Consider the following 55417-nt stretch of genomic DNA (forward strand, 5'->3'; position numbering starts at 1 on the left):
ACCACGGTGCGCTGAAACATGTGAATGTTGGGCAGCGCTTCGGCCAACCGCGCCATGTCGTGCAGGTCCTTCAGCGTGCTGTCGCGCACCTCACCTGTCGCGCTGTCGACGATATGGACCGCCGCGCCCGAGGTACCAAGGTGGATGCGCGTACCGCTTGGATCAAGGTCGTATTCCGGCCGTTGACCGTACAACGTGAAACCCCGGCCAACCGTTGTTAACACTTGCTCCACCAACTTGGACGGAAACAAAAGCCGACCAGCATCCGAAACCAATCCCCCGGCAGCAACGACGGTGTCGACACAGCGGGGCGTCGCGTTGGCCATGCCAATCTCGGCCAGAATGCGAAGTGTGGTTTTGTGGATGGCCGCAATCCCCTCAGTTGAGATTGGGCGATATCGCCCACCTTCGATGCCCGGCCAGATCGCGGTGGTTGGGCCAGTTCCCGCCCCACCCTTTCGCTGAGCTTTGCGGGCGGCCCGTCCTGATCTTACGCGGCTCATGCGTATTCTCCCTGACGGCAGAACAACGAGGACACGGCAGGTAGCTCGGGCCAGATCCGCAACTTTTCGACCCAGCTTTCGGGCACTGGCCCGGTATTGGCCGCAAACTTCTCCCAAAGCTGTGATTGTGACATCGGCGACTGCGGCGCACCTGTGGGAAAGCTGCAGCTTTCCTCGATGATCTGCCCATCTTGGAACGTCACCACAAGCCGGTCTGGGTCCTTGGCCGAATAGTTTTGACCGGACTGATTGGGCGCAAAAGCATGCACGCGAGACTTGCCAATCAGGCGTTCAATCATCGGCTTCTTCCACGCCTGCTGCGTGAGATCGGCATGCGTCAAATTACCATTTACCAACCCCATGGCCGCTACAAATGGCAGGCTGAACAGAGCCTCTGGGATGGACCTGGGTTGCACGAATGGCAGCACGGCGGCGTGAAAATCGGGCACATAAAGGTCAATCGCGGTGATCTTCGTCGGATCAATCCGGCCATAAACGCGACGTGCGCAGGTCATGATCCGATGGGTATACCCGCAGCTTGGCCAGGGTTTCAGAACCAGCCCGTATTCGGCCAGAGCGTATCCCGTTCCCAGTTTGCCCAGCGCCGCCTGCAACCGATCAGGCACAAGCCCGCCCATCAAAACCGCCTGCCCCCGCTCATGATCCAGCACATGTGCTTGACCGGTGACACCGGCGCGAGCCAAACAGGCGGCCTCGACCCCTGCTCGTGCAGCGAACCCCGCCTGAACCGGCTTGGCATTAGAGCCGAACTGACAGGTATATCCACCAATCGCACTGATTGAGAGAGACATCGCATGGGTCGTTTCCGATGCGTCCAGCCCCATCAATCGCGCGCAAGCTGCAGCAGCGGCCGGAGCCCCAAAAGTCGCGGTAGAATGCCAGCCAGCGTCGTAATGTTCGAAATTCAACGCCTCACCCAGACGTGCGATGACTTCGAACCCCGCCAGATAGGCTTGCGCCAGATCACGACCCGTTGCCCTGGACCCCATGACGGCAAGCATCGCGGGAAATAAAACAACGGTCGGGTGCGTGTTGCCGGGCAGTTCCCAATCGTCAAAGTCCAGCGCGTGTCCCGCAACTGCATTCAGAAACGCGGCATGCGGGCGCGAGGTTGTCATTTTGGCACCCAACACCTCAGTTCTGCCTTCCACTGACATAGCTTGCACCGCTGCGCGTGTTTTGCAGGCCACTTCGGTTCTTACACCTGCCAGAATGCAGCCCAGCGTATCGATCACCCCATCGCGCAGCACGGCCAGGGTATCCGGGTCGGGCATAAGCGGATCGTCGACCACAAAGCGGGCCAACCGACAAAGGGCGGGTCGGGTCATGGCACACCTTTGTTTAACAGGATGACACCCGTGGTTTTCATTCAGAAAAACCTTCATCCGGCGTCTGGCACGGCGGATCCAATGCTTCGGCCTGCATCCGTGATTGCGGATCACTATGAACTGCTATCTGCACTTTCATGACGCACCTCATTCTTGGAATGCTGTTATTCTTCAAGAATGCTAATTCTGCTTGTTTTTTCCGGGAAGATCGAAAAACCTTATACTCGACATTCCATTGAGGAATGATATGGCCGCGCCAAATTGGAAACTACTTACTGCTTTTGAGGCAGCTGCACGACACCGCAGCTTTACGCGTGCCGCGCAAGAACTGAATGTTCAGCAACCGGCGATCAGCCGCCGCGTTGCCGCGCTTGAAACGGAACTTGGCGTCAGACTGTTAAATCGGACCCGCCCCAACGTCTCATTAACACGCGAAGGCGAAGTTCTGTTCCGCGCCGTTGCCAGCAGCATTCTACAGGTTAGCAGCGCGGCAGAACAGATTTGCCGCCGTCCGGACAAAGATGTTGTCACCGTCAACACCACCATCGGCTTCGCCAGCTGTTACTTGATGAAGCGCCTGCCCGCCTTTCGTACCGCGCATCCCGAAATCTCGGTCGAGTTGATTTCCCGGGACCAAAACAACGCATATGGGCCTGATGCCGACATCATCATTGCGTTTGACCAACCGGACAGGTTGCCGGGGGTCAGGCACCGCCTGATCTTTCAGGAAACCATGGTTGCAGTGGCGCATCCTGAAGTCGCGAACACCATCCTTGACACCCCGGCGGCCCTGGCGCAAAGCCCGCTTCTCCATCTTACAATGGGCAATCACACCGACGACTGGAATACGTTCTTCGCAGATACTGGCCTTACACCGCCCCCGCCAGTGTCCGAGCGGAAATTCACTAGCTTCATGGTCTACCTGCAGGCTGCTTTGAACGGGGATGGTGTGATCCTGGGATGGCAAACACTGTTGCAGGACCATTTTGACCTTGGACAATTGACGCCGGTGACGTCACGGCGCCTAAATACTGAACGGGGGTACTTCGTGTGCCTGACAGAGCGCGCGCAACGCAATGCGGCTGCTTTGAAAATTATGGATTGGCTTGCAGACGCCACCCCATAAGCAGCAAGCCGTCTTACTGCAGGCTGCCCAACAACTCGCTTTGGTAACCAAACAGCGCAGGCAATCCTCCGGTATGCAGCATGACAACCTTCTGTCCTTGTTGGATTTTCCCTGTTTCAACCAAATGCAACAACCCCGCAAAGGTCTTTGCGGTATAAACGGGATCAAGGAATATTCCTTCTGTCCGGGCCATCTTTTGCAATGCGGCTTGTGTCATGGCGCTCAACTTGCCGTAGCCCGGGGGCAAGGCCTCGTCCATAACCTCAATTCTGTCTTTCAGAGGGTCCGCTTCGATGCCCAGCAAATCTGCTAGCTTTTGCAGGACAGTTTCCATGCGCGCATGCTGTTGGGTTTTGCCGCGACGCACGCAGACACCGAAGACCGGCGCGGACACCTCTGACAGCGCGACGCCGGTTAGCAAGCCACCATGTGTCGCCCCACTGCCCGACGGCACGACAACCGCATCAAAATCACGCATCTGCTGGCACAGTTCCTGACCCGCTGCGACATACCCCAAAGCACCCAACGGAGGGTGATGTAGCCCCAGATGAATGACGTAAGGCTTGCGCCCCTGTGCCTTTAACTCATCCGCGCGCGCATGCAGGGCTGCATCTGCGCCGGCTTCGTCCTCACCCAGAGGATAGCTCATGTGTTCCGCGCCGAGTATTTTGGCCAACAGAACATTCCCCGAGGTGTAATAGTCGGGGGCCATGTCTGGCACACGCTCTTCCAGTTGCAGGACCGACTGCATGCCCAACCGTGCAGCTGCTGCGGCGGCGGAACGCACATAGTTGGATTGGACCGCACCTGTGATCAGAACAGTATCAGCGCCTTGCTGTATGGCGTCACCGAAATAGAATTCGAGCTGCCGTGTCTTGTTTCCCCCAAAACCAAGCCCCGTCAGGTCATCGCGTTTCAGCCACAGATCAATGCCCAGTTCGTTGGACATTTTGTTCAGGCGCTCCAGCGGCGTTGGGCCGGACATAAGCTTAGCGCGTGGGAATTGGGCCAGTATATCAGTGCGTGTCATCATTTGCCCCTCAGAGATAAGCCATCGCATAGGCACGTTGAAAGAGAACACAGCAGGCAATCAGCGAAACCAGCCGAATTGCAGCAGTGATAAGTGGTTGCGGCAAGTACGGGCCGATGGCGCGGCCGATCAGGCTACCGACCAAAGTAACCGAAGCGAACGCCCATAACTGCGGCCCGAACGGGTTTGTCTGCACCGAAGACAAACTATGCAGCAAAAACGCGGTGCCATAGGCGACCAGAGCAATGGGTTGGACCAGCTTCGCGACTTCCTTGGCCTGATGACCTTTCGCAATCAGACCGAACACCATCAGGGGCCCGGGCGTCGCTGCCCAAACGGTTGCAAGCCCGGATAACCCTGACACGGCTGAGAAACCCGCCGTACCAATGGCGCGGTGAAACGGGATAAGGGTTGTAATCAACCCGATCAGTAGCAAGCAGGCCGTCAGGGTCAGAACGAACACGTCGCTTAGAAACGGGTAGATTGCCAGGCCAGCGATCACACCGACAAGGCAACCGGCAATGCCGATGAGGGTTGTCTTTCGTTCGATCGCAAGGATGCGCCGGTCAGTGGCGACCACGGACACAATGGTGTTCAACAGCAATAAAACGGGCACGGCTGTCGATGTACCCAACATGATCATCATTGGCGGGCCTGCAATGATGCTGAACCCGATCCCTACCCCGACCTGAAGTACTGCGCCTAAGCAGATGGCGACCATCAGGATGGATAGTTCGACAGACACTTCCACACCCCCTTGGTCATTGTCACCCCTTGCAAGGATTGGCATATCCGCAATTGCGGACCGGGGTCCATGCCTTTCCGATATGGCACGAAGCGCCTGGCCTGCAGATTTTTACGTCCAGGGCATGATCCCGGAATACGCGCTGCGCGTGGCAACGGAATGCGCCATCTGAGCCAATGTCGTCAGATCAAATACTGGCAGCTGAAATTCTTGCTGAATCCGCGCGGCGTAGGGCGGCAGATCGGTGCATTCCAGAACGATGGACCGGATGTCAGGCGACTGCCGCTTCAGGTTGCGCACTGCATCCATCAATTCGGCCTCGATCAGATCGGTGTCCATACGGGTTCTTGTGTTGCGCAGGATCACTTCGGCGAATTCACTGGTGTGCTCCAACCCTTGTACGACCACGGGAATACCAGCCGCTCCGACGCCTTCGAAATGCCGGTCCGTCAGTGCCGATGCATCTGCGGTCACCACGCCCACCGGCGCCTTGGCTCCGGTCATGTGAAAGGCCAGAGGCACCTGGATCAGGCTGGACGCAAATACAGGAACAGACACTGCTGCTGCCAGTTCCTTCTGAAACAGGGCGAGAAAACCACAGCTGCCGGTAATGGCTCGTACGCCTTCAGCTTCTAGCCTCTGCGCACCTTTGATGAATGGGTCAAGCAGCTCGGGTGTGGGGTTGTTCAGCAGGGTCGGGACAGTAACGCCGTCGATCATTTCATAAAGGACCGGAAACGGCAGGCTGGACGGATTCTTGATATGCCCCGGAGGTTTGGGGAAATAGCTCTCAAGACAAAGAACGCCTATTGAGGCCCCACAGATATTCTGACCGCCTTCATAAATCGGCATGGTATTCAAATCCTTTCAAGGTGAGTGTGCCGCAGGTTCAAAACCGGGTCGGTGAAAATGGCGCCAGATCGACGTTGGGCTTGCGTCCCGACACAAGATCGGCAACCAGTTCGCCGGTTTTAGGGGCCATCATCAGGCCATAATGGGAATGCCCGAACGCCGTAAAAAGCCCGGCCTGCCCGTCAAGTTGCCCAATCGCAGGAAGGCTGTCTGGGAATGAAGGCCGCCGACCCATCCAGAACTGTGCCTGGCTGGTATCAAGATCCGGCACCATCGCCTTGGCTTGCTCTGTCAGAATTTTTTCTTTGCGCGGATCGGCCGGTGCGTCGACCTTTGCAAACTCGGCCGTTCCGGCAACCCTAAGCCCATCGACCATCGAGCTGGCAACGACCTTTGCATCCACATCCATGACCGAATTGTTCAGGCTGGCAGCAGGGTTCTGAAACTGAACATGGTATCCCCGCTCAGCGACAAGCGGAACGGTTAGACCCAGCGGTTTCAAAAATTCAGCAGACCATACGCCAGCCGCCAGAATAATGTTGCGCGCGAGCAGCGTTTCTTGCGGTGTGGACAGATGCCATCCGCCACCTTGGACAAAGGTCAGTCCAGTGACCTCGGTCTTTACGATCTCTGCCCCCTGCGTGCGGGCTTTTTCCGCCAGAACCGCGCCAACGCGCCCCGGCGAGGTTAAACGGGCCTGACCTTTGATCAGCACCGCCGCTTTGAATTCGGACGTCAGCGCAGGTTCAAGACGCAGTAGTTCGTGCCCGTCAACACGCTCAAGATCACCACCTTTTTCCTGACGGATAAGATAGTCGAGACCTTCCAAATCAGCCTGTTCGGGACGACGGAACGCATGAACATAGTAGCTGTCGGTAATCAGATCTTCGCAGCCAGTGCCTTGCAGGTGCCGACGGTACAGGTCAATTGACGGGCGACACAAAAGATCCATCGCATCCGACACTTCGCGAACGGTCTTTTCGCCGGAATTGCCCAAAAAACGTAAACCCCAGGGGATCATCTTTGGCCAGAAATTGGGCCGCACCGAAAGCGCGCTTTTCGGATCCAAAAGCATTTGGGGAAGCTTCTTCCAGATCCCCGGCATCGCCTGCGGGATAATCGACCAGGGCGACACCACACCCGCATTCCCGAACGAGGTTTCCTGACCCGGCTCGCCCCTATCGACAAGCCGGACCGGAATGCCACGCTCTTGCAGCGACAAGGCGCAGCAGATGCCGACGATGCCGGCACCGATAATGGTGACTTGTTCTGTCATTTCATCAGGCCGCCGAATGACTGCGATTGCGGGCGATCAACTGCGTGATGATGACTGGCGAAGCCACGGCCAGCGCGACCAGATCGGCAGTCAGGGTCGGCGCCACGAAAATGACCCCGGCGACCGCCATCAGGATACGCGACACCATGTTCAACGGGCTCAGCCAGTATCCCACGACGGCTGCGGACAGGGCGATAACCCCGGCGATACAGCTTGATGCCGTATAGGTGAATTCCCACAGGTCAAACCCGGTCGAAGACACAAACAGAAGAACCGGCGCATAGACAAAAGCCATCGGTGCAATCACCTTGCCCAACCCGAGCGTAAAGGCAGATAGCCCGGTACGGAACGGGTTCGAGTTCGCAATGGCCGCTGCCGCATAGGCCGAGGTACAGACTGGCGGCGTGATTTCCGAGACCACCCCATAGTACAGCACAAACAGGTGGCTAGCGATCGGCGGGACACCAAGCTGCGCCAGCGCAGGCTGGGCGACGGACACCAGCATGATGTACAGCGCCGTGGTGGGGATACCCGCGCCCATCAGGATGCAGACGATGGCGATGAAGACCAGCGAGATGAACAGTTGCAGGTCTTCCATCGCAAACAGTTGGAAGCTGCCAAACGAGATCATGTTGTACAGATCCGACGCCAGATTGCCTGCGCCCTGCGTCACCATAAACCCGATGCGGAACCCGATGCCGGTAGTGTTGATCACTCCGACCACGATGCCCACTGCTGCAGCAGCCGCACCCACGGCCAGCGAATATTTCACGCCCAACTCGACCGCCTGCAGCATCTCCGGCACTTCGATCCGTTTTTGCGGGTTGAGCGTTGCGACAACCGAAAGTCCGCACAGAATGGCCGTCATGGTCAGATCAAATCCGCCATCCGAGAATTTCCAAAGGACAAAGGCCAGGAAGGCGGCTGCGTAGATCAAAGTCGGAGGTTGCTTGATCCGCGACATGCCCGCAATCACCGCCAGCGAGATACCACAGAAAGCTGACATGAACGGCGTGTAACCGGTGAACAGAACCACCAGCAAACCGATCAGAGGCACAATATTAGCCCAGCCTTCGGCCCAGACAGCCTTGAGCTGCGGCAACTGCTCTTTGGCCAGACCCTGCAGGTTCAGTTTACGCGCCATCAGATGCACAACGGCGAAGACGCCGACATAGTGCAGGATCGCTGGGAAGATCGCCGCAATCACGATGGTGGTGTACGGAACCTCAAGGAACTCGGCCATGATAAACGCCGCAGCGCCCATGATCGGCGGTGTAATTTGACCACCAGCCGAAGACGCGGCCTCGACCCCGCCTGCAAAATGGCCGGGGTATCCTAGGCGCTTCATGTTTGGGATAGTCAGCGCGCCGGTTGATACGGTGTTGGCCACCGAAGAACCCGAGATCGTGCCGAAGAAGGCCGAGGATACCACCGACACTTTTGCCGGACCGCCAGTATAGCGGCCCGCCAAAATCGTGGCGTTATCGATGAAAAGCTGTCCCAGACCTGTGCGCTGTGCGATCACGCCGAACAGGACAAAGTGGAACACGATGGTTGAGACAACCCACAGAGTGACGCCATAAATACCCTCTTGCGGGAAATACATCGACGACACGAAAGTTTTGAAGTTCACACCGGGATGTTGCAGCAGACCGGGGAAATACGGCCCCAGCAGCGCGTATGAAATGAATACACAGATGATCAGCGGCAGAACCCAACCCAGCGTGCGGCGCGCGATGTCCAGCACCAGCAGAATGATGACGACGCCCAGGAACACGTCATAGCCGTTTGGGTTGCCCATTCGGAACGTCTGCTCCTCGATCCCCAGAAAGGGAATGCCACGCCAGGCGAAGCCGACGTACAGCGCGGCAATGATACCCAGCGCCATGAAGACCAGATCGTAAAGGGGGATGTTGCCGATGCGGAACCGGCTGACTTTGAGCGCATACAGGCTTTGCGACCCGATAATCGGAATGGTCGCGTAAACCAGAATGAACAGCAGGGCCAGATAGATACCCATATGCCAGTGGTCGGCAGGCAGGCCGAACCCGGCAGTAAAGAATTCGTAAAACGCAAAGATCAGGGCAACAACGCGCAGGACCTTACCGGTGGTTGGTGTGACCTGACGAACAGCGGCGCCTTCGTCGAACTGTTCTTCGATGGCCGCAAGTTCCTCGGCCGTCAGTTCGTGGTCATCAAGTTTCTGGGTCTCGGTCATGATGGCCCCCTGATTTCGCATAATTCAAGTGTGCGGTGCCCCGAAATGGGGCACCGGACGATAGGTTACGGTGGGATTTGATTACTGAAGAAGCCCGGCTTCTTTATAGAACTTCTCGGCACCCGGATGCAGCGGAACGCCCAGCGCTTCGACGCCGTCCAGCGCGGTATCTGGCGTGATCTGCTTGCCTTTGGCATGGCCATTGTCCAGCAGCTTGCGTGTGTTGTCGTTCCACATCGCCTTGGTCAGTTGATAGACCAGATCATCCGACAGGTCCGAGGACACAACCAGCATCGCGCTGACCGCGGGGGTCTTGGTTTCGCCATCGATACCTTCATAAACACCACCCGGAATGGCCGAGGGGATATAGGCCGGAATGATCTCGTTGATCTTGGCCAGATCTTCGTCACTGAAGGAATGCAGGTTCATACCCTTGGTCGAGGAAAGCTGCACCATCGCGGCAACCGGCCAGCCTGCGGCATAGAAGTAGGCGTCCAGCTGACCATCGGCCAAACGCTCGGCGCTTTGGCTGTTGTTCAGTTCGGCTTCGTCCATGTTGTCACGGTTAACACCCCAGGCGTCCAGCATCTGCAGCACGGCAACCTGCGTGCCGGAGCCAGCCTGCGCGATACCGACACGCTTGCCTTCCAGATCACCCAGATCGTTGATCGTCGATCCGGCGGGCAGCACCAGGTGCAGGTCTTCGGGGAACAGATTGGCGACAATGCGCAGCTTGGGGTGCGGTTTGCCCTCGAACTTGCCCTCACCCAGATACATCGAGCGGGTGACATCCGCCGCCGCAAGGCCAGCTTCCAACTCACCGTTCTGAACAGCCGCGTTGTTGAACACCGACGCGGTGGTCGATTGTGCAATCGCGATCAGACCAGGAACACCGCACTGGCCGCCTTCTTCACAGGGGCGGGAACCCGGAGGGGCCGAGATACCGTTTGCGATGGTGCCGCCGATGGGGAAGTAGGTTCCGCCAGCACCGCCGGTGCCGATGCGGAAAAAGGTCGGGTCCTGCGCCAACGCCGGTGCGGCCAGCGCGCCAGCCAAAGCCAGTCCAGTCAAGCATTTCACTAGTTTCATTGTCATCTCCCAAGTTGGAACGTCGGATTCGGTTCGCCCGACTTCGATCCTGCAAGCGTAAAGGCAATTCTCATAAATACAAATTTGTTATATTTCACAAAATTAAATTTTAACTTATACATTGAGCATGAACCTCACCCAACTCACCGTTTTTCGCGAGGTGATGGAGTCCGGCTCCATCTCTCAGACTGCCAAGAAATTGCATCGGACGCAGCCTGCTATCAGCCTTGCCCTCAAGAACCTCGAAAAATCTTTGGGCCTGACATTGTTTGAACGCAAAGGACGTCGGCTGGTTCCGGTCCCCGAGGCGCATTACCTTCTGGCCGAGACCGCAGGCATTCTGGATCGCCTGTCAACGATCTCAAACACCATGGAGGGTTTGATCAAAGGGCATTCCGGCAGCCTGAATATCGCAACGATGCCGGGCCCTTCGGCCTTTTTGTTCCCGCGGTTCATCAGTCAGTCGGTGGGTGAAAACCCGGACATTCAAATCACGTTGTCCTCGCGGAGTTCTCCGCAAATTATGGAACTTGCGGGAACGCAGAATATCGATTTCGGCTTTGCTGATTTCGAGCATTCAGCCGGGCGAAAAGCACAATATTCGGTCGAACTGATTCAGGCAGACTGTTTCTGCGCGATAGATTGCGATCATCCGCTTGCGTCCCAGGACAGCATTACGATTTCCGATTTGGACGGAACGCCGATGGGCGGGCTATACGCAACCCATCCGTTTCAGCGCAAAGTCCGGCGAGAGTTTCAGGACATATCCGCCAATTATAACCCGACCGTGACCTGTCAGTATTTCCTACCGCTCATTCCGTTTGTAAGTTCGGGCCAGTGCTGCACGATAGTTGATCCGCTGACCGTCGCAACGGAACGTGAGATGAACCTGTCCAACGACAAGGTTGTGTTCGTGCCTTTGGACAATCCGCTCAGGTATGAATATGCGATCCTTGAACCCGCTCACCGCCCGCCGTCTCAGTTGGCCTTAAAGATCAAGGCTGGTTGGAAAGCCGAAGTTCTAAAAATGCTCGAGGAAGTGAAGGCCAACCCCCACACAGAATGGGTTGGTGACGTGCGTGGCCAGCAGGTTTGACTGTCTTTGAAAGACGGGCAATGGTTTATCCGAAACCGCCCAAATCAGCGAATTTCAAGCACCTGAAAAGCCTAATATCTTTAGACTTTTCATGCGGCTAAACAGGATACTTATATCGCCAGATACTCTTCCCGAAGATTGGTATCTTCCAGCACCTCGTTCGCAGTCCCGTCAAACACAATGCTCCCGGTATCCAGAATAATCGCCCGGTCTGCCAGTTCCAAAGCACGAACGGCGTTCTGTTCGACGATGATCGTGGTCATGCCCTGTTGCTTGACATGAATAAGCGTTTTTTCGATCTCGTCGACGATGACAGGGGCCAAACCTTCATAAGGCTCATCCAAAAGCAAGACCTTGATGTCTCTGGCCAGTGCTCTGGCGATTGACAGCATCTGTTGTTCGCCGCCGGACAACGTAATTCCCTCTTGTTTGCGGCGCTCGCCCAAGCGCGGGAACAACTCGTATAACCTTTCCAACGACCATCCAATCGGCGGCGCGATTTGCGCAAGCTGCAGGTTTTCTTCGACAGTTAGGCCCGGAATAATTCGCCTATCTTCCGGGACAAGACCAAGACCCGCAGCAGCCGCTTCGTAGCTTGTCATATTGTGCAGCGGTTGGTGATCCAGCCAGATTTCGCCATGCCTTACTTCCGGCTCTCCGACCCTTGCGATGGAACGGAGCGTCGAGGTCTTGCCAGCGCCGTTTCGCCCAAGAAGAGCTAGAATCTCACCTTCATGTACATTGAAGCTGACGCCCTGAACTATGTAGCTTTCTCCGTAGTATGAATGCATATCCCACACCGAAAGAAACGCAGGTGCGGTACTGGCCCTGTTCGCGTTTTTCGAAAAGTCAGGTTTCTCGTTCATAGCTTTTCCTTACGCTGCTTCGCCCAAATAGGCCTCTCGGACCTTTGGGTTGCCACGAATGTTTTCAGGCGTGTCTTCAACCAGGGGTGTGCCTTGCGCCAAAACCGTGATGCGTTCGGCCAGGCTGAAGACCACGTGCATGTCATGTTCAATGATCGCGATGGTGATGTCGCGCTCGTCCTTGATTTGCTTCAGCAGATCAATGGTATTGTTGGTATCAGCCCGCGCCATGCCCGCCGTGGGTTCGTCCAACAGCAGCAAGCGCGGGTTCTGACTGAGGCACATGCCGATCTCTAGCCGCCGCTTGTCACCACGAGACAGCGAAGCGGCGTGCATTTCGCGTTTGTCAGCCATGTTCATCTCTTCCAGCATCGCCTCGGCCTGTTCCACAACCGCCTTTTCATTGGCGATGGTCTCATAGGCATGCATCCGAAAAGCCCCATCCCGCATTGCGAAGATCGGGATCAACATGTTTTCCATCACCGTCAGCTCGCCAAATATCTCGGGCGTCTGAAACACGCGGCTGATGCCCATCTGGTTAATCTGGAACGGCTCCAACCCAAGTACCGAATTGTTGTTGAACAAAACGGACCCGGTGTCCGGCATCAGCTTGCCCACCAAACAATTCAACAGCGTCGACTTACCTGCACCGTTGGGACCGATGATGGCGTGGACCGAGTTCTCTTCGACATTGAGGTTTACATCCGTCAGCGCCTTGAGACCACCGAAGCGCTTGCTGACATCTTTGACTCTTAGAATTGCCATGGTTCGCCCCCTACTCGGCCGGTTCTGTTTTGCCCGACGTTGCATCGTCGGTATTAGATTTCTTGCGCTTAAAGCGGTTGAGCAATCGTTGGCCACCTTCGACAAGACCGCCTGGCAGATAGATGACGACCAGCATGAACAGGATGCCCAGCGTCAAATGCCAACCTTTACCGATGAACGGATGGATCACGAAGACAACCGCATCCTCCAGCCCATCAGGCAGGAATGCGAACCAGCTGTGCAGGACGTTATCGTTGATTTTCGAGAAGATGTTCTCAAAATACTTGATAAATCCAGCACCCAGAACCGGACCGATCAGTGTTCCGGTGCCGCCAAGGATAGTCATCAGGACCACCTCTCCCGAGGCTGTCCATTGCATCCGTTCAGCACCAGCCAGCGGGTCCATCGCGGCCATCAGACCACCGGCCAGACCGGCATACATGCCCGAGATTACAAAGGCCGCCAGCGTGTAAGGCTTCGAGTTCAAACCCGTGTAATTCATCCGCTGTTGGTTTGATTTCACCGCCCGCAACATCATGCCAAAGGGCGACCGGAAGATGCGGATAGACAGGTAGAACACCACCATCAGAACAACCGCGCACAGGTAATAGCCCGCGTTGAAATCAAAGCTCCATGCGCCCACGTCCATTGTGTAGGTCGCACGCATCGGTAAGCCGAACAGGTGCGGCAGGTCCGGCGCATTGGCGCCCTGCAGGATCTGCGGATCATCTGCATAGACTTGCAGGCCGGTTTCCCCGTTCGTCAGGTTAAACTTGGGGTTCGATAGCACCGAATAAGCCAGCGCAAAACTCATCTGCGCGAAGGCCAGTGTCAGGATTGAAAAGTAAATTCCTGACCGGCGCAGGCTGACAAAGCCGATCAGCAGCGAAAACAATCCGGCGACGACCACACTTAGCGCAATGGCCGGAAGGATGTTGTAGCTGAGTAGCTTGAACATCCAAACGGCGGAATAAGACCCCACCCCCAGAAAGGCCGCGTGACCGAAAGACAGGTATCCCGTCAAGCCGAACAGGATGTTGAAGCCGATGGCGAAGATGCCGAAGATCACGAAACGCTGCATCAGATCCGGATACCCAGCATTGAATTGCGCCATAGCGCTGCCTTCAGGGAATGGGTTCAGGATGAAGGGGGCCAGCAATGTCAGGATCGCAACGATGATCAGCAGGCCGGTGTCTTTTTTGTTTAGTCCCAACATGGGCTTATTCCTCCATCACGCCCTTGCGGCCCATTAGACCGCGTGGACGCGTCAGCAGCACGATGATGGCGACAAGGTAGATGATGATCTGATTGATGCCCGGGATCGTAGTGGTTGCCCAGGTTGTCGAGGCAAAGCTCTCCAAAATACCCAGCAAGAACCCGGCCAGCACCGCGCCTGGCAATGAACCCATGCCGCCCACAACGACCACTACAAAGCTGAGAACCAGAAAGTCCATGCCCATATGGTAATTTGGCGGATTAAGCGGGCCGTACATCACCCCGGCAAGGCCGGCCACGGCAGCGGCGATGCCGAACATGATGGTGAACCGGCGGTCGATGTTGATACCCAGCAGACCGACAGTTTCGCGATCCGCCATCCCGGCACGCACGACCATACCAAACGTAGTGAATTGCAGGAATGAGAACACCGCACCGATGATGCCCACCGCAAATCCGAAATAGACCAAACGCCAGATCGGATAGATGATCGCGTTGGGGTCGAACCCAACCATGATGCCCAAATCGACCGACCCGCTCAGCGCATCTGGCGGCGGGGTCTGGATCGGATTTGCGCCGAAGAAATATTTGACAATTTCCTGCAGCACGATGGCCAGTCCAAAGGTCACAAGGATCTGATCCGCATGAGGGCGCTTGTAGAAATGCTTGATCAGCCCACGCTCCATTACATAGCCAACCAGCAACATGATGGGGATCGCAAAAAGGATCGCCAGCGGAACGGACCAGTCGATGATGGTGGCTCCGACCTCGGGGCCGAACCAGGCCTCGACATAAGGCGTTTCAACTTTCAGCGGGTTGCCCAGAAAGTCCTTCTGGGATTCGTCAACCGTTTCGAAACTCAGGTTCAGAAGCTTCTGTAAGGTCACCGCGCAGAACGCTCCGATCATGAACAGCGCCCCGTGGGCAAAGTTCACAACACCCAGCGTTCCGAAAATCAGCGTCAGGCCCAGCGCGATCAGCGCATAGGCCGAGCCCTTGTCCAGCCCGTTGAGAATTTGCAGTAGGATGGCGTCCATCGGCCCCACCTCAAGATTGGTCAGTGTAATTGAGTGGTCGTGACCGGGTTTTAGCGCCCGGCCACAAGGGGTCTGGCCGCCGAGACCGGCGGTCAGACATCAGCCAAAGGCCTTAAGCGCCCGGGTTGCACTTACCCAGTTCACCACCGGCGAACATCGGGTGTTCCGGATCGTATTCGACCTGCGCACGCGGCGTGATCTCGACGATTTCCAGCGTGTCGTACTCGTTGGTCGGGTTCTCGTTGCCCCGCACGACCAACACGTCCTTGAAACACTGGTGATCCGCACCGCGATACCAAGTCGGACCATTGCCCAGCCCGTCGAACTCAAAGTCTTCCAGAGCTTCGACAATACCGCATGGATTGAAGGTTCCTGCCCGCTCACACGCATCCGCATAAAGCAGAACTTGCGCATAGCAGGTCTGGGCCGAGTTGGACGGAGGTTTGCCGTACTTCTCGCCAAAGGATTTCACGAAGGCTTTGGTGCCCTCATCCTGCAGCTGCCAGTTCCAGTTCATCGATCCAAGGACACCCTTGATGTTTTCACCCGCACCAGCGGCCATCAACTCGGAATACAGCGGCACGACGATCTTGAAGTCCTTGCCATTGGCGACCTTGTCCAGCAGGCCGAATTGAATTGCGTTGGTCAGCGAATTCACCATGTTCCCGCCGTAATGGTTCAGAACTAGAACATCCGCGCCCGAGTTCAGAACCGGGGCGATATAGGACGAAAAGTCCGTTGACGCGAGTGGTGTCTTAACCGTGTTGACCGTTTCCCATCCCAAGGCTTCGGTCGAGGCAACGATCGACTCTTCCTGGGTCCAACCCCAGTTATAGTCGGCCGTTAGGTGATACGCGCGACGTTCCTTGCCCATCTCAGCTGCCAACACCGGTGCAAGCGCTGCACCCGACATATAGGCGTTGAAGAAATGACGGAACCCGTTGGCTTTTTTATCCTTGCCCGTGGTGTCGTTCGCGTGGGTCAGACCCGCCATAAAGATCACGCCGGCCTCTTGGCACAGGCCCTGAACCGCGACAGCCACGCCTGAAGACGAGCCACCGTTGATCATGATCGCGCCGTCTTTTTCAATCATCGATTTGGCAGAGGCACGCGCGGCGTCCGATTTGGTCTGCGTGTCACCCGTAACAAATTCGACTTTCTTGCCAAGGATGCCGTTCCCCTGAAGCGCCTTGGATGTGAAGGTATTAAGGCAACCCCCGTCCCCTTCGCCGTTCAGATGTTCGACGGCCAGTTGCTGAGCAAGCAGTTCGTCATTGCCTTCTTCGGCGTAAGGTCCGGTTTGCGGAACATTGAAACCCAAAGTGACAGATGCCCCTGTCGGTTCGTTGGTGAAAGCAGCAGCCGACGAAGCCGTAAAGATTGTAGGCAGGGCCAGACCGGTACCTGCAACGGCACCAGACTTCAGCACGCCGCGGCGTGTGACAGATTTGTTGGTCATTCATTCCTCCCATTTTCGTTCTTTCGCCCTCTGGCTCCTCTTCCAGCGGACAAAAGCGCACTTTTGTGCATCTCAATAATGGAAAGCGGAATGAAAATTCCTCAATAAATTCCTATTTTTGAAACATAATTTTGTAAAAAAATTCACGAATAATAATATTTTTTGTAAATAATATGGTGCGCCACCATTTAGCATTGCCGATTTTCATATGCTTAGGTGTGAATTTCAATGGCAACAATTTTCGGCCTTCACCACCCGATAGATCCGCAATCTTACATCTCGGCTGAACGTCCAAACCGGCCTCGCCCTAAGATTGCATTCAGTGGACACATGACGTTCAAAGATCGGGATTTCAACACCTGAATTTCTACGCCAGAAGCGCTTAGCCCCAATCTGGAAATGAAACCTGGCTTTAGAAGTCACAGCCGCTCGGGCCAGCAACCCCAGCGGCACCAAACTGGGAAAGGTTCGGTAAAACGACTGCGTGTCTGGCTGCGTCCGAGACTGTCGGATCAGCTTGTGCGTTGCTTGTAATACGTGTCTTTGTGAACGATCAGCCCATCGCGGTAGGTCAAGATGTCGACGCTTAGAAACTCTTCCTTGGTGCCATCCTTGTGCGTGGCCGTGCGGCGATATTCACAACAGGCTTTGTTTCCAGAAATGGTGCAGTCAAGTGTTTCCCAATGCACGTTCGCAACCTTTTCAAACAGGGTTGAAAAGGCGTTGCGAATGGCCTCGGCACCTTCCAGACGTATGCCATGTTCTTCGGGGCCAACGGCATGGTCAAATGTCGCGTCGTCTGCAAAATGCTTCATCACAGCGTCAATGTCGTTCGCGTTAAAAGCGTCGCCGACCGAGTCGACAAGGTCACGGGTCAAAGCGGTCATGATTGCAGTCCTTTTCCTTGAAGCATGTCGCAAGTTTGTTTGAAGAAGGGGCTTGCCGGGTCGACAAGCACATTCAGTTCGTCAAAGTGATCCACGCCCGGCACGAAATAGAGACCCACCTTGCGATCTGCTGTTTCGTATTTTTCGACATACATGCGTGCCTGTCGGTGGAATTCCTCGGTTTCCGCACCGCCGACCACAACCAGTTGAGGCGCATTGGTGACCGGGGGGTGGTTGGTCATCGGGCTTTCAGCCTCGGCTTCTGTTGGATCCATGCGGATGCCCGCATTCAGCGCTTCGGTCAGACGGACCGGTTCGAGATAGCTGAGCGGTGACACCGGGATACCGGATTTTATCAAGTCCGCGGGAAGATCATCACCAAACGCAGGCCAATCAGTCGCCATCATCATCTGGGTGATATGTCCGCCAGCGGAATGACCCATCACGGTGATGCGGTCTGGATTGATGCCCAGATCGCGCGCGTTGCGCCAGATATAGGCCATGGCCTCACGCGCTTCTTCTGAAATACGCGTAATGGTCACGGATGGGCAAAGATCGTAGCCAACGACGACAACATTGAACCCCGCGGCAACAAAGGGTGGCGCTATGAAACTGTAAATCGATTTGTCACCACGCTGCCAATAGCCGCCGTGGAAATAGACCAATGTCGGCGCAGCCGCGCCCAAGCAGCGGAAGACATCCAACCTTTGCTTCTCGCCTTCCCCATAGCGGAGGTCCAGGCTGCAATCGCAGGTGGCGCGCGCTGTCTCGCTATCGCTGCTCCAACCGGGAATGACGGTCACTTCATAGTCCGGTCGCCCTGCCCTTAGATTATATTGAGCGTCGAATTCATCAGGGCCGAAGCGTGTGTGAAAGGTCAGATGATCGCTCATGATGAAGCCTCGGGTTGGGGCGCGGAGAAGAACGCGCCGCGGCAAAAGACAAGGGGCGGAGCGGGCGCGTGGGCGTAGTTGATGACGCGGCCCAAGAGGATCTCGTGATCGTCTGCGTCGACCCTGCTGTGAACCGTACACTCCAATTGCGTCGAGGCACCGGGGATCAAGGGGGTCGCGGTTCCGGGGATCCAATCGGTGTCGGTAAATCGGTTTTCGACATCGCTTGCAAAGTGCATAGCAAGGTCTTTCTGCTCGGCCGACAGGATATTGACCGCAAAATGATCCGATTGCGACAGCGTTGGGAAGACCCGGCCTGACTTTGCAACACAGACCGAGATCACCGGCGGCTGCAATGAGACCGAAGTGAATGAGTTGGCGGTCAGGCCCCACGGTTCTCTGTCCGCGTTATAGGTGGCTACAATGGTAACACCCGTCGGAAAGGCGCCAAGTGCGCGGCGATATTCTCGGACGTCCATCATAGCACCCCTTCGCTGGCACAGGCTTTTTCCAAGGCAGCCCATTCATCGGGGTTGGTCCCGAACGGGCGCATGACGTGATCCTGATAGGCGGGGCGTTCCGCCAGTCGCTGATACCAGGCCTCGACATTCTGCAAGGACGGGCGGTCGACCTCGACGTTAAAATAACGATAGGCCACACATCCCAAGGGAATATCCGCCATGGTGAAGCTGTCGCCGCAGACATAGGTGCGCTCCGCAAGGTGCCGGTCCAGAAGGGTCAGGGCCTCGTGCGCCTCATCGCGCAGCTTGGCGATCTTTTCAGGGTCACGCTTGCCCGGTTGCGTGCGCACCGTTGCGAAGAACAGATAGATCACCGGCCCAAAGGCGCGGCTTGCCGACCACTCCATCCATTGATCCGCAATCGCGCGGGTCTGAATATCGGACGGGCTCAGCGTTCCTGCCCCGTATCGATCACAGAGGTAGCGTACGATGGCAAGGCTTTCCCACAGCGCAAAATCCCCGTCGCGGATCGCCGGGATCATCTTGTTGGGATTGATCTGCGCATACATCTCGGTGTCGAGCTTGCCAAAGCTGCCCCCGGCAAGTTGCAGCGCGTAGTCCAACCCCAGTTCATTCGCTGTCCAGATCACCGGAATGACGTTCGACGAATAGGGTCGCCCCCAAATCTCAAGCATGTTCCAGCATCCTTTTTTGCGCGATGGACTGCGTGCCGAACCTGGGAACGACATGCTCAAACAGACGATGCCAGCTGGCCAGAATTTTCTCGTAAGGAACGCCGGTATATTGCTGCATCAGCATGAGGTGATCGAGGCCGATGGTTTCCTGCCGTTCTGCAAAACGATCCGCAACATATTCGGCATCTCCCACCACAATGATCCCGCGTTTATTGAGGAAATCAAACCAGTCCATGTCCTCATCTTCGGGGGTCATCTCTTCGCCGACATCCAGATAGCCGTGCTTGGTCCATTCCCCCTTGGGGCGCGACCCGCCGAGAAATTCGTAATAGGCATTGATCGGACCACGGATTGTGTTCACCGCTTCTTCCATGCTTTCACCGACATAAAACGCTGTGCAGACACCAACGCCCTCGCCAAGACTTACCTCGCGCCCTTCGCGTTGCGACAGGGCCTGGCGGTAGGGCTCCCAACAGGCCAGCGTCACCTTGGGGCCAGCCGCCATCGAGATCACGCCCCAACCGCGTTCCCCGGCCAGTTTGAATGTGGGCGGTGCATTTGACATCAGCCAGACCGGAGGGTGAGGGTTGGAATAGGGGCGCGGATGCACATACATCGCTTTGTATTCGCCATCTTTATCGTGATAACGCGGATCCAGAGGGTCAAAGAACCGGTTGCTCTCTTTCCAGCCGGGAACAGGGAATTGATAGAACTCACCATGATGGGTGAACGCTTCGTTGGTCCAGGCTTTCAGGATAATCTCAAGGCTCTCCTGATACAGCCGCATAACCTTGGCATTGTCGCGCCGGTCCGCATCTTTATTGAACTGGAGGGTCGAGCGTTCATTGATGCCCTTGGCGACGCCGAAATCAAAACGGCCCAGCGTCATATTATCCAGCATCGCGGCATCTTCAGCCACGCGCAAAGGATGCCAGTCAGGCAAAATGATGGGCGCTGTTCCAACCCGCAGCGTCTTGCAATGCGCGGCAACGTGGGTCCCCATCTGGATCGGGTTGGGCGGCGCATTCATGTAACCGTTATGGGCAAAATGATGCTCGGTGAACCATGCGGTCGTGAACCCTGCCTGCTCGGCCAGCGAACACTGTTCGAGGATCATCTCCAGCGTGCGCGTCCATGGAATCGTCTCACCGGGGCTAAAATTGGCAATCAAATCAAAGCGCATAACTTTCTCCCAGCCGATGGAAAATCAGTTGATTTTTCCCCTTCTTTTCAACTAAGTTGATTTGAGCTCGAAAAGTCAACTAAAATCATTTATTCTGAAGTCATGAAAAGTGACGTGTCTCAGACCGACGCCCAAAGGCTCGGCAGTGAAGTTCGCGAAGTGCGCAAAGCGCGTGGATTGACCCTACAACACCTGTCCGAGGTGGTGTCGTGCTCCAAAGCCTATCTCAGCCGAATTGAACTTGGGGCGGCCAAGGTGTCGAACGACCTGCTTGGCGAAATCAGCGATGCGCTTGCAGTTGACCCCAATTGGTTCTTTCCCAAACAGGAAGGCAACGGGCCTCTTGAGCGAAAGCACGTCGTGCGACGCGAAAACCGTAGGGCGCTGTCCGCGATGTACACGCGCTCAACTGATGAATTAGGTTTTGAGGACGAGTTGCTTTCAAGCACATTGTCCGGCCATTGTTACTTGATCCTATCACGGTTCCGCCCCGGCGCAGGAGAACCACCCGAGCCACTCGAAGGCTATTCTTTTGAAGGTGAGCAACACGCCATAGTTCTTAGCGGTGAAGTCGAGCTGCGCCTTGGCGATGAAATCATTGTCCTTCGTGAAGGCGACAGTTTTTCCTACCCCTCGATGATCGCACACCGCTTTCGCAACCGAACAGATAAAGAGGCCTCAATGGTCTGGGCGATGTCACCGATACGAATTACTTGGTGACTGTTGTCCGGAGGTTACCAAAGCCAGAAATTTTCAATTGTATTGTGAAAAGTCGGCACACTGACCGGCTCAATAGGCAGTCAGAAGGTGGTCGATTTCGCCTTTTTTTTGGCGGTGCTGTCAGACAAATTCGAACCAGTCTCAGTTTACCGCGGAAGCTGCGAACCTATTCGGAACAAAGTTGACGCCACTCGCTAAGAGCGGCGGCGGGTCAGCTTGAAGGTATCTCAGCTTGCGAGCGATCCTTCCTGGTTGAAGTGGTTGTAGATAGAGGAGTGGACCGAGACGAATTTCTGCAAATTTCGCATGCGCTTGAAACGTTGCATGGCGCGTTCGCGTCGTCGAAACGGCAGGTGCGAGTTCTCGACGCGGTTGTTGAGCCACCTGCCCGTCTGCTGTTTTTCGAGCGCGCCCAGCTCTCTGAGCGCGGTTCTGTATGAGGCGAAGCGACCGGTGACGACGTTTCCAGCTTAACCGTGTCGCTTCATCAATTTCCTGAGGAAATTCAATGCAGCTTACTTGTTTCGGCGTTTGGTGACGATTGCTTCCAGCACTTCACCCTCATGATCGACAGTCCGCCAGAGGTAGTGTCTCTTGCCATTCACCTTCAGGAAAACCTCGTCCACGTGCCACTTCCATTTGGAGAACGCGCGCGGTTGCTGAACACGCTTCCGTCTGATCTCAGCAGCAAACATCGGGCCAAACCTGTTCCACCAATACCGGACAGTTTCGTGCCTCACGTCGATGCCTCGCTCGTGCAACAGATCTTCGACATTCCGAAGCGAGAGCGGGAAACAGATGTACAGCATCACTGCAAGGCGGATGACCTCGGGACTGGTTTTGAAGTATTTGAAAGAGGCGGGTCTGGTCATGGGCAAAAGCTAGGCAACCGCCCTGCCCCGCTCAAGCGAAGTTAGTCTGACAAGACCTTCCTTTGGGCTCCTTCGCAGTCATTGGCAGACCTGCAGCATTACGCCAGCCGACGTCGGCCCAGAGCCGACCTTGACCACAGGTTCTGATTGCGGCTGTGCGGCCCGTCGAAGCTGCCATTCGCTGCGACTGCATGATCGACGACAGAACGAATTCACACAACGCACAACATAGCCGCCAATCTCGCGGAATACCCTGCCGCAGTTTAAGACCTGCCTTTCGGCCAATGATCCTGCAGCAAAACTATGGCAGTGCGTCCGGCCTCCAGAGCTCGGTCCGCCTCCTCTTCAGTTCCTGCCAAACGAGCCAGAGTGATCGTACCCATCAGGAGTGCCATCGCAGCCAGGCCCTGGTCCGAGCCGGTTTCCGGCGTGTCCCGCAAAAGGGCCGCCATGCGATCCGAAGCTTGAGCGCCCGCGTGCCGAGATGCGCCCTTGGTGCGGGCAAGCTCGGTTCCCATCGCCGCCAACGGGCATCCATGCCGACTGTCTTGAACATGAGCTTGGGACAGGTACTTGGCTATGTAGTCCTGGCGTTCCTTCCCTCGCCCTTCGTTGGATTCCTCGCGTTCCATGCCTGAAACAACATCGTCGATCGCGTGCCGGAAGGCTGTCGCGATCAAATCCTCTTTCGACTCGAAGTGCCGGTAGAAACCACCATGTGTCATTCCGGCTGCCTTCATGACGTCAGCGACGCTTGTCGCTTCGACCCCGCGTTCGCGGAACAACTGTGCTGCAGCATCCAGGATCCTGTTGTGACTGCGCTTTTTTTCCGCTTCCGACATTCTCGGCATTTTCGCGCTCCTAGGCGGGGTTGACAATTAAGATTACATGTATCATCTAAATTATAGATTGCAAGCATCATCTAAAGGAGTGCGCCCGTGCCTGCCAAGCCTAAGATCCTCGTCACCAGCGCAAGCGGTAAGACCGGGCTGCAAGTCGCGCTTCAGCTCAGAGCCAAAGCCTATCCTGTCCGCGCTTTCATACGGCAGAGGGATCATCGCTCTGATATTCTCGAACGCGCGGGCGCTGAACTATTCGTGGGTGACCAGTATTCCCTGAGCGACATGCGCTCGGCGATGAAAGGCGTGCAGCGGGCGTATCAATGCGCTCCCACAGCACCCAATGGGCTGCACTTCAGTGCGGTCTTCACCGCTGCGACTTACGAAGCAAAGGTCGAACACGTCGTTACACTTAGCCAATGGCTTTCGAGCGTAGATCACCCATCACTGTTTACACGTGAAGTATACTTGGGCGATATCCTGATCGGCATGCGTCCCGAGATGTCTGTGACCACGGTGAATGTCGGCTGGTTTGCCGAAAACTACCTGATGGTACTGGGCATGGCGGCCCATCTTGGGAAGTTCACGATGCCGCTCGGCGACGGCGACGTGAAGAAGAATGCCGCCCCCTCAAACGAAGACATTGCCCGCGTGGTTGTCGGTGCCTTGACGGATCCGGCACACCATGCAGGCAAGACTTATCGTCCCACGGGTCCAACGCTGCTGTCGCCCAACGAGATCGCCGAAGCAATGGGCCGCGCGCTGGGGCGGCGGGTACGCTATGCCGATATTTCCGAACGAATGATGGTCAAGGCGCTGAAAGCCCTTCGCCCTGCAAACTATTCGGAAGCGGCAGTCACCCAGCTTGCAATCTATTCAGAAGAGTACCGGCGAGGCGCCTTCGCGGTGAATGCCCCAACCGAAGATGTGTTCCAAGTCAGCGGACACGAACCTGAAGCCTTCGAAAGCATTGTACGGCGCAAGGTCGCTGAACAACCCGACCTGGTGCGCAGCCTGTCCCGCAGCATAGGCGCGATCGGCATTTTCCTGAAGATTCTCACGACGCGCCCGTTCGATCTTGATCACGCTCAGAAGCAGCGAGACTACGTGCAGCTCTCACCCGCTTCGTACTGTCAGGACAATGCGGCCTGGACAGAAAAGCACCAACCCAAGGACGTACAAACCGAACCGAAGCGTGTTGCCTGAGACCGCAAACGACGAAGGATTGCCCCCCAAGACGAAAGGACCTCTTCATGAACGTTCAGGACGAACTCATCACCCGAAACCAGGAATTCGCGGCGGGCTTTGACAGTGCTGACCTGCCGATCCTGCCAAAGTTGCGAACGGTTGTTCTGACCTGCGGTGATGCCCGGGTCGATCCCGCGCACATCCTCGGACTGGAGCTTGGCGACGCGGTTGTGATCCGAAACAATGGCGGACGGGTTACGCGCGCCGCAATCGAAGAAATCGCCACCCTCGCCTTTCTTGTGAGCGCTATGACGGAGGGCCGCGAACAGGGGTTCAACGTCATCCTGATGCAGCACACACAATGTGGAGCCGAGCGGCTGTCTAATCCGGACCTTCAGGACGCGCTGTTGAAAAAGCTTGGGATTGACGTATCCGAATACGCGATCACGGATCAGGAAAGCGACCTTTCGGCAGACATCAAGCGTCTAGCGGCAGCACCGGAGGTACCGGACGCGATCACCGTCTCGGCCTTGCTTTACGATGTCGCCACTGGAAAAGCCCAAGAGATTACTCCTGCCGCTTCACTGGGGACGATCCGGGCCGAGGCGAGCGTATCGCAAACTGCGGCTCGAGCATGAAGGTCTGCCCACCCCCTATTCACGTAAACAGACGCATATCGAAAGGATCGATCAGATGACCCCCACAGTGATATTCCTTCTTCAATTCGCGATGAGTCTCTTTGTCTTTGCTCTGATCGCGGCATGGTACGTTGCACCTTGGCTTGCACGGCTGTCGGTGGCTGCGGCGCTCTCAATGCTGCTGCTGCCGCATGCTTTCCGACACATCGGAATGAGCTTCATGGTACCAAATCTCAACAACGGAGGTTTGCCCGAGGTGTTCGCAACCAGCGCCAGCTATGGCGATCTACTCTCGGCGTTTCTGGCAATCGCCGCGCTTATCGCTTTGCGATGGAGATCAGTGGTTGCCCTTCCGTTGGTGTGGGGTTTCAACATCCTTGGTACTGTCGATCTGGTGAACGCCTTGCGCCAGGCCGAGGCAATTAACTACTTTGGCCCCACTTGGTTCATTCCAACATTCTTTGTGCCGGTACTTTTGGTCACGCATGTGATGATCTTTGCACGGCTGTTGAAGGCAGATGGCCCCAAGACAGCCTCGGCATGAGAGGACAGGTATTGTTCCAGGGCAGGCAGCGCTGCTGCCCGCCCCAACTGAGTCTCACGGCCCTTTCCGGACCTTCGTCCCACCCTCACGATGCTGCAGCCGCAATCCGGTTACCGGTCTTTCGCTGCGATTGCGCGCTATGGTGCTGTCCGAACTCACAGTTTGGGGGACGAAGCGTAAATTCGCTACAGTTGACGCAAAAGTCAGCTTAGATGCCCAGTGTGCTGTCAGCGACCAGAAAGCCTGAGTCAACATTCAACAGAATTGTATCGCGCGCGCTCCTTACCTGTGCGGACCGCCTCTTCGTGCATCGGTTTCAACTGTGGTGCACTCCGCATGAAATCCACAGCCCTGGCCGCGATCATCATCGTAGGTGCATTGAGATTGGCGCTTGTAATCTCTGGCAAAACCGAAGCATCCACTACGCGCAAGGCTTCAATTCCGTGCACACGAAATTTGTTATCAACCACCGCCAGTCCATCATGGCCCATCCGACAGGTGCACGAGGGATGAAAAGCGGTTTCCACTCTCTCGCGCAACATGGCCTCGATATCCTCACTTGTTCGACAATCGGCACCCGGAGTCATTTCCGCGCCGCGAAATTCGTCAAAGGCCGGTTGCGCCACAAGCTCTCGCGCGCGGAGCACACCTTCTCCCATTTCGCGCAGGTCGTCGGGGTCGGCAAGATAATTGAAATGCAACCTTGGTGGTCCCCGAGGCGTGGTGCGGTTAAGTTCGATGTAGCCTTTCGTTCGTGGTCTTGCATGATCTACGTTGACTGAGAACGCCTGATTGATCGTGATACGATCCCCTTGAACCGTAAATCCCAAGGGGGCGAAATGGTACTGAAGATTGGGATGGGAAACATCATCATTGCTGCGTATGAGGCCACCCGCTTCCCATATGTTGGACGTAGCGATGCCCTGGCCGGTCAGGGCCCATTGCACCCCTGCGGTCGCCCTGACTAAAGGATTGCCGATGCGGTGAAATGCAAGCCGTTTGCGGCAGGTAAACTGCAGCTTTATCTTGGCATGATCCCGAAGATTTTGGCCAACGCCAGGCAAATCAGCAAGAACTTGGATGCCGCAATCACGCAAATGATCCGCCGGACCTATACCGGACAACATGAGCAATTGAGGCGAGTTGATCGCTCCGCCACACAAGACAACTTCTCGTTTCGCCCTTACAGTCTTATGCTCCCCAGCCAGCTGGAACGTCACACCCTCAACGCGGTGACGGCGAATTTCCAGTTTTTCGACATGGGCTCCAGTTTGCATTTTAAGGTTCGGGCGCCGTAATGCCGGGGTCAGGTAAGCTGTTGCGGCGCTGCACCTGCGATTGCGGCTTTTCGTAGCGTCATAGCGCGCCACGCCCTCAGGATGCTGGCCGTTCAGATCATCACTTGCTCCCTGTCCGGCTTGTGCGCCAGCCTCAAGAAAAACGTCGTATAGTGGGTCAGTGTTATCTGTGCGCGTTACTTTTAGAAGGCCCGAGTTTCCTCGCCAATCATTGGCTCCTTGATCATAGCTTTCGGCTGCCTTGAAATAAGGAAGGCAGTCGGCATACCCCCAGCCCGCAAGTCCATGATCGCGCTCCCAGCGGTTAAAATCGTCTGGATGGCCACGCATATAGACCATTGAATTGATCGAAGAAGACCCTCCCACAACTCGCCCTCGCGGGGTTGGTATCCGGCGGCCATTCAACCCGGCTTCGGGTTCCGATACGTAATTCCAATTGATCCGTTTGTTTCGGAAGGCCCGATAAACTCCGGCGGGAATTTGTATCATGACGTTACGGTCAATTGGCCCGGCTTCGAGAAGTAAGACAGAAACTGACGGATCGCGACTCAATCCTTCGGCAACGACACAGCCGGCCGAACCGGCGCCAACAATGACAAAATCGTATTCGTCTATCTTCATGCAATCCCCGAAACATGCTCATGCACAATGCATTAACTCTGTCAGAGAAGAAAGAAGTCCATACACAGCCTGAAGTTTAGACCAGTGTCTGCTTTAGGTCAGATTGCAGCAGTTGGTGCTGTCAGACTAATTCGAACCAGTCTCAGTTTGCCTCGGAAACCGCGAACCTATCCGGAACAAAGTTGACGCCACTCGCTAAGAGCGGCGGCGCGGGTCAGCTTGAAGGTATCTCGGCTGGTCAGCGATCTCTCCTGGTTGAGTTGGTTGTAGACGGAGGAATGGACGGAGACGAATTTTTGCAAACTTCGCATGCGCCTGAAACGTTGCATCGCGCGTTCGCGTCGTCGGAAAGGAAGGTGTGAATTCTCGACGCGGTTGTTGAGCCACCTGCCCGTCTTTTGTGTTTCGAGCGCGCCCAGCTCTCTGAGCGCGGTTCTGTATGAGGCGAAGCGATCCGTGACGACGTTTTCCGCTTTACCGTATCGCTTCATCAATTTCCTGAGGAATTTCAGTGCAGCCTGCTTGTTTCGGCGTTTGGTGACGATTGCTTCCAGCACCTCGCCTTCGTGATCAACGGCCCGCCAAAGATAATGCCGCTTACCATTTACCTTCACGAAAACCTCGTCCAGGTGCCACTTCCATTTAGAGACTGCGCGCAGCTGCTGAACACGCTTTCTTCGGATCTCAGCAGCAAACGTCGGGCCAAACCTGTTCCACCAATACCGGATAGTTTCGTGGCTCACGTCGATCCCGCGTTCGTGCAGCAGATCTTCGACATTCCTAAGCGAGAGCGGGAAACGGATGTACAGCATCAGCGCCAAGCGGATAATCTCGGGATTGGTTTTGAAGTACTTGAAAGAGGCAGGTCTGGTCATGAGAAAAAGCTGCGCAACACCCCTGCCCCGCTCAACCCAAGTTCTTCTGACAAGACCTTTTGAATGATCCACACGAGCGTGAAAGCGTACTCTTCCCGCACACATGGGCAGCCGAAAAGGCGCTGCCGCAGTTGCAGGAGCACATTGCAACCTTCGAGGAACACCCTCCAATCCCACCGGGAACGCCTGATCCGTACGAACCACCCAAAAACTGAACGGCGGCTTTGTCCGCAAAGCCGTCATCCGACATTTTTTGTCAGATGACCGCGTTGAGCCCAAAACGAAAGTTTACTCGCCTAAGGCGAAGCGAGTGGTTTTGGACGATTTTGCATTAGCCTGATCCCAAGTAGCAGAGACAAACATCCAAACGCCAATCCCATAGCGAGGGCATTGGCAACGAAGATACCGCCAAACAGGGATATCGCTGTTCTTCCCGCCTGCTCGATAGACGTGTCTACTACGATCGATACCCAGTCTTTCAGGTATAATGCGAACAGGATCGAAAGCCCTACGGGCGAAATGATAAGCGCTGCACCGAGAGAGGCCAATCCTCGCCCAAGGACGGCTCGCAGTGTTGATCCTTTCAGTACTATTGCGGCTGTGGAAGCAAAGACGACAAGCGCAGAGAGCAGGACGAGCAATATGTGGACAATTGGGAAGAGGTCTTTCGTAACAGTTCCTGTAAGGGCCGAAGTGAATGGCAATAGAACGAAGGTCGCAAACCCTGCTGCAAGGAGCCCTGTGAATAGCTTTGGCAACATGCCAGACGAGCGGCTATCGCCCAGCTTTTGTTGCTTAGGTAGAGTGGGCAGAGCCGGGTCAATCTGATCCCACTTCACAGACATTTGTTTTTGACGAGAAAGCATTACAGCCCCCTTGCATTGTTAAGTTTGAGACGACCCAGCCAGCCGCGTGTTATTGAAAGTCTGGTGAGCTGGAACGGGGTTTCTTTCGGCGCTTGGACTAATGTTTGCGCGAGCTGGACATGCCGACGCGCGAGCATTGGTATCTTTGCAATTTTAGGTGATGAACAACCTGATAACGTAAGCGACATTGGCTAGGCACAAGACGCTGCCGAACCATATCGCGCCGAACCAGAAAACTTGCTTTATCAGTTTCAATGGAAGCTCTCCTCTGGATCGATCTTTCCGCGGAATACCCAGTACGTGTAGGCGGTGTAAGCAAGGATCACAGGCAGCAGAATGACGGCTCCGACCAGAGCGAAAGCCAAACTGCTGTCAGGTGCTGCGGCTTCGGCAATCGTGAGGCTTGGGGGTAGCATATAGGGATAGAAACTGATCCCAATGCCAATGAAGCACACGACGAACAAGGCAATGGCGCAGAAGAAGGGCTGATAGTCGCGCTGTGTCTTCAGGCCGCTATGAAGCATCCAAGTAATGAGAGCAACAACAGCCGGCACACACACAGAGAAAACTACACCGGGCCACGAAAACCATCTGATCAGATAGATCGGATCTTGGAACGGGGTCAAAAGACTGACGAGGCCAATCAACCCGAGCGTCATGAGCATCAGTGGACGTGCATAGGAACGCATCTGGTGCTGTATTCCGCCCGTTGTTTTCATATTGAGCCAGGTCGCGCCCAGCAAGGCATACCCGATCACCAAGGCCACACCCGATAGGACAGAGAACGGCGTCAGCCAATCCCACTGTGCACCTGCGTACAGCCGATCTTCGACCGGAATGCCCTGGACCAGCGCGCCAAGCGTGATGCCTTGGCAGAAGGCAGCCACGGTTGAACCGCCGTGAAACGCGACATCCCACAGCCAGCGCCCACGCACCGTTCGCCACCGGTATTCGAAGGCGACACCGCGGAAAACAAGCGCAAGAAGCATGATGATAACGGGCAAATAGATCGCGGGCATCACCACGGAATAAGCCAGCGGGAAAACAGCGAACAAACCTCCGCCGCCCATGACCAGCCAGGTTTCGTTCCCGTCCCATACCGGAGTGACTGAGTTCATCATAACATCCCGATCTTTGTCGGTTTTCGCGAATGGAAAGAGGATTCCAATTCCAAGATCGAAACCGTCCAGGATCACGTAGGTTAAAACGGCAAACGCTATTATGCCTGCCCAGATTGTCGAGAGTTCAAGCATTACGCCGCCTCCGCCATAGTCGGGATTTCAATAGTTCTGTAATTTTCCCGAGGACCTTCGGCGGGTGCTTTGCCCATGAGGCGCAGCATGTAGAACGTGCCCGCTCCGAACACGGCGAAATACACTACGATGAACGCTATCAAAGACGCGGCAACAGAAGGTGCATCCACTTGTGAGAGTGAGTCCGAAGTCCGCATCAGCCCGTAAACTGTGTACGGCTGGCGCCCCACTTCGGTGGTGATCCAACCGGCCAGTACCGCGACAAACCCGCTGGGTGCCAATAGAACGGATGTCCTCTGCAACCAGCGATCGTCGTTGAGACGGCCGCGAACCCGCTGAACAAGCGACCACAAGCCGATACCCAGCATGGCAAAGCCGATGGCGAGCATGATGCGGAAGCTGTAGAATACGATCGCGACCGGGGGTTCTTCGTCGTCGGGGATAGTGTCCAGCCCGTCAAGCGGCGCGTTGGGGTCATGTTTCAGGATCAGCGATGATAGTTTCGGGATTTCGATGGCATAGTCCACGCGCTTTTCATCTTCGTTTAGAATGCCGAACAGGATTAGCGGTGCACCTTCGGGGTGGCTGTCAAAGTGACCTTCCATCGCCATCACTTTCTGCGGCTGATGCTCCAGCGTATTCAAACCATGAAGGTCGCCGGCAACGATCTGCAGAGGGGTGATTAGAACGGCCATCCACATTGCCATCGAGAACATTCGGGTGATCTCAGCCGTGCGATTGCGCCGCAGCAAATGCCACGCCGCAACCCCGGCCACCACAAAAGCAGTGGTGAGATAGGCGGCAAGAACCATGTGCGTCAGGCGGTAGGGGAAGGACGGATTGAAGACAATCGACCACCAGTCATCGGGAATGAACTGCCCCAGTTCGTTGATGTCAAACCCAGCTGGGGTTTGCATCCAAGAATTGACTGACAAGATCCACGTAGCCGATATCAGAGTGCCAAGAGCGACCATCGCTGTGGCCATCATGTGCAAGCTCGGACCGACGCGGTCGCGACCGAAAAGCATAATGCCGAGAAAGCCTGCCTCCAGGAAAAAGGCTGTCATGACCTCGTAAGCCATCAAGGGCCCGATTACAGGGCCTGCGGTATCCGAGAATGTGCTCCAGTTCGTACCGAATTGGTACGACATCACGATGCCGGACACGACACCCATCGCAAAACCAACTGCGAAGATCTTTTTCCAGTAGTTGAACAGGTTGAGGTAAACCTTGTCCTTGCGCCACAACCAGAGGCCATTGAGGACGGCCAAGAAGCTCGCCAAGCCGATGGAAAAGGCCGGGAAGATGATGTGAAACGACACAGTAAAGGCAAACTGGATGCGTGCCAGAGTCTCTGCGTCAAAGTTTGCGAATAAGTTCATTGCCGTTTCCTTTGGCATTGGGTTGCAAAGTGCGGCAGTGAACAGAAGTACCTCGGCTGCCAGCTCATCGATGTCATTCAGATGAGCCGGATTTGGGTTGTTGCCTGTTTCAGTTCATTTGGGTTCTGGACGGTTGTTTTTGGGTTTTGGACAAAACCCAGTTCCCATTGGCTGGGACTGAGGCTGAAAGTTGAAACCGCGCCTTCAGGAAACAATTGCGTTCGAGGGCTCAAAACAAAGTTGCCACCCGGCTCGTTTGTGAGCTGGATGGCAAGCTATCAGAAACTGTGCGAGTTCTGTGCGGGATGGTCAGTCAAACTGCGTCTGGATGCTAACAGCGCATGCTGACCGGTCGGGTTTGTTCGGCTGTGTTTCTCCTTGTTTGCTTCACTGGGGGTGGTGTCTTAGTCGTTCCAGTCTTTGTGTTCTTCTTTAAAGTCGTCGCGACGCTCCTGGGCTTCGTCCTGCGCGTCTTCGAAATTGTCCTTTTGGATCGCGCCGCCTACGGCTCCGACTGCGGCACCAGCGGCCGCGCCACCTACGATGCTTTCGCCTGCGATACCGGCGACAGTGGCGCCGACAACTGCACCCTTGATCGCCTTGTCGGTGACGTAGTCAGCATGAGCTGTTGCCGCCATGGTGATCAGAAGTGCGCCTGAGATCGGGGCGATAATGAATTTCTTCGAGGTCTTCATAGGGTTCATCCTTGTTCTGGGTTAGCAACCACCGTGGCTGCTGTGTGCCATTGAACTAGGTGACCCGATGGCCCGCTTTCTTTTGGAGACGGGACAAGGTTTTGTGGATCTTGGACATCTTTCGATCCCCGGTGCCAGTCCCTCTAGCGGCCAGCTTTACGGAATCTGGCAGGCGTTTCACCTGTCCAGCGCTTGAACGCCACCGAAAAGGCGGCCTGATCCGCAAATCCAAGCATGAAGGCAACACGGGCAACACCCTCACCGCTACGCAGCATGCGTTTGGACAGGTCGCACAGCACACCTTCCAGAAGAGCCTTAAAGCTTGTTCCCTCGGCCGACAGGTGCCGTGTCATGGTCCGACGCGTCAGGCCAAGTTCTCCGGCTATATCGTCGCCGTTTGGTATCGGTCCGGGAAGACGTTCGCCGAGCATATCCATTATGCGGTCGGACAGACTACGGACTGCATCAGGCTGCGCCTTCAGTTGCTCTTCTCCGTGCCTTCGTAAATGTCCCAATAAGGTGGGGTCTGCCGTTGGTATCTTAAAACTCATGCCGTTTGTGGGCAGGGCCAAGGCGTATCCAGACCTGAAGCCTACGACTTCACATCCCGCCAATTCGGTCAGCCGGCGGCAGTGCTCGTCGTCGTCCGTTTCCAACTCGATAGAGATCGGGGCAAGCCCGCCAGAGGTGATTTGTTGAACTCGCTTATAAAGGCCGAATATCAGCATTTCGCGATGACGAGGATATTGATGTGCCGGGATTACATTGCTCTCCAGAGTGATCCTTGGCTCGTCGGGCGCCCCCACCACGTCCAGACTCAAGTCAGGGTCTTGCATTGCGTAAAAACGTTGCGTAAGCGCCAGCGCGTCTTCGATCGTTTCGGCTGCACGAACGATGTAAGCCAAAAGCGTTCCGGGACCTTGCGCCGAAAGCCCAACGCGCGCGGCAAAAGTTTTGTCTTCCAAAACCCGGCAGGCAGTTTCAACTGCGCCCGCCTCATGTAGCAGCTCGACAGTTGCGTCGGGGCTATCGCCGATATCAACGGGTGCCCCCGCCATTTCCAGGACTTCGGGAAACGGAATGCGCGCGCCGGGTTCTTGAGAATAACGCAGCCCGACGTTTCGCAGTCTGTAAGTGCTGATGCGTGGCACTTTCACGTCCTCCCCTGAATGGCACGCAACTCCCGGCAGTCACAGCAATTGTCCAGAAGCCAACAACAAATGTCCAGAACCCTCAGGATTGCAGGCGCGACGACGGTTAGGTCCGGGTCATCAGAAAGGAAACGACCATGATCTACTTCGCAAGGTACTACCGCGTACTGAAGGCAATCCAAAACTCCGCCAAGCAAGAGTGGTCCGGGGGGAACATCCACGGTCTGCGCAGTTCGCCACTTGGCGAGAAAACACCGAACGGACGTCGTTGGGATCCACCCTACGCCCCGCAGGAACAGCCCACAGAACCCGCACAACAACCAACCGAGAATTGACGTTCTCCAAACACTGAAAATCTACATGCGCAGCGTGGCTGCGTAACAAAAGGACTGAAACATGAAACCACCCGCGTTCCTGATGGCGCCCTTAGTTGGCGTCATCTCAACTCCGGCCTTTGCCGCTGGCGGCGATCCCAGATGGTGGGTCGCGCCCAACCAAACCGACACCTATGCATGGGTAGGCTTGGTCGTTCTCGCCCTTGCGATCCTGCTGGTCGTACATCTGTACGCGCGCTTTGAACGTTACACCGAACACAAGTCAATCGGCACTCCGCTGCGCACAACTATTCCGACAATGCTCACTGTCGCCTTGGCGTATGAGCTGATGCCTGCCCTGAGCCACTTCAGCAGTCTACTGCCGGGTGCCTTAATCCTGACCGCAATCGCTCGCGACTTCATGTTGTGGTGGCGTCCATCGAAAGAGGAGTTGGCAAAATGATTGAGCTTCTAGTAACCTCTTTTCCGTTTGTCCTGCGCGTGATTTACCTGAAATGGCGCGGGCTACCGGTCACCCTCTACAATGTTCACCGAGCGCTCTTCATGTGGTTCGTTCTCGCCCTGATCGTGTTCTTTGCTGTATTCTACTACTATCCCAAGTCCTACACCGGCCTCGTGCCATTCAGAACTGTTCCGGTCGTCGCCGAGAACGGCGGAACCGTTACGGACATCTATGTAAAGGGCGGCGATCGTGTCGAACCGGGCGATCCGCTGTTTGCAGTCGAGAATGCGTCGGAACAAGCCGCTGTAGATTTTGCGATGCGCAAAGTTGAAGAGATTGAAAGCGCGAAACTGGCCGCTGAGTTGCAGGTCCAGACCGCGCAGGCCGTGGTGGATGCCGCAGTTACCGCTAGAGAACAGGCTGAGCTGGTGCTGATGGATCACGAGGCACTTCAAGCAAAGGGCTCTGCGGCATTTCAAGTGAGCCAGCTGGAGCGCGCTCAAGCAACTTTGAGCACTCGGGAAGCTGAGGTTGAGGCTGCTGAAACGCAACTTGGTGTAGCGCAAGTTCAGGCGACGGCTGTTCTGCCCGCCCAACTTGCATCGGCGCGTGCATCGTTACAGCAGGCTCAGGTGGAACTCTCAAAGACCCTGACGCGCAGCTCTGTCGATGGTGTAGTTGAACAAGTTACCCTGAATGTTGGTTCACGCGCAGCGCAAGCCGCAATGAGCCCCGCCATGCTGATTGTACCCGACCGAAAAGATGTAGAGAAAGGACGCGTCGTAGCCGGCTTCTCACAGGTTTCTCGCACCGAACTGTACGAAGGTATGGCCGCAGAGGTGGCATGCGAAAGCAACTTCAACATCTCGATGCGCAACACCGTTCTTCCTGCAAGGATCGTACGTATTCAGGAGCAGATTTCTTCGGGTCAGCTCGCGCCTAGCGGTCGCCTGATTGAGCCGAGTGAAAAGGCAAAACGGGGTCAGATCGTTGTGCATCTCGATCTGGTGCACCCAGAACACCGCGAACTTTTGGTGCCAGGTAGTGGTTGCATCGTCCAATCCTACACCACCAAATTTGAAGGTGACATGGAAGGAACACTTGTTGCCCACGGGATCCAGGCTATGGGTATCATCAAGGCAGTCGGTCTGCGGGTTAAAGCTTGGTTCGGTCTGACTTCAGGTATCGGCTTGATCGGTGGTGGACACGCCTGATTTTCCAAAGACCCTCCTATTCAGCAAATGCGGCTCCCGATAAACGTTGGGAGTCGTTTCTTCTGTTTTGTGAACAGATCACATGCCAAAAAAATGTGAGTTCTGTTTCGGCTTTCTGATACCCGGCGAACGGTAGGTAGGTCCGCTCAGGTAATCTTTTGCAGGAAAATGACGACCACATACAGTAGACCGGAATGTCAGTTTTGACCGCGTAGCCGCCGTCGGTTGATCGCGCAGCAGCAGTCACTATGGGCTCGAAGCGGCCATTCGCTGCTAGTTGCTCGTACGACTGCTTTGCGGACAAAGTGGTCGTTAGACTCCGGCGATCCAAGACCTTTTCTTACACAAAGAAGAAGCATTAATCCTCATTTTTTAAGTTAGCAAATTGTGTACTCATCCAGCGAGGCGAAGTGAGGTTGTCGCCATAGCGCTCCTCAATTCGGCTTTCAATCTTTTAGATATCTCGCGATCTTTGAAGTATTCAGTTTGAATGAATGTAGAAGGTCTAAAGTCCGGATCGTGAAGCAACAAATCGCGAACTGCTCGTTCAAGCTTGCAGTCATTATTCAAGTGAGTTGCGGCCGCAGTCCGATAAGCTGCCGCCCGCCGAGTGAGCCTCGCAAATTCATCCACGGTGTTAAAACAAGCCTCAAAATCACGCATGACATAGTAGGCAATTGCCTCTAGTTCACGGCAATATTCGGGCAAAAAGGGATCAAGCATCTTTGCACGCTTTTGGTACTCAAGAGCAGTCTTTCCATCTCCGAGAAAGTTATGGAGTTCACCGGTTCGTCCGACAATGAACGCGTGATTGGGGTTTAACTCCAGAGCGCGATTGAAGTGGAACTTAGCCCGTTCAAAGTCACGAACATAGAGCGCCAAGGAACCGGCAATTCGATGGCTTTCAGCGTCCGTTTCATCCAGCTCGACAGCTAGGTTCCCTGCTTCGACCAACTCATCCCATACATCTTCACCGGTCCATTCTGCTACTGTAGCGACAGCGCACGCCCTCCACGCATGAACTCGACCATATCCTGGATCTCGTTTCAGCGCTTCGTCAAACCAATGAACTGCTTCCTGTGCATTCTCCTTTGTGACTCCACCAATCCGGTGATAGTACAAACCGCGGATTAAACATTCATAGGCTTCCAGGTCACCCGGACGTTTGCGCTGTGCCGTGGCTTCCATTTGCCGTTCGATCTGGCCAGCCACACTAGCGACGATTTTGGCAACAAGGTCATCTTGGAAATCGAACAGATCCTCCAGATTGCAATCCGCCCGCTCTGCCCAAAGCTGTTCGCCTGACACTGCATCCGTCAGATACGCGTTGATCCGTATGCGATTTCCCAGCTTGCGAACCCCGCCCTCAAGACAGAAACGCACGCCGAGTTTCTGTCCAAGTTCACGAGCGTCCGCCGCAACCCCTTTTAACCCAAAACTAGTATTCCTGGAGATCGTGAGAATGTCAGGGAACCGGGACAACTCTGTAATGATGTCTTCCGTCAGGCCATCGGAAAAATACTCCTGCTCGGGATCATTGCTCATGTTCTTGAAGGGAAGCACAACAATTGAGTTGGTGGACTTTTGAAGTTCCGCCACGTAGGGAAGGCTACTGTCCTCGATAAGGGCGGTTCCGCAACTGTGCGTGCCAAGCTCGCCTGCAACAGCGTAGACCGTAATTGGTTCGGAAATATTTTTAAGCTTTCGGGTGCCCTTGTTCTCAAATTTTAGCTGGGCCGACCGCTTGGCGTGATCGAACACAGCATTGCTTACGAGGACCGTACCCGGCTCGGCTTCAGACTCAATACGACTCGCTACATTTACCCCATCGCCAAGCAAATCGTCGCCATCTACTACGACATCGGCAAGATGGACCCCAACCCTGATTTCTAGTCCAATCTCTCGCTTGGTTACTGGTGCAGCGAGTTGAAGTTGTAAGTTGTAAGCACAGCGAACAGCCGCCACCGGGCTAGAAAACTCCAAAAGAAAGCCATCACCCGCGCGGTTGAAGACCCGCCCATTGTGCGTGGACGCAACAGTTCCGATTAACTCGTTTAACAGGGTAACACGATTTATCGTGTCGACTTCATCTTCACGCATTCGAGTGGAATAACCGACAACATCAGCGGCCAAGATCGTAGACAATCTCCTATTCATATTGAAGGTTCCTATTGCGCATAAATTTTAAGCCCTAATGCACGATTGCCCCATAGTAAGCCATTTGACTTCAAGAGTCTGCAAGGGGTGCTGTCAGACGAATTCTAACCAGTCTCAGTTTGCCGCGGAAACCGCAAACCTATCCGGAACAAAGTTGACGCCACTCGCTAAGAGCGGCGGCGCGGGTCAGCTTGAAGGTATCTCGGCTTGCGAGCGATCCTTCTTGGTTGAAGTGGATGTAGACAGAGGAGTGGACCGAGACGAATTTCTGTAGACTTCGCATGCGCCTGAACCGTTGCATGGCGCGTTCGCGTCGTCGGAAAGGAAGGTGGGAATTCTCAACGCGGTTGTTGAGCCACCTGCCCGTCTGTTGTTTTTTGAGCGCGCCCAGCTCTCTGTGCGCGGTTCTGTATGAGGCGAAGCGATCCGTGACGACGTTTTCCGCTTTACCGTATCGCTTCATCAATTTCTTGAGGAATTTCAGTGCTGTCTGCTTGTTTCGGCGTTTGGTGACAACGGCTTCGAGTACCTCGCCTTCGTGATCGACGGCCGCCAGAGGTAGTGTCTCTTGCCATTCACCTTCACGAAAACCTCGTCCACGTGCCACTTCCATTTGGAGAACGCGCGCAGTTGCTGAACACGCTTCCGTCTGATCTCAGCAGCAAACATTGGGCCAAACCTGTTCCACCAATACCGGACAGTTTCGTGCCTCACGTCGATGCCTCGCTCGTGCAACAGATCTTCGACATTCCTAAGCGAGAGCGGGAAACGGATGTACAGCATCACCGCCAAGCGGATAATCTCGGGATTGGTTTTGAAGTATTTGAAAGAGGCGGGTCTGGTGATGGGCAAAAGCTACGCAACACCCCTACCCCGCTCACGCAAAGTTCTTCTGACAAGACCGGGCCGACAACGGATTCGTTTTCTGCAACCCTACGGGTGAGATTCTGGTATTAGAAAACGTGACCAAAATTGCAGGGTCGATCCGTGACGCTGCTGGGGTATCGCAGGACGTTTCGCCCTTCCACGGTACACGGCACTATGCGTTGACCCAGTTGCACAAGGCTGGTGTTGATGGCCTGACTATCCGTGCGCGGGCCGGTCATGCCGACATCAGATCAACGCAAGGATACATCACTGTTGACGATGATGATGACCGCAAAGCAGCCGCTGCGGTCCGTGATTCACTGCTGTAAGGCAAATGAAACGCAAATGGTGACTAGCTGGAAGTGGTGTGGCCGACCTGTAAATCGTTGATAAGTGGCGGGGAGACAGGGATTCGAACCCTGGGGACGCTCTCACGCCCAACGGTTTTCAAGACCGCCGCATTCGACCACTCTGCCACCTCCCCGCGTGGGGCTGGGTCTAAGGCCAACTGAAATCGGTGGCAAGAGCAAATAGGGAATTCTCGCCTAAGGATGTGCAGTGGTCTTTCCATGACACCTCACCCACGTTATGCTTTGCAGGAAAGACCGTAACAGACCGGCAAGACAGAACCGGCAATTGGCGGCGGGGTTCAGGAAACGAGACCCCTTCAGGCAAGGGATGACAAAATGAAGCGAGCGACTGAGACACGCGTAAAACCGCGATCGTGGGCGGTGCTGGCCGTGACATTGGCAATTCTGGCGGGGTGTGACGAGACACTGTCGACCGAGGAAGCATTGTCGGATGCACCAAGTGACGGCACCCAGACCAGCGGTACCGTCGAACTGTTTCCCGGTCATTCAGACAAATCAGGCGCAACGGTCGAAGCGCCAGAGGCCTTCAATGTGACCGAGGCCGCGCTGTGGGATGGGCGTCCGTCCTTGGGCGGTATCTGGGTTGCCCACCCGGATGTGACCCAACCCGAACGCGTTGTCATCAAGAATCCGAAAAACAACAAATCTGTGAATGGCGCCTTGTTCCGGCGGGAAAGAAACCTGCCCGGCCCGGCTTTACAACTGTCCTCTGCGGCCGCTGGCAAGTTGGGTATCCTTGCGGGTGCGCCGACCAAGGTTCAGGTTACTGCCCTGCGGCGCAAACCCGTAGAAAAAGAAGAACCCAAGCCCGAAGAAACCGCGACAACCGAGAATAAATCGGTCACCGATGAAGCAAAATCAAAAGACGCAGCCATAGAAACGGCTACGGCAGATGCCGAAAAGCCCACAAAGCGGAAATGGTGGCAAAAGAAGGAAACGGTTGCCGCAGCAGGTGCAGCCGGAGCCGCTGCAGCGGCAACAGGCGACGCCGCAGCTGAAGCAACCGCCGATGCCGCGGAAGACGTGGTTGAAACCGCAGCTCAGGCAACAGCGTCACCTACTCAATCTGACCCCGAAGTCACCTCGCCCGAGGAAAAGCCAGCCAAACGGAAGTGGTGGCAAAAGAAGGAACCGGTTGCCGCAGCAGGCGCAGCCGGAGCTACCGCGGCGGCAACAAGCGACACCGCAGCTGAGGCAACCGCTGATGCGGTGGGAGAAGTGGTAGAAACCGCAACTCAGCCCACCGCGGCCCCCTCTCTGTCTGACCCCGAAGTCACCCCTCCCGAGGACAAACCGGCCAAACGGAAGTGGTGGCAAAAGAAAGATCCTAACGAGATCACTGAAACGCCGCTTGACCCCGTTGCAGGTGCTGCAGCCGCGATTGAAGCGGCCGACCCCACCCCGGTAAGCGCGCCTGCTCCGGCGGCTCAGGATCCAGCACCACGATCTCTGACCAAGCCGTTTGTTCAGGTTGGAACCTTCAATGTCGAAGCCAATGCCAAGAGCGCGGCGCAAAAAATTGAGCGGAACGGGATGACGGCCAACGTTCGCGAGCTGAAGACCGACGACAAAACGGTCTGGCGCGTGCTGGTTGGCCCGGCAAAAACCCGCTCGGAACGCAACGCATTGCAAAGCGACGTCAGAGACCTTGGGTTTTCCGACGCGTTCTCTGTCAAGAATTGAAACAAAGGAGGCCCCTCGTGCTGTCCTCACTGCGATCATCCGTTTTGACCCTTGGGCTGGCTGTGTTTGCCCTGCCCGCCCAAGCCTTTGATACAACAGCCCGCGCGGCATATGTGGTAGATCAGACCACAGGTACGGTTCTACTGTCCAAAGAGGCCGATCTGCCCTTACCGCCTGCCTCTATGTCCAAGCTTATGACGCTTTACGTGGCGTTCGAGGCACTGCGCGATGGCCGCCTGACATTGGATGAAACACTGCCGGTTTCGGAACACGCCATGAGCTATGGCGGCTCAACCATGTTCCTGAACACGCAGGACCGCGTCCGGGTCGAGGACCTGTTGCGCGGCATTATCGTGCTGTCGGGCAACGACGCTTGCGTGGTGATCGCCGAGGCGCTCAGCCCTGACGGAACCGAGGCTGGGTTTGCCCGATACATGACGCAACGTGCGCAGCAAATGGGCATGAACAATTCCAACTTTGCCAACTCGAACGGCTGGCCCGCTGCCGGTCATATGATGTCCACCCATGACCTGGCTGTGTTGGCAAATCATCTGATTTCGGATTTCCCGGAATACTACCCCCTGTTCGCCGAGGAAGAGTTTGAATTCGATGGCCGCGCGCCGTCGAACAAACGCAACCGCAACCCGCTGCTCAAGCTGGGGATCGGTGCCGACGGTCTGAAGACCGGCCACACGCAAGAGGCCGGGTATGGCCTTGTCGGGTCGGCCAAACAGGGTGACCGTCGGGTGATTTTTGTACTCTCAGGTCTCGACAGCACCGGCAAACGAGCAGAGGAGGCTGAGGCCGTGGTTAACTGGTCGTTTCGAAATTTTGTCGAGAGGACAGTTGCCAACGCGGACACGCCGATAGCCGAGGCCAAGATCTGGATGGGCGCGCAAAAGACCGTGGGTCTGGTCCCGGAAGAGGACCTGTCGCTGCTGTTCCCAGTTCTGGGTGATAAGAATATCGAGGCCGAGGTTGTCTATGACGGGCCGGTCAACGCGCCAATTGAAAAGGGCCAACAACTGGCTGAGCTGGTTATCAAACCCGAAGGATTGCCGGAAATCCGCCGCCCATTGGTGGCGTCTGAAAGCGTTCCGGCCGGAGGCTTCGTGGTGCGCATGATGACCGTGGGCGGTATCTTTCTGACCGATGTGATCGGCAATCCACTGGACGCATTGTGACAAAGCCCGGGTTGTTTCTGACCTTCGAAGGCATTGATGGATCAGGCAAATCATCGCAGGCACGCATGCTGGCCGAGCGTTTGCGCGATCTTGGTCATGAGGTCGTTCTGACGCGCGAACCCGGTGGCTCGGTCGGGGCCGAAGAGATCCGCCGCCTGGTTTTGGAAGGCGACCCCGACCGCTGGTCGGCCGAAACGGAATTGTTGTTGTTCACTGCCGCGCGGCGGGATCATTTGGAACGCACAATCGAGCCCGCTCTTGCCGCTGGCAAAGTGGTTATCTGTGACCGATTTGCCGATAGCACTCGCATGTATCAGGGCCTGTCGCGCGGCGATTTGCGCGGGGTGGTTGATCAATTGCACAGCTTGGTGATTGGGCGCGAACCCGATCTGACACTGCTGATCGACATGGACCCACAAACCGGTCTGGCCCGCGCCAAGGGGCGACAGGGCACAGAAGAAAGGTTCGAAGATTTCGGCATCGATCTGCAGCAAAAGATGCGCGCCGGATTTCTGGCGCTGGCCGATGAGTTTCCGGACCGCTTTCGCGTGATTGACGGCAATCGCGACATGGACAGCGTTGCACAGGATGTGACAGATATCGTTCTGCAAGCTTTGTGACTGACGATAGATGAGCAACGATACCCCAACCCCGGATCAGGCCCCCGGTGCCCCGCACCCGCGCGAAACCCAGCAACTGTTTGGGCAAGCCGCGGCTGAACAGGCATTTCTGAGCGCCTACACCTCGGACCGGCTGCACCACGGCTGGCTTTTGACTGGCCCGCGCGGGGTGGGCAAGGCAACCCTGGCCTGGCGGATTGCACGGTTTTTACTGGCAACGCCGCCGGTAGAAGAGGATGGGCTGTTCGGTGCCCCTCCGCCACCTGAAACCCTTGCGATTGATCCCGAACATCCGGTCGCGCACCGCATTCTGGCCGGGGCCGAGCCGGGGCTGGCCGCCATCACCCGATCCGTGAATGATCAGGGGCGGTTGCGGAACGAAATCGTCGTTGATGATATTCGCAAGCTGGGGAAATTCTTCGGACTGTCCTCGGCCGATGGCGGGCGGCGTGTCGTAATCGTCGATTCAGCGGATGAGATGAATGTCAGCGCGGCTAACGCCCTGCTGAAAATGCTCGAAGAGCCACCTGCGCGCACGACATTACTGTTGGTTTCGCACCAGCCGTCACGCCTGTTGCCAACGATCCGATCCCGTTGTCGAACCCTGCGCCTTTCTCCACTTGGACCTGAGGATATGCAAGCCGCCCTCGTGCAAACGGGTGCGGACCTGCCCGCGCAGAACGACCATTTGGCGGCGCTGGCCGCCGGGTCGGTCGGCGATGCGGTGCGGTTGATCAATCTGGGTGGGTTAGAGATCTATGCTGAACTGATCGCCATTCTCGGCACTCTGCCGCGCATGGATCGCCAGCGCGCGCTGGCCCTGGCCGAAGCCGCTGCCCAACGCGGTGCGGCAGAGCGGTTCGAACTGCTGCTGACCCTGATCGACGTCGTCCTGTCGCGCCTGGCGCTGACCGGCGCAACCGGTGCGCCGCCACTACCCGCGGCTGCGCCGAATGAGGCGGAAACGCTGTCACGTTTGTCCCCATCTCCGCATCAGGCCCGTCAATGGGCCGAGGTTGCGGCGACAATCACGGCCCGCGCGCGCCATGGTCAGGCGGTGAACCTTGACCCTGCCGCTCTGGTCCTAGATACGGTGTTCAAGATACAGGAAACCGCCGGTCAGAGCAGATGAGCGACACCCCCCAGATCACCGACAGCCATTGCCATCTGGACTTCCCCGATTTTGAGGGGCAGCTGGACCAGATCATCGCCAATGCCGCCGAAGCAGGCGTGACCCGCATGGTCACGATCTGCACCCGCTTGCGCAACGAACCCACCATTCGTGCCATTGCCGAGGCACACGCGCCGATCTTCTATGCCGCAGGCACCCATCCCATGAGCGCCGCGGATGAGCCGATGGCCACGGTCGACGAACTGATCGCGCTGTCCCGGCACCCGAAATTTGTCGGCATCGGCGAAACCGGTCTGGATTACCACTACACCGCTGACTCAGCCTCGGTACAAAAGCAATCGCTGCGCGTTCATATCGAGGCCGCCCAGCACACCGGTCTGCCGCTGATTATCCACGCCCGCGCAGCTGATGATGACATGGCGCGCATTCTGGCTGAGGAACACCGCAATGCGCCCTATTCCTGCGTAATGCATTGTTTCTCATCCTCGGCGGAACTGGCCCGCGCCGCGCTGGATCTGGGTTTCTACCTGTCCATGTCCGGCATCGCCGCCTTCCCCAAAAGCCAGGAATTGCGCGATATCTTCGCTGCCGCGCCCGTCGACCGCGTTCTGGTGGAAACTGACGCCCCCTATCTGGCCCCACCGCCTTATCGCGGTAAACGTAACGAACCGGCCTATACCGCCCACACCGCCCATAAAGGGGCCGAAGTGTTCGGGTTGGACTATGCCGATTTCGCGGCCCAGACGCAGGCCAATTTCGACCGTCTGTTCACCAAGGCCGCAACCTACAAGGCGGCTGCATGACCCAGCTGCGCTGCACCATCCTTGGCTGCGGCTCGTCCGGCGGCGTACCGCGACTGGGCGGGCATTGGGGGGATTGCGATCCGCAGAACCCCAAGAATATTCGCCGCCGCTGTTCGATGCTGGTTGAACGTGACGGGCCAGATGGCACGACCACGGTGCTGATCGACACCACCCCCGACATGCGCAGCCAATTGCTGAGTACTGGAACAGGGCGTTTGGATGGCGTGGTTTATACTCATTCCCATGCCGATCACGTCCACGGCATCGATGACCTGCGCATGATCGTCTATAACATGCGCGAGAGAGTATCGGTCTGGGCCGACGGTGATACGCAGAACGCCCTGCTGGGGCGGTTTGGGTATGCCTTCATCCAACCCGAAGGCTCTCCCTATCCGCCGATCCTTGACTTGAAGTCCATCGACGGCCCGTTCGAAATCGACGGCCCCGGCGGTTCGATCCCGTTTCACCCCTTCAAGGTCAATCATGGCTCGATCGATTCTTTGGGTTTTCGGATGGGTAAGCTGGTGTATCTGCCGGACGTCGCCGAACTTTATGACGACGCATGGCCTATGATGGAAGGGCTGGACTGTCTGGTCATTGACGCCCTGCGCCGTAGCCCTCATCCCACACACGCCCATCTGGATAAAACGTTGGAATGGATTGAGCAGCTGAAACCCAAACGAGCGGTTCTGACCAACATGCATATCGACCTCGACTATGTCACGGTTGACGCCGAAACCGCCGATCACATCACCCCTGCCTATGACGGTATGGTGATCCATCAGGATTTATAGGGCACTGCCGTTGCAGCCCGCGAAACACTCTGGGGCGGCTGGATGCTGCAAACTCTGATCGAAGTTATCCTGCCGGTATTTCTTGTGATCGGTGCCGGATACGCCGCGACCCGCCTGGGGTATTTCAAAGAAGCCCATGTCGAAGGGTTGATGAAATTCACCCAGGGCTTCGCGATTCCCTGCCTGCTGTTTCTGGCCATCGCACATCTGGATCTAAGTGCAAGTTTCGATCCCCGGCTACTTGGCAGCTTTTATGCCGCGGCAACCCTGTGTTTCACCGCCGGTTTTTTCGGCGCCCGCCTGATCTTTCACCGCGAGTGGGAAGATTGCGTCGCCATCGGCTTTTGCTGTTTGTTCTCGAACTCGGTTTTGCTGGGCCTTCCGATCACGGAACGCGCCTTTGGGTCCGAGAATTTGGACGGGAACTACGCCATCATCGCCTTCCATGCGCCATTTTGCTATGCCATCGGCATCACGGTGATGGAAGTTGTCCGAAACCGGGGGAATGGCGGCAGGCGCATGATCCGGTCGGTGATGTCGGCAATGTTCCGCAATGCGCTGATCCTCGGTATCGCGCTGGGATTTATCGTTAACCTTTCAGGAATTGGCGTACCTTCAGTTTTGGACGAAGCGCTTGGCCTTATTACTCGTGCCGCCCTGCCCGGCGCCCTGTTTGCGCTGGGCGGAGTTCTGGTCAAATACAAGCCCGAGGGCGATCTGCGCGCGATTGCCTATGTCTGCTGCATTTCATTAATCCTGCACCCCGCCCTGGTTTGGCTGTTTGGGACCTCTGCTGGTCTGCCTCAGGATTTGTTCCGCTCGGGCGTTCTCACAGCGGCGATGGCGCCCGGCTTCAACGCTTATATATTTGCCAACATGTACGGACACGCAAAACGGGTGGCAGCCTCATCCGTTTTGATTGGAACGGCGACCTCGATTCTGACGGTCTGGTTCTGGCTGACACTTTTAGGTTGATGGCACCTTAGTTTGGATTGACTCTGGCGCGGCGGGACGCACCTATCGGTAAAGCTAACAGGACAATTCGAATGCACCACGCCCTTATCGTCGCCCATGGCCAACCGTCGGACCCGACCCCGGCCGAACAGGTCTTAGCCGAGTATGCCGCCGAGGTCGACGTACTGTGCGCAAAGGTGACTGTGCGGTCGGCAACGCTGGCGGCACCGGGTATATTCGAAGAGCGTGTTTCAAAGCTGACAGATGACGCAGTGATTTACCCGCTGTTCATGGCAAAAGGGTGGTTTGTCACCAGCGCCCTACCCAAACGCCTTGCCGGGCGAAATCTACGCATTCTGGACCCGCTTGGTGTCGACCCTGACCTACCAGAACTTGTGGCCGGGGCGCTGCGCGACAGGTTGGTGGAAAACCAGTGGACGGCGCAGGAAACGGATCTGGTTGTGGCCGCTCATGGCTCAGGTCGCAGTCGCAACCCATCTTCCGTTGCCCTTGCATTTGCCGGCACGTTAGAAAAACATCTGGTATTCAGGTCTATTCGTGTGGGTTTTGTCGAAGAACCCCCTTCCATCTCCGAGGCCGCGTCAGGTTTGTCGGAGCAAGCTATTTGCCTGCCCTATTTTGCCTGCACCGGCGGTCACGTTCTTGAGGACCTGCCGCAAGAGTTGGCTGAAGCCACGTTCAAAGGACAACTCATGCCAGTTGTCGGAGAGCTACCACCGATCAAGCGCCATATTGCAAACACTCTGAGCCGTGTGTTCGATTAGGCTTGATCGCATCTAAGCCGGGTCCGCGCGATTTTAATCCAAACGAACTCCGGATGCCGGGTCGCCTTGCCGACGCCCCACCAGTGTCGAGTATAAGCAATGCCGAGATCTGCCTTTCCTCTTCGCCTCATACAGCGCCAAATCAGCCGCGTTCAGAATTTCCGCAGATTTGGGGGGCGAAAACTGCGTGGACAACGCGGTCCCGATACTGGCTGATATCCGACAGGGGTTTTTCTCGAACACCATTGGTTTTTGCAGCCGGTCAATAAGACGTGACGCAATTGCTGAGAGGACAGATTCATCCATCAAACCCTTGATGATAATAACGAACTCATCCCCGCCAATGCGAGCCACTGTGTCATCGTTGCGGGTTTCCTCTACCATGATCCGGGCGGCCTGCTGCAACACGTGATCCCCCGCTGCGTGCCCATATTGATCATTGACCGACTTGAAGAAATCCAAATCCAGATGCATCAGGGCGAAAGGCGAATTCCCGGATATCAGATGGCCCAGAACCACGTCCATGGCCCGACGGTTCTTTAACCCGGTCAGCATATCGGTAAAGGCTTGTTCTTCGGCGGCCAACATCGCCCCTTGCAGCCGCAGGTTAAGCGACCGCGAAGCCTCCATCGCGGCCGATTTAGCCTCGACCAGGTACAGCAGTTCGATTGCAAGGTCGGTGCCAGAAAAGTCCGCACTGGTCAGCGCATAATCGCGTACAGCATCCAAAATCGAAATGCCGAAGGACAGGTTAATTACTGCGCCTTTTCCGTTGGGCAGTGGCGCAACCAATCCCTTCAACACCGTTCGTGGCGTATCATGGAGTTTCAGGTGCAGTTTTGCGCCAGCCAATGACATCAGAGCCGAAAGGGTTGTGACAGCGCGCGGGCGTATCAACTCGAATACATCCAGAAATTCTTTCCCCTCCATCGGTTGATCCGGGCGAAGTTTCTGCAACGTCGGCCCTACGCGTGTTATCCGCCCAGTTTCGCTCACCAGAACGAACATTGGACATAGTGTTTCCAGCAAAGAACCCAGATCGCCAGTATCCATCATGATTTGCGCGCCCCAAGATCGAAATGACGCCCTTCGGCAAAAGCGCTTTCCACAAGTACGACTGAGATGACTTCGGCCTCGCCCTCTTGCCCGTCATGGGACAACATGGCCAAGGCACCGTAATCGTCGGCCATGGCGCGCAAAACCCCGACCATAACGCTGGAATATCCGGCCAATCCGGGATGACAATACAATTGATATTCTGTTGGGCTCACCTCAATAAGCTCCAACATTGGCAGACAAAGGTCGGAAACTGCCAAACGGACGCGGTCGGACAAGTCATCCAGGGAATGCAGGAACTCTACATAAGTGACGCCGCCAAAGCGCAGCAGACGGCGCAGATCCTCCATATTCGGGTGAGACACCAGATATGTTCCCAAGTCCTCGAGTATTTCGGCACGTGGGCGCATTAGTTCGCGGCACAGTGCGTCCAAAACCCGGGCAGTCATGTCGTCATCGTAGACGAGCATGGCCTCGAACTCGGTAAATCCCAGCTCAGCCATCTCGGTCACGTGCAACCAGCACGTCTGCCCGTAGGTCGCGCATACGAAGGATTGTACCGCCCGATTGATCAGACCATGCATAAAATGCCCCAGATTGGTTACTTCTCCAATCTGGCCCGAGATTCCTTAACAAACCCCCAAGATAGGACGTTGGATTCCAACAATCTGAACAAATATCACAGTGGAAGTCTTTGACAGAGAACTAGAAATCCGTCGGCGCCCCACCTTCGGCCTTGCGACGGGCGACAAAGTCGGCAAGCTCATCCCGGATCGCATCATCCAGCGCCGGTGGTTCAAAGCTGGTGATGATCTCTTTGAACATGTGATGGGCCCGCTCCGCCGTCCAAATGCCACCCGCAACATTCCACCCCTCGAAGTTCTTCCAATCACTCAGAAAGGGTTGATAGAATGCGGTGGTGTAGCGGTCCTGCGTGTGCTGAATACCAAAGAAATGGCCGTCATTGCCCACCGACCGGATCGCATCCAACGCGATTTCATCTGGACCGGTCGCGGTAATTTCAGGCTGCATATAGCGCTGAATTTGCTGCAATATTTCACAGTCCATGATGAATTTCTCGGGGCTGGCGATCAACCCTCCCTCAAGCCAACCTGCTGCATGGTAAACCATATTGGTACCCGACTGAACTGACGCCCACAGAGAGTTCGAGGTCTCCCAAACCGATTGGCCATCGGGCACGTTTGCGGCACATACCCCCGACGACCGCATCGGCAGGTTGTAGAACCGTGCCATTTGCCCAGTCATCTGGGTGGAACGCATGTATTCCGGTGTACCAAAGGCAGGTGCGCCTGACTTCATATCCACATTGGATGTGAACGTCCCGATTACGCAGGGAATCCCTGGGCGCACGTATTGGAACAGAGCGATTGCGCACAAGGCTTCGGCCAGCGATTGCGCCACAGCCCCCGCCATCGTTACCGGAGCCATTGCACCAGCCAACGTAAACGGCGTCACAACAATCGCCTGCCCCCGCCGCGCCAAACGCAAGCAACCGTCAATCATCGGGTGGTCGTGTTTCAGCGGTGAGGTCGAGTTGATGTTGGAATACATCCGAGGCGTTGCCTCGAATTCCTCGTGGCTCAGCCCGCCAGCGATGCGGACCATCTCCATCACATCTTCGACCCGTTCCTTCCCGAGGCAATAGGCATGCATCGCCTTGTCAGTCAGGGTCAGCTTGTCATAAAGCACATCCAGGTGCCGGACACTGGCATGTATATCGACGGGTTCAACCGGATACCCGCCCGCAAAGTGAATGCAATTGAAATATTGCGTCAGTTTCAACAGGTTGCGGCACATATCTCGATTACCGGGAACCTTGGTACCGATCTCCATATCCCAGTAATTCGGCGGCGATGATACGTTGCCGAACACCATGTTCTTTCCGCCAATCTCAATCGTGCGGTCCGTATTTCGCGGAGTAATCGTAAAGCTTGAAGGGGCTTTGCCCACCATCTCCATGACAAAGTCCCGGCCCATGCGAACATTGTCGCCCTCGACCGTACACCCTGCCTCGCGCAGAATGCCTTTGGCTTCTTCGTTGTAGAACTCGATCCCGATCTCTTCGAGGATGCGCATGGCCCCTTCATGGATCGCCTCGATCCCGTCCTGATCCAACGGTTCAGTCGGGCGGTCGATGTTGATTGGCGGGCTCCACGGCATCTGGTCGATTACCGCAGTACCTCTGCGTTCAGCGGCCCCGGCACGTCCACCACCACGACGCCTGCGAGTTTTTGTGTCTGCCATCTGATCCTCCGGAGCTTGCTCTATCACAAGCAAGCCCCGAAGGTCGGGGGCTGGCCGCTCTGTCTGCGACAGACTTTGTCGGTTTTTTATCCCGAAGCGACGAAATCGGCTGGAGCGTGATCAGTTTTTCGCCAGCCAGTCGGGAATGTGGCCGATATCCGGCAACACGACATCCGCCATGGGCGCCAGTGCTTCGGCCGGGGCCATGCCCGTGAGAACGGCAATTGTCGTCATCCCGGCAGCGCGACCAGCTTGCAGGTCGTGCAGACTGTCGCCCACCATGGCCACCTGTTCAGGTGCCACGCCTACATGGGTCGCAAAGGCAAGCAACTGCCCGGGCCCTGGTTTGTACCCGTGGCCGCTGTCATAGCCCGCGACAAAGTCAAAATGATCGCGAATCCCGACCGATGAGAGATGCTGTTTCGCTGGCATCTCACCGTCATTTGTGGCCACGCCCAGCTTTAGCCCAGCCTGTTTCAAACCTTCCAGAAAGGGGGCTAATGGCACGGCCTGCGCCTGCGGAGCCGACGCCGATTCGGTGTTCAGAACATCGACCAGATCTTCCTGCGTCATGTCCGGAAGATGCGGAACCAAGGCTTCGGCGATTTCATCAACCGTACCGGCGATGACGATGCTGTCCTCGGAATAGGTGGCCTTTTCCAGGTCAAAGCCGATAACACGCCCCAATTCTGAAGCGCGTGCAGGGACACCGTCGGCCAGGCGCAACACGACATTGCGCCCGAAAGCCCCCCAGGTGTTGGCAAAGTCAAACAAGGTGCCGTCCTTGTCGAACAGGATCGCGTCGATAGGCATTGCATGCTCCTGCAAAGTTGTGGGTCAGGTCCAGTGGACGTCAGCGCCACCGGACAAAACCGCGCGGGCCTGTCCAGGCAGGTCATAGGGCACGGAATTCGCGTCACAGAAGGCGATTACCCACGAGTCGTCAAGCACAAGAAAATCCAGCACCGACCCCAGAAACTCGGGCTCGCCTGCTCTTTCGCGCAGGTCCTGTGTCGATGCACCGGTTGAGCCAAGGAAAATTGGCAGCAATTCTTCATTGCCCACCAGCCAACCCAGAACATTGAGCGCCAGCGTTTCGGCAGATTGGGCGTTGATTGACATAAAATAGCCCCGGATCAGGTCTTGGAAAGGGTTTGTTAACCAGACTCATAAACACTTTAGCAACGCATGCAATCAATGGTGACCGATATGTCCGTGCAGGGAACCATCCTTGTCCTCGACGGGGCCTCAACCAATCGCATCATGCTGAAGGTTCAGCTAACTGCGGCTTGGTATCACGTTGTTCAGGGTGAACGGCTTCAGGGTCTGCCCGGGCTTTTACGGCGTGCCAGGCCCGACCTGGTACTGACCTCGCAAACCTTGCCGGACGGCACTGCCGCTGACGTAAAGAAGCTTGTCATGGCAGACCCGGATTTGACCGATGTGCCGGTGGTTGCGATCGCACAGCAAAACGACAAGGCCGCGCGGTTGAAGGCGCTGGCTGACGGCTTGGACGATGTTCTGGCCCACCCGTTCAAGGATACGTTCCTGCTTGCGCGGGTTCGCAGCCTGTTGCGCGCGCGCGCCGATACCCAAGAATTGCAGGTTGGAACCAGTTCGCACCCCATCGGATTTGCCGAACCCAGCTCTGCGCTGATCATGCCTGCGAAAACCGGTCGAGTCGCTATTCTGACACAATCGTCATGCACCAGCGCTTTGTGGAAAAAGGCTCTATTCAAGCAAACACCGCACAACCTATCCGCTCATACAACATCCAACCTTCGGGGTATTCTGTCGGGACCTGTCCCTGATGCCATCGTGTTCGAGGTCAGTGCAAACCCGTCGGACCTCAAACTGCTGGCCGATCTGAAATCGCGAAGCACTACGCGGCATACGGTTCTGATTGGTGTTCTTGAGGAAGAGAATACCGAATTGGCATCCGAAGCGCTTGATCGGGGTGCCGACGCGATTTGCATGGGTAGTTTCTGCCCCGAAGAAACGCTGTTGCGCCTGGAAAACCAGATTGCGCGAAAGGCCCGGCTGGACCAGATGCGCGCGTCGCTCAGGCGCGGGTTGGAGGATTCCTGGGTCGATCCGTTAACCGGCCTGCACAATCGCCGATATGCGATGCGCGCGATGAATCAGATCATGCACAAGGCTGCGCGGACCGAGCAAGGTTTTGCGGTGATGCTGGCTGACCTGGATCACTTCAAGTGTATCAACGACACCTTCGGCCACACCGGCGGGGATCTGGTGCTGGCCGAGGCAGCGGCCCGGATGAAACAAACGATTGGCTCGGCCGGGTTCATCGCACGAATCGGTGGCGAAGAGTTCATGGTTGGCCTCGCCGAAACAACGCAGGCCAAAGCACTGAAACTAGCAAGAAGCTTGTGTGATTGCATCCGTGACAAACCTTTTGAGCTGCCAGACGCTCCTGCCCCAATACCGGTCACGATCAGCATCGGACTAATCGCAGCCCAACCAAACGGGTGGTCGCAATCTCATCAACTACCCCGGTTGGAGGGGCTGATCAAATCGGCCGACACCGCGCTTTATGCTGCCAAGTCGGCTGGGCGCAACCAGGTTCGGGTCCGGCAGAGCGCAGCCTGAACCGATCAATCCTTGTGCTTGCGCCCATGCGCCTTGCGCTCGACCACTTCCTGCAGCCGGTCCGCGTAAGCCTGACGTTCCGCGTCAGTCATCGCGGTGATGCGGCCCAGCCATTTATCCTGTAATGCGCTTTGCAATTCGGCCATGGCTTGCGCCTGTTGCTGCAGCAGCGCCTGTACCGCCTCGGGATCGAACGGTTCCGCGCGCAAGGCTGCCTCAAGCGCGGCAAAGTCCTGCGACCGCATCTTCGCCCCCTTGGTATGCCGCTCAGACAACTCACCGCGCAACGCTTTCCGTTCTTCTTTGGGCAGCGCCCGGTACAACGTTGGGGCAAATCCGGGCGGACCCTTGCCGTGATGCCCGCCTTTGACCCTGTAAACAGTGCCCAAAGCGACCCCGACAACCAAAAGGTTCAGCGCCAGCGATACGGTCAAAAGAACCGTCACCCACCGTCTTTTGGGTTTGGCATTATCGCTCATTCGGCGTCCTCCAGAAAAGTTGTGTCCAGGCCAAGGTCAGCGACCACAAAGCTGGTGTCCTGCGGAAAAATAATCGTTGCCGGGTCAGGTAAAAAGTCGGGCGCGGCAAATCCGATCCAAACCCCTGCGGCACTGGCCGCGACCAAACCACCCATGCTCTGCCAGCCTCCGATCCCGTCCAGCAGCCGCGCCCAGACAGAACGCGGTGGATCTGCAGGTTTCATCCGGTCAAGACGCACCGTTTCGGCGTCCGTCAGAATGCGAACCGCCAGATCATCGGGCAGTTCCGGCCGGGCTTGCCGTGCCTGAGCAAACAACTGGTCCAATTTCATGTCATCTTCAGCCATCTTCGTACCCCAGTTCATCTTGCCGTCCTGCCAGTATTGCCGCCAAGGCACGCTTTCCACGCGCGGTCAGGCTTTCTACCGCTTCAGTCGAAATGCCCATGATCCCGGCGATTTCAGGGTTGGGCAGTTCTTCGATATGCCGCAAAATCACCGCTTGCCGTTGGCGGTCTGGCAATTGCGACAACGCTGATTGCAGCGCATCCTTACGCGCCGCTTCTTGTAGCCGCTCGGTAGCGCTCAGGTCTTCATCCTCGGGCTCGGGCACATCGTCCAGACGGTCCGGCCTTTTCTTGCGCTGCACATCCACACACAGGTTCAGCGTAACGCGATAGAGCCAGGTGGACACCTTGGCCTGCCCCGGCACCCATTTGGGGGCCATCTGCCACAGCCGCATCATGGCGTCCTGCGTTACGTCTTCGGCCTCGGCGCGGTTGCCCAGCATTCGCATCGCGACTGAAAAACAACGCGGCCCCAACCGGTCAGTCAACTGACGGGCAGCCGCCGCGTCGCCGCCCGCGAACTGCCGCAGCAACGCATCATCTGTCGTATCCGCGGCACATTCTGCGCCGCGGACATCTTGAAATGGAGAGGTCAGATCCTCCATCCTTCATCAGCTGTCGTCAGAGTCCGCCTTGCCGTGTTTCTTGTGCTTGCGACCCATCCGCTCTTTCGCATCGGCGTATTCCTGTTCCGAGATCGTTCCGCTGTTATCCGCGTCGATACGGTCAAACATCTTGCCAGCGCGGCGCGGTTTGGGCAACTCGTCTTCACTCAGAAAGCCGTCCTGATTGGCGTCGTGTTTTTCGAACATCTTGGTCACGCGGTCATTGGCGCGTTTTTGGCCAGCGGCCTGCATTTCTTCGACGCTCAGTTTGCCGTCGCCGTCAGCGTCAGCGTTCGAGAATCGCTGCGTGCGGTGGGCCTCCAATTCTTCCTGCGTCAGTTGACCGTCACCATTGGCATCCAGTTCTTGAAAGCTTGCAGGTTCACGATCCTTTGGTCCGGCCGCCAATACGGACGTGCCTGTGATTGCAATAGCCGAGATAAGGATGGCCGGAATGAATTTGGCGCTTTTCATGTCGTTTTCCCTTTGTTTGGCGGCCCCATCGCCGCTGCTCACATAAGTTCAAACGCAGGGCTGGATGCTTTCCGTCGCAAAAATCCAAAAAACTTTGCAGGCCTTTACCAAAACCCCACGCCACAAAGCGACGCACCCCTCTTTTTTTCAGGGCAAAACAAGCGCATTATCCGGCTCAAACGAACGCGCGAGTTTTACAATGACAGATCAAACGATCGACACCACGAATGAGAATGACCGCCCTACTTGGCCTGCTTTGGTCAAAGGCTTCCGCTGCCGCTGCCCCAAATGCGGCGAGGGCAAGGTTCTGAAAGGTTATCTGAAGGTCAAGGACAACTGCGACTCTTGTGGGCAAGAGTTGTTTCACCATCGGGCAGATGACGGTCCGGCGTACCTGACCATTCTGCTGGTCGGTCACCTGATGGCACCGGCCCTTCACGTGTCTTATGTAGAGTTTCGCCCGGAACCGATGACCATGTTCCTGATCTTTGCCATCGGTTGTACGGCCCTGTCCTTGTTCCTGCTGCCTCGGCTGAAGGGCGCGGTTGTCGCGT

Annotated in this window: 56 protein-coding genes, 1 tRNA gene and 2 pseudogenes (2 of these 59 only partly in view); 19 read left to right on the plus strand and 40 right to left on the minus strand. The window is 56.3% G+C overall.

Features of this window, described 5'->3' with window-relative positions:
* Positions 1 to 503, minus strand: the 5' portion of a protein-coding gene (locus ACR0LY_RS05920) for a trimethylamine methyltransferase family protein (RefSeq protein ID WP_170348223.1). 1033 nt of this gene lie to the left of the window's left edge; 503 of the gene's 1536 nt are visible here — the first part of the coding sequence; it begins with the start codon at positions 501 to 503; its stop codon lies beyond the left edge, outside the window.
* A complete protein-coding gene (locus ACR0LY_RS05925) occupies positions 500 to 1852 on the minus strand; it encodes an MmgE/PrpD family protein (protein WP_170348222.1) in 1353 nt (450 codons plus the stop codon). Before ACR0LY_RS05925 ends, ACR0LY_RS05920 begins: the two co-directional genes overlap by 4 nt.
* Positions 1853 to 2099: 247 nt before the next feature.
* On the opposite strand from ACR0LY_RS05925, the gene ACR0LY_RS05930 reads away from it, so the two are divergent.
* Positions 2100 to 2978 (plus strand): LysR substrate-binding domain-containing protein, encoded by an 879-nt coding sequence (locus tag ACR0LY_RS05930; protein ID WP_170348221.1) that lies wholly within the window; start codon positions 2100 to 2102, stop codon positions 2976 to 2978.
* A gap of 13 nt (positions 2979 to 2991) precedes the next feature.
* Here the strand turns inward: ACR0LY_RS05930 and ACR0LY_RS05935 are convergent, their stop codons facing one another.
* The 6 genes from ACR0LY_RS05935 to ACR0LY_RS05960 all read right to left on the minus strand — a co-directional run bounded on the left by ACR0LY_RS05935 (position 2992) and on the right by ACR0LY_RS05960 (position 10188).
* Positions 2992 to 4008, minus strand: coding sequence for a D-cysteine desulfhydrase family protein (locus ACR0LY_RS05935; RefSeq protein ID WP_170349370.1), 1017 nt, complete (start codon positions 4006 to 4008; stop codon positions 2992 to 2994).
* Positions 4009 to 4018: 10 nt separating this feature from the next.
* Positions 4019 to 4798: a TSUP family transporter gene (locus ACR0LY_RS05940; RefSeq protein ID WP_480640632.1), complete on the minus strand. Its 780-nt coding sequence runs from the start codon at positions 4796 to 4798 to the stop codon at positions 4019 to 4021.
* A gap of 66 nt (positions 4799 to 4864) precedes the next feature.
* A complete protein-coding gene (locus ACR0LY_RS05945) occupies positions 4865 to 5605 on the minus strand; it encodes an aspartate/glutamate racemase family protein (protein ID WP_170348219.1) in 741 nt (246 codons plus the stop codon).
* A gap of 37 nt (positions 5606 to 5642) precedes the next feature.
* Complete coding sequence (locus tag ACR0LY_RS05950) at positions 5643 to 6881, minus strand: NAD(P)/FAD-dependent oxidoreductase (RefSeq protein ID WP_170348218.1); 1239 nt, start codon at positions 6879 to 6881, stop codon at positions 5643 to 5645.
* Between the two features lie 4 nt (positions 6882 to 6885).
* Positions 6886 to 9099, minus strand: a complete 2214-nt coding sequence (locus ACR0LY_RS05955) for a TRAP transporter permease (protein WP_170348217.1) — start codon at positions 9097 to 9099, stop codon at positions 6886 to 6888.
* Positions 9100 to 9180: 81 nt separating this feature from the next.
* Positions 9181 to 10188 carry a TAXI family TRAP transporter solute-binding subunit gene (locus ACR0LY_RS05960; RefSeq protein ID WP_170348216.1) on the minus strand — a complete coding sequence of 336 codons (1008 nt, stop codon included), beginning with the start codon at positions 10186 to 10188 and terminating at the stop codon, positions 9181 to 9183.
* 127 nt (positions 10189 to 10315) lie between these two features.
* On the opposite strand from ACR0LY_RS05960, the gene ACR0LY_RS05965 reads away from it, so the two are divergent.
* Positions 10316 to 11284, plus strand: coding sequence for a LysR family transcriptional regulator (locus ACR0LY_RS05965; RefSeq protein ID WP_170348215.1), 969 nt, complete (start codon positions 10316 to 10318; stop codon positions 11282 to 11284).
* Positions 11285 to 11394: 110 nt separating this feature from the next.
* Here ACR0LY_RS05965 and ACR0LY_RS05970 read toward each other — a convergent pair whose 3' ends face one another.
* The 10 genes from ACR0LY_RS05970 to ACR0LY_RS06015 form a co-directional block, all read right to left on the minus strand.
* Positions 11395 to 12150, minus strand: coding sequence for an ABC transporter ATP-binding protein (locus tag ACR0LY_RS05970; protein WP_170348214.1), 756 nt, complete (start codon positions 12148 to 12150; stop codon positions 11395 to 11397).
* Positions 12151 to 12159: 9 nt separating this feature from the next.
* Positions 12160 to 12915: an ABC transporter ATP-binding protein gene (locus ACR0LY_RS05975; RefSeq protein WP_170348213.1), complete on the minus strand. Its 756-nt coding sequence runs from the start codon at positions 12913 to 12915 to the stop codon at positions 12160 to 12162.
* A 10-nt stretch (positions 12916 to 12925) separates the two neighbouring features.
* A complete protein-coding gene (locus tag ACR0LY_RS05980; protein WP_170348212.1) occupies positions 12926 to 14131 on the minus strand; it encodes a branched-chain amino acid ABC transporter permease in 1206 nt (401 codons plus the stop codon).
* A 4-nt stretch (positions 14132 to 14135) separates the two neighbouring features.
* Positions 14136 to 15167, minus strand: coding sequence for a branched-chain amino acid ABC transporter permease (locus ACR0LY_RS05985; protein WP_170348211.1), 1032 nt, complete (start codon positions 15165 to 15167; stop codon positions 14136 to 14138).
* A gap of 112 nt (positions 15168 to 15279) precedes the next feature.
* On the minus strand, positions 15280 to 16626 hold the full coding sequence (locus tag ACR0LY_RS05990) for a substrate-binding protein (protein ID WP_170348210.1): 1347 nt from the start codon (positions 16624 to 16626) through the stop codon (positions 15280 to 15282).
* Between the two features lie 512 nt (positions 16627 to 17138).
* Positions 17139 to 17513, minus strand: coding sequence for a nuclear transport factor 2 family protein (locus tag ACR0LY_RS05995; protein WP_170348209.1), 375 nt, complete (start codon positions 17511 to 17513; stop codon positions 17139 to 17141).
* Entirely contained in the window at positions 17510 to 18406 is an 897-nt protein-coding gene (locus ACR0LY_RS06000; protein WP_170348208.1) for an alpha/beta hydrolase, read from the minus strand. The genes ACR0LY_RS05995 and ACR0LY_RS06000 overlap by 4 nt, the downstream gene beginning before the upstream one ends.
* Positions 18403 to 18888 (minus strand): flavin reductase family protein, encoded by a 486-nt coding sequence (locus tag ACR0LY_RS06005; RefSeq protein ID WP_170348207.1) that lies wholly within the window; start codon positions 18886 to 18888, stop codon positions 18403 to 18405. Before ACR0LY_RS06005 ends, ACR0LY_RS06000 begins: the two co-directional genes overlap by 4 nt.
* Positions 18885 to 19562: a glutathione S-transferase family protein gene (locus tag ACR0LY_RS06010; protein WP_170348206.1), complete on the minus strand. Its 678-nt coding sequence runs from the start codon at positions 19560 to 19562 to the stop codon at positions 18885 to 18887. Before ACR0LY_RS06010 ends, ACR0LY_RS06005 begins: the two co-directional genes overlap by 4 nt.
* A complete protein-coding gene (locus tag ACR0LY_RS06015) occupies positions 19555 to 20745 on the minus strand; it encodes an LLM class flavin-dependent oxidoreductase (protein ID WP_170348205.1) in 1191 nt (396 codons plus the stop codon). The genes ACR0LY_RS06010 and ACR0LY_RS06015 overlap by 8 nt, the downstream gene beginning before the upstream one ends.
* 102 nt (positions 20746 to 20847) lie before the next feature.
* Between ACR0LY_RS06015 and ACR0LY_RS06020 the strand changes: the two genes are divergently transcribed.
* Positions 20848 to 21465 carry a helix-turn-helix domain-containing protein gene (locus tag ACR0LY_RS06020; protein WP_174820408.1) on the plus strand — a complete coding sequence of 206 codons (618 nt, stop codon included), beginning with the start codon at positions 20848 to 20850 and terminating at the stop codon, positions 21463 to 21465.
* Between the two features lie 166 nt (positions 21466 to 21631).
* Here ACR0LY_RS06020 and ACR0LY_RS06025 read toward each other — a convergent pair.
* Positions 21632 to 22337 (minus strand): annotated as a pseudogene (locus ACR0LY_RS06025) (IS6 family transposase).
* A gap of 263 nt (positions 22338 to 22600) precedes the next feature.
* Positions 22601 to 23188, minus strand: coding sequence for a TetR/AcrR family transcriptional regulator (locus ACR0LY_RS06030; protein WP_170348203.1), 588 nt, complete (start codon positions 23186 to 23188; stop codon positions 22601 to 22603).
* 87 nt (positions 23189 to 23275) lie between these two features.
* Between ACR0LY_RS06030 and ACR0LY_RS06035 the strand changes: the two genes are divergently transcribed.
* Genes ACR0LY_RS06035 through ACR0LY_RS06045 form a run of 3 tightly spaced genes read left to right on the plus strand, consistent with a single transcriptional unit; the run spans position 23276 to position 25546 of the window.
* Positions 23276 to 24382, plus strand: coding sequence for an NmrA family NAD(P)-binding protein (locus ACR0LY_RS06035; protein ID WP_170348202.1), 1107 nt, complete (start codon positions 23276 to 23278; stop codon positions 24380 to 24382).
* A gap of 47 nt (positions 24383 to 24429) precedes the next feature.
* The gene (locus ACR0LY_RS06040; protein WP_170348201.1) at positions 24430 to 25002 is read left to right on the plus strand and encodes a carbonic anhydrase; all 573 of its coding nucleotides are present in this window, start codon (positions 24430 to 24432) and stop codon (positions 25000 to 25002) included.
* A 55-nt stretch (positions 25003 to 25057) separates the two neighbouring features.
* Positions 25058 to 25546, plus strand: a complete 489-nt coding sequence (locus ACR0LY_RS06045; protein WP_170348200.1) for a hypothetical protein — start codon at positions 25058 to 25060, stop codon at positions 25544 to 25546.
* 248 nt (positions 25547 to 25794) lie between these two features.
* On the opposite strand, the gene ACR0LY_RS06050 is transcribed toward ACR0LY_RS06045, so the two are convergent.
* From ACR0LY_RS06050 to ACR0LY_RS06085, 8 genes are all read right to left on the minus strand, one after another.
* Positions 25795 to 27465 (minus strand): GMC family oxidoreductase, encoded by a 1671-nt coding sequence (locus tag ACR0LY_RS06050; RefSeq protein WP_174820407.1) that lies wholly within the window; start codon positions 27463 to 27465, stop codon positions 25795 to 25797.
* Between the two features lie 167 nt (positions 27466 to 27632).
* Positions 27633 to 28340: an IS6 family transposase gene (locus ACR0LY_RS06055; protein ID WP_170348199.1), complete on the minus strand. Its 708-nt coding sequence runs from the start codon at positions 28338 to 28340 to the stop codon at positions 27633 to 27635.
* A gap of 296 nt (positions 28341 to 28636) precedes the next feature.
* Positions 28637 to 29206 (minus strand): hypothetical protein, encoded by a 570-nt coding sequence (locus ACR0LY_RS06060; protein WP_170348198.1) that lies wholly within the window; start codon positions 29204 to 29206, stop codon positions 28637 to 28639.
* A gap of 153 nt (positions 29207 to 29359) precedes the next feature.
* A complete protein-coding gene (locus tag ACR0LY_RS06065) occupies positions 29360 to 29461 on the minus strand; it encodes a DUF2474 family protein (protein WP_170348197.1) in 102 nt (33 codons plus the stop codon).
* Positions 29458 to 30459: a cytochrome d ubiquinol oxidase subunit II gene (gene cydB, locus ACR0LY_RS06070; protein WP_170348196.1), complete on the minus strand. Its 1002-nt coding sequence runs from the start codon at positions 30457 to 30459 to the stop codon at positions 29458 to 29460. Before cydB ends, ACR0LY_RS06065 begins: the two co-directional genes overlap by 4 nt.
* Entirely contained in the window at positions 30459 to 31841 is a 1383-nt protein-coding gene (locus tag ACR0LY_RS06075; protein ID WP_217360538.1) for a cytochrome ubiquinol oxidase subunit I, read from the minus strand. The genes cydB and ACR0LY_RS06075 overlap by 1 nt, the downstream gene beginning before the upstream one ends.
* Before the next feature lie 404 nt (positions 31842 to 32245).
* The gene (locus ACR0LY_RS06080; RefSeq protein WP_058283947.1) at positions 32246 to 32536 is read right to left on the minus strand and encodes a glycine zipper domain-containing protein; all 291 of its coding nucleotides are present in this window, start codon (positions 32534 to 32536) and stop codon (positions 32246 to 32248) included.
* A gap of 143 nt (positions 32537 to 32679) precedes the next feature.
* Complete coding sequence (locus ACR0LY_RS06085; protein ID WP_480640638.1) at positions 32680 to 33693, minus strand: helix-turn-helix domain-containing protein; 1014 nt, start codon at positions 33691 to 33693, stop codon at positions 32680 to 32682.
* Between the two features lie 390 nt (positions 33694 to 34083).
* Here ACR0LY_RS06085 and ACR0LY_RS06090 point away from each other — a divergent pair, with 390 nt between their 5' ends.
* Both ACR0LY_RS06090 and ACR0LY_RS06095 read left to right on the plus strand, forming a co-directional pair.
* On the plus strand, positions 34084 to 34464 hold the full coding sequence (locus ACR0LY_RS06090) for a hypothetical protein (protein WP_170347760.1): 381 nt from the start codon (positions 34084 to 34086) through the stop codon (positions 34462 to 34464).
* Positions 34461 to 35678, plus strand: coding sequence for an HlyD family secretion protein (locus ACR0LY_RS06095; RefSeq protein ID WP_170349366.1), 1218 nt, complete (start codon positions 34461 to 34463; stop codon positions 35676 to 35678). The genes ACR0LY_RS06090 and ACR0LY_RS06095 overlap by 4 nt, the downstream gene beginning before the upstream one ends.
* 393 nt (positions 35679 to 36071) lie before the next feature.
* Here ACR0LY_RS06095 and ACR0LY_RS06100 read toward each other — a convergent pair whose 3' ends face one another.
* Positions 36072 to 37835 carry an adenylate/guanylate cyclase domain-containing protein gene (locus ACR0LY_RS06100; protein ID WP_480640640.1) on the minus strand — a complete coding sequence of 588 codons (1764 nt, stop codon included), beginning with the start codon at positions 37833 to 37835 and terminating at the stop codon, positions 36072 to 36074.
* Positions 37836 to 37974: 139 nt separating this feature from the next.
* A pseudogene (locus ACR0LY_RS06105) lies at positions 37975 to 38687 on the minus strand (IS6 family transposase).
* Positions 38688 to 38797: 110 nt separating this feature from the next.
* On the opposite strand from ACR0LY_RS06105, the gene ACR0LY_RS06110 reads away from it, so the two are divergent.
* Positions 38798 to 39031 carry a tyrosine-type recombinase/integrase gene (locus ACR0LY_RS06110; RefSeq protein WP_368039709.1) on the plus strand — a complete coding sequence of 78 codons (234 nt, stop codon included), beginning with the start codon at positions 38798 to 38800 and terminating at the stop codon, positions 39029 to 39031.
* A 65-nt stretch (positions 39032 to 39096) separates the two neighbouring features.
* Here the strand turns inward: ACR0LY_RS06110 and ACR0LY_RS06115 are convergent.
* Positions 39097 to 39186 (minus strand) — tRNA-Ser (locus tag ACR0LY_RS06115).
* 202 nt (positions 39187 to 39388) lie between these two features.
* Between ACR0LY_RS06115 and ACR0LY_RS06120 the strand changes: the two genes are divergently transcribed.
* The 8 genes from ACR0LY_RS06120 to ACR0LY_RS06155 all read left to right on the plus strand — a co-directional run bounded on the left by ACR0LY_RS06120 (position 39389) and on the right by ACR0LY_RS06155 (position 47028).
* The gene (locus ACR0LY_RS06120) at positions 39389 to 40756 is read left to right on the plus strand and encodes an SPOR domain-containing protein (RefSeq protein ID WP_480567081.1); all 1368 of its coding nucleotides are present in this window, start codon (positions 39389 to 39391) and stop codon (positions 40754 to 40756) included.
* Positions 40757 to 40773: 17 nt separating this feature from the next.
* Positions 40774 to 41940 (plus strand): D-alanyl-D-alanine carboxypeptidase family protein, encoded by a 1167-nt coding sequence (locus tag ACR0LY_RS06125; RefSeq protein ID WP_170348191.1) that lies wholly within the window; start codon positions 40774 to 40776, stop codon positions 41938 to 41940.
* Complete coding sequence (tmk, locus tag ACR0LY_RS06130; RefSeq protein WP_170348190.1) at positions 41937 to 42560, plus strand: dTMP kinase; 624 nt, start codon at positions 41937 to 41939, stop codon at positions 42558 to 42560. Before ACR0LY_RS06125 ends, tmk begins: the two co-directional genes overlap by 4 nt.
* 10 nt (positions 42561 to 42570) lie before the next feature.
* A complete protein-coding gene (locus ACR0LY_RS06135) occupies positions 42571 to 43692 on the plus strand; it encodes a DNA polymerase III subunit delta' (RefSeq protein WP_170348189.1) in 1122 nt (373 codons plus the stop codon).
* A complete protein-coding gene (locus tag ACR0LY_RS06140) occupies positions 43689 to 44495 on the plus strand; it encodes a TatD family hydrolase (protein ID WP_170348188.1) in 807 nt (268 codons plus the stop codon). Before ACR0LY_RS06135 ends, ACR0LY_RS06140 begins: the two co-directional genes overlap by 4 nt.
* Positions 44492 to 45289: an MBL fold metallo-hydrolase gene (locus tag ACR0LY_RS06145; RefSeq protein WP_170348187.1), complete on the plus strand. Its 798-nt coding sequence runs from the start codon at positions 44492 to 44494 to the stop codon at positions 45287 to 45289. The genes ACR0LY_RS06140 and ACR0LY_RS06145 overlap by 4 nt, the downstream gene beginning before the upstream one ends.
* Positions 45290 to 45331: 42 nt before the next feature.
* Positions 45332 to 46264, plus strand: a complete 933-nt coding sequence (locus ACR0LY_RS06150; protein WP_170348186.1) for an AEC family transporter — start codon at positions 45332 to 45334, stop codon at positions 46262 to 46264.
* 71 nt (positions 46265 to 46335) lie between these two features.
* On the plus strand, positions 46336 to 47028 hold the full coding sequence (locus tag ACR0LY_RS06155; protein ID WP_170348185.1) for a CbiX/SirB N-terminal domain-containing protein: 693 nt from the start codon (positions 46336 to 46338) through the stop codon (positions 47026 to 47028).
* 33 nt (positions 47029 to 47061) lie between these two features.
* Here ACR0LY_RS06155 and ACR0LY_RS06160 read toward each other — a convergent pair whose 3' ends face one another.
* The 5 genes from ACR0LY_RS06160 to ACR0LY_RS06180 form a co-directional block, all read right to left on the minus strand.
* The gene (locus ACR0LY_RS06160; protein WP_170348184.1) at positions 47062 to 48084 is read right to left on the minus strand and encodes a GGDEF domain-containing protein; all 1023 of its coding nucleotides are present in this window, start codon (positions 48082 to 48084) and stop codon (positions 47062 to 47064) included.
* On the minus strand, positions 48081 to 48668 hold the full coding sequence (locus tag ACR0LY_RS06165; RefSeq protein WP_170348183.1) for a heme NO-binding domain-containing protein: 588 nt from the start codon (positions 48666 to 48668) through the stop codon (positions 48081 to 48083). The genes ACR0LY_RS06160 and ACR0LY_RS06165 overlap by 4 nt, the downstream gene beginning before the upstream one ends.
* 121 nt (positions 48669 to 48789) lie before the next feature.
* Complete coding sequence (locus ACR0LY_RS06170) at positions 48790 to 50349, minus strand: trimethylamine methyltransferase family protein (RefSeq protein WP_170348182.1); 1560 nt, start codon at positions 50347 to 50349, stop codon at positions 48790 to 48792.
* A gap of 120 nt (positions 50350 to 50469) precedes the next feature.
* A complete protein-coding gene (locus ACR0LY_RS06175) occupies positions 50470 to 51162 on the minus strand; it encodes an HAD family hydrolase (RefSeq protein ID WP_170348181.1) in 693 nt (230 codons plus the stop codon).
* 24 nt (positions 51163 to 51186) lie between these two features.
* Positions 51187 to 51471 carry a DUF3572 domain-containing protein gene (locus ACR0LY_RS06180; protein ID WP_170348180.1) on the minus strand — a complete coding sequence of 95 codons (285 nt, stop codon included), beginning with the start codon at positions 51469 to 51471 and terminating at the stop codon, positions 51187 to 51189.
* 87 nt (positions 51472 to 51558) lie between these two features.
* On the opposite strand from ACR0LY_RS06180, the gene ACR0LY_RS06185 reads away from it, so the two are divergent.
* Positions 51559 to 52959 (plus strand): diguanylate cyclase, encoded by a 1401-nt coding sequence (locus tag ACR0LY_RS06185; protein WP_170348179.1) that lies wholly within the window; start codon positions 51559 to 51561, stop codon positions 52957 to 52959.
* Between the two features lie 5 nt (positions 52960 to 52964).
* Here the strand turns inward: ACR0LY_RS06185 and ACR0LY_RS06190 are convergent, their stop codons facing one another.
* From ACR0LY_RS06190 to ACR0LY_RS06205, 4 genes are read right to left on the minus strand one after another with little or no spacing between them, the layout of a single operon-like run.
* The gene (locus ACR0LY_RS06190; RefSeq protein ID WP_170348178.1) at positions 52965 to 53438 is read right to left on the minus strand and encodes a periplasmic heavy metal sensor; all 474 of its coding nucleotides are present in this window, start codon (positions 53436 to 53438) and stop codon (positions 52965 to 52967) included.
* Positions 53435 to 53785, minus strand: a complete 351-nt coding sequence (locus ACR0LY_RS06195) for a hypothetical protein (RefSeq protein ID WP_254429470.1) — start codon at positions 53783 to 53785, stop codon at positions 53435 to 53437. Before ACR0LY_RS06195 ends, ACR0LY_RS06190 begins: the two co-directional genes overlap by 4 nt.
* On the minus strand, positions 53778 to 54389 hold the full coding sequence (locus ACR0LY_RS06200; protein ID WP_170348177.1) for an RNA polymerase sigma factor: 612 nt from the start codon (positions 54387 to 54389) through the stop codon (positions 53778 to 53780). The genes ACR0LY_RS06195 and ACR0LY_RS06200 overlap by 8 nt, the downstream gene beginning before the upstream one ends.
* A gap of 6 nt (positions 54390 to 54395) precedes the next feature.
* Complete coding sequence (locus ACR0LY_RS06205) at positions 54396 to 54863, minus strand: EF-hand domain-containing protein (RefSeq protein WP_170348176.1); 468 nt, start codon at positions 54861 to 54863, stop codon at positions 54396 to 54398.
* 199 nt (positions 54864 to 55062) lie between these two features.
* On the opposite strand from ACR0LY_RS06205, the gene ACR0LY_RS06210 reads away from it, so the two are divergent.
* On the plus strand, positions 55063 to 55417 hold the 5' portion of the coding sequence (locus ACR0LY_RS06210) for a DUF983 domain-containing protein (protein WP_170348175.1). Its footprint extends 44 nt past the window's final position; the window shows 355 of its 399 coding nt (coding positions 1–355); the start codon lies at positions 55063 to 55065; the stop codon falls past the right edge of the window.

The organism is Ruegeria sp. BC5, assembly GCF_056539205.1.

Excerpts from the sequence above, each read along its gene's own strand:
- ACR0LY_RS05955 (WP_170348217.1), bottom strand. The coding sequence starts at position 9,099 with ATGACCGAGACCCAGAAACTTGATGACCACGAACTGACGGCCGAGGAA.
- ACR0LY_RS05990 (WP_170348210.1), bottom strand. The coding sequence starts at position 16,626 with ATGACCAACAAATCTGTCACACGCCGCGGCGTGCTGAAGTCTGGTGCC.
- ACR0LY_RS06205 (WP_170348176.1), bottom strand. The coding sequence starts at position 54,863 with ATGAAAAGCGCCAAATTCATTCCGGCCATCCTTATCTCGGCTATTGCA.
- ACR0LY_RS06005 (WP_170348207.1), bottom strand. The coding sequence starts at position 18,888 with ATGATGGACGTCCGAGAATATCGCCGCGCACTTGGCGCCTTTCCGACG.
- ACR0LY_RS05965 (WP_170348215.1), top strand. The coding sequence starts at position 10,316 with ATGAACCTCACCCAACTCACCGTTTTTCGCGAGGTGATGGAGTCCGGC.
- ACR0LY_RS06185 (WP_170348179.1), top strand. The coding sequence starts at position 51,559 with ATGTCCGTGCAGGGAACCATCCTTGTCCTCGACGGGGCCTCAACCAAT.
- ACR0LY_RS05980 (WP_170348212.1), bottom strand. The coding sequence starts at position 14,131 with ATGTTGGGACTAAACAAAAAAGACACCGGCCTGCTGATCATCGTTGCG.
- ACR0LY_RS06075 (WP_217360538.1), bottom strand. The coding sequence starts at position 31,841 with ATGAACTTATTCGCAAACTTTGACGCAGAGACTCTGGCACGCATCCAG.
- ACR0LY_RS05995 (WP_170348209.1), bottom strand. The coding sequence starts at position 17,513 with ATGACCGCTTTGACCCGTGACCTTGTCGACTCGGTCGGCGACGCTTTT.
- ACR0LY_RS05960 (WP_170348216.1), bottom strand. The coding sequence starts at position 10,188 with ATGAAACTAGTGAAATGCTTGACTGGACTGGCTTTGGCTGGCGCGCTG.
- ACR0LY_RS06135 (WP_170348189.1), top strand. The coding sequence starts at position 42,571 with ATGAGCAACGATACCCCAACCCCGGATCAGGCCCCCGGTGCCCCGCAC.
- ACR0LY_RS05940 (WP_480640632.1), bottom strand. The coding sequence starts at position 4,798 with ATGCCAATCCTTGCAAGGGGTGACAATGACCAAGGGGGTGTGGAAGTG.
- ACR0LY_RS06080 (WP_058283947.1), bottom strand. The coding sequence starts at position 32,536 with ATGAAGACCTCGAAGAAATTCATTATCGCCCCGATCTCAGGCGCACTT.
- ACR0LY_RS06030 (WP_170348203.1), bottom strand. The coding sequence starts at position 23,188 with ATGCCGAGAATGTCGGAAGCGGAAAAAAAGCGCAGTCACAACAGGATC.
- ACR0LY_RS06000 (WP_170348208.1), bottom strand. The coding sequence starts at position 18,406 with ATGAGCGATCATCTGACCTTTCACACACGCTTCGGCCCTGATGAATTC.
- ACR0LY_RS05925 (WP_170348222.1), bottom strand. The coding sequence starts at position 1,852 with ATGACCCGACCCGCCCTTTGTCGGTTGGCCCGCTTTGTGGTCGACGAT.
- ACR0LY_RS06160 (WP_170348184.1), bottom strand. The coding sequence starts at position 48,084 with ATGATGGATACTGGCGATCTGGGTTCTTTGCTGGAAACACTATGTCCA.
- ACR0LY_RS06195 (WP_254429470.1), bottom strand. The coding sequence starts at position 53,785 with ATGGCTGAAGATGACATGAAATTGGACCAGTTGTTTGCTCAGGCACGG.
- ACR0LY_RS06055 (WP_170348199.1), bottom strand. The coding sequence starts at position 28,340 with ATGACCAGACCTGCCTCTTTCAAGTACTTCAAAACCAATCCCGAGATT.
- ACR0LY_RS06190 (WP_170348178.1), bottom strand. The coding sequence starts at position 53,438 with ATGAGCGATAATGCCAAACCCAAAAGACGGTGGGTGACGGTTCTTTTG.
- ACR0LY_RS06155 (WP_170348185.1), top strand. The coding sequence starts at position 46,336 with ATGCACCACGCCCTTATCGTCGCCCATGGCCAACCGTCGGACCCGACC.
- ACR0LY_RS06050 (WP_174820407.1), bottom strand. The coding sequence starts at position 27,465 with ATGAAGATAGACGAATACGATTTTGTCATTGTTGGCGCCGGTTCGGCC.
- ACR0LY_RS05930 (WP_170348221.1), top strand. The coding sequence starts at position 2,100 with ATGGCCGCGCCAAATTGGAAACTACTTACTGCTTTTGAGGCAGCTGCA.
- ACR0LY_RS05935 (WP_170349370.1), bottom strand. The coding sequence starts at position 4,008 with ATGACACGCACTGATATACTGGCCCAATTCCCACGCGCTAAGCTTATG.
- ACR0LY_RS06095 (WP_170349366.1), top strand. The coding sequence starts at position 34,461 with ATGATTGAGCTTCTAGTAACCTCTTTTCCGTTTGTCCTGCGCGTGATT.
- ACR0LY_RS06140 (WP_170348188.1), top strand. The coding sequence starts at position 43,689 with ATGAGCGACACCCCCCAGATCACCGACAGCCATTGCCATCTGGACTTC.
- ACR0LY_RS06175 (WP_170348181.1), bottom strand. The coding sequence starts at position 51,162 with ATGCCTATCGACGCGATCCTGTTCGACAAGGACGGCACCTTGTTTGAC.
- ACR0LY_RS06060 (WP_170348198.1), bottom strand. The coding sequence starts at position 29,206 with ATGCTTTCTCGTCAAAAACAAATGTCTGTGAAGTGGGATCAGATTGAC.
- ACR0LY_RS05970 (WP_170348214.1), bottom strand. The coding sequence starts at position 12,150 with ATGAACGAGAAACCTGACTTTTCGAAAAACGCGAACAGGGCCAGTACC.
- ACR0LY_RS05975 (WP_170348213.1), bottom strand. The coding sequence starts at position 12,915 with ATGGCAATTCTAAGAGTCAAAGATGTCAGCAAGCGCTTCGGTGGTCTC.
- ACR0LY_RS05945 (WP_170348219.1), bottom strand. The coding sequence starts at position 5,605 with ATGCCGATTTATGAAGGCGGTCAGAATATCTGTGGGGCCTCAATAGGC.
- ACR0LY_RS05985 (WP_170348211.1), bottom strand. The coding sequence starts at position 15,167 with ATGGACGCCATCCTACTGCAAATTCTCAACGGGCTGGACAAGGGCTCG.
- ACR0LY_RS06090 (WP_170347760.1), top strand. The coding sequence starts at position 34,084 with ATGAAACCACCCGCGTTCCTGATGGCGCCCTTAGTTGGCGTCATCTCA.
- ACR0LY_RS06165 (WP_170348183.1), bottom strand. The coding sequence starts at position 48,668 with ATGCATGGTCTGATCAATCGGGCGGTACAATCCTTCGTATGCGCGACC.
- ACR0LY_RS06180 (WP_170348180.1), bottom strand. The coding sequence starts at position 51,471 with ATGTCAATCAACGCCCAATCTGCCGAAACGCTGGCGCTCAATGTTCTG.
- ACR0LY_RS06100 (WP_480640640.1), bottom strand. The coding sequence starts at position 37,835 with ATGAATAGGAGATTGTCTACGATCTTGGCCGCTGATGTTGTCGGTTAT.
- ACR0LY_RS06045 (WP_170348200.1), top strand. The coding sequence starts at position 25,058 with ATGACCCCCACAGTGATATTCCTTCTTCAATTCGCGATGAGTCTCTTT.
- ACR0LY_RS06170 (WP_170348182.1), bottom strand. The coding sequence starts at position 50,349 with ATGGCAGACACAAAAACTCGCAGGCGTCGTGGTGGTGGACGTGCCGGG.
- ACR0LY_RS06145 (WP_170348187.1), top strand. The coding sequence starts at position 44,492 with ATGACCCAGCTGCGCTGCACCATCCTTGGCTGCGGCTCGTCCGGCGGC.
- ACR0LY_RS06020 (WP_174820408.1), top strand. The coding sequence starts at position 20,848 with ATGAAAAGTGACGTGTCTCAGACCGACGCCCAAAGGCTCGGCAGTGAA.
- ACR0LY_RS06150 (WP_170348186.1), top strand. The coding sequence starts at position 45,332 with ATGCTGCAAACTCTGATCGAAGTTATCCTGCCGGTATTTCTTGTGATC.
- ACR0LY_RS06200 (WP_170348177.1), bottom strand. The coding sequence starts at position 54,389 with ATGGAGGATCTGACCTCTCCATTTCAAGATGTCCGCGGCGCAGAATGT.
- ACR0LY_RS06015 (WP_170348205.1), bottom strand. The coding sequence starts at position 20,745 with ATGCGCTTTGATTTGATTGCCAATTTTAGCCCCGGTGAGACGATTCCA.
- ACR0LY_RS06040 (WP_170348201.1), top strand. The coding sequence starts at position 24,430 with ATGAACGTTCAGGACGAACTCATCACCCGAAACCAGGAATTCGCGGCG.
- cydB (WP_170348196.1), bottom strand. The coding sequence starts at position 30,459 with ATGCTTGAACTCTCGACAATCTGGGCAGGCATAATAGCGTTTGCCGTT.
- ACR0LY_RS06010 (WP_170348206.1), bottom strand. The coding sequence starts at position 19,562 with ATGCTTGAGATTTGGGGGCGACCCTATTCGTCGAACGTCATTCCGGTG.
- ACR0LY_RS06120 (WP_480567081.1), top strand. The coding sequence starts at position 39,389 with ATGAAGCGAGCGACTGAGACACGCGTAAAACCGCGATCGTGGGCGGTG.
- ACR0LY_RS05950 (WP_170348218.1), bottom strand. The coding sequence starts at position 6,881 with ATGACAGAACAAGTCACCATTATCGGTGCCGGCATCGTCGGCATCTGC.